The sequence below is a fragment of the Streptomyces yatensis genome, from assembly GCF_018069625.1.
GTDB classification, from domain to species: Bacteria; Actinomycetota; Actinomycetes; order Streptomycetales; family Streptomycetaceae; genus Streptomyces; species Streptomyces yatensis.
This window is the reverse complement of sequence record NZ_CP072941.1, coordinates 5,776,067-5,833,737: the sequence shown is the minus strand read 5'-3', so window position 1 is coordinate 5,833,737 and position 57,671 is coordinate 5,776,067. Positions and strand designations below refer to the sequence as shown.

The following is a 57,671-nucleotide window of genomic DNA, read 5'->3' as shown; positions in this document are numbered from 1 at the left end:
CGTGAGCCGCCGTCGTCGGCCGAGCCGTTCCAGATGAACGCCCACAGGGCGGCGGGGCGGCCGTTGTGCTCCGTCTCGATGACCTGGCCGCTGCGGTACCCCGGATAGTCCTGCGGGCCCTTGGCGTCCGCCGCGCGGCTGAGCCCCAGCGGACCCTCGGCGCTCTGCTCCTGGACGTGGATCCCGATCCGGAACTCCATACCGGGCGAGTTGTAGTAGACCCGGGGCGCCTTGTACTCGCGGGCGAACCCCTCGGGCACGGCGAGCGAGAAGCCGAGCGGGTCGCTGACCAGCTCATAGCCGTCGGGGATCCGGGCCGACGGGTCGGCCGTGGGGCCGGAGTCCTTCACGGGCCGCTGCGGTGCCTTCGCGGGGGCACTCGGGCTCCGCGCACCCCCCTTGTCGGCGCTCTGGCTCGTACCCCCGCCCTTCGCCGTACCCCCGTCGCCGCCCCCGTCGTCCAGCAGCGCCACGACGCCCGCGGACACACCGGCGAGCGCGACCACCGCTGCGGCCGCCGTAAGGACGGCACGACGGCGCCCGCCACGATCCGAACGGGACCCGGCCGCCGGGGCGGCCGCCGGAACCGAGGCGGACGCGGGCGCGGCCGCCGGGGCGGGGGCAGGGACGGGAGCGGGCTCGGGGACGGGAGCGGGCTCGGGGACGGGAACGGGAGCGGGCACGAACGCCGAAGAGCCCCGGCCGTCGGGCCCGATCGGCACGCTGGGCTGGGTCGGGGTGTACTCCAGGGGGATCTCCGGGGTGTCGCCCACCTCCTGGGCCATCCGCAGCATCCGCTCGACCTCGTCGCCGCTCAGCCGCTCCTCCGGGTCCCGCCGCAACAGCCCCTCGATGACCGGCTTCAGCGGTCCGGCCGCCTCCGGCAGGGGGATCTCGTCGAAGACGACGGCGTGCAGCACCGCGGCCAGGGACTCGCGGTGGAACGGGGATTCACCGCCCACCAGCGTGCAGAGCAGCACCCCGAGCGACCACAGGTCCGACTCCGGCCCGGTGCGCCGCCCCGACATCCGCTCCGGCGCGGTGTATTCGGGCGAGCCCACGAACGAGCCGGTCTCGGTGATCGTGGTGGACCCGGTGACCTGCGCGATCCCGAAGTCCGTCAGCACGACCCGGCCGGTGCCGGACTCCACCAGCACATTGGCGGGCTTGATGTCCCGGTGCAGCACCCCGCGCGCGTGCGCGGCCCGCAGGGCGTCCAGCAGCGCGGCCGCGATCCGCCCGGCCTCACGCGCTCCGACGGGGCCGTGCGCGCTCAGCCGGTCGGCGAGCGAGAGCCCGTCGACCAACTCCATGACGATCCAGGCGCATTCGTCCTCCTCGATCACATCGTGGAGGACGATCACGTTCGGATGCTTGATCTGTGCGACGGTCCGGGCCTCGCGCAGGGTGCGCTCGCCGCGCAGCTGCGAGTCGAAGGCCGTGAGCCCCTCGTCCACATGGAGTTCCTTGACCGCGACATCACGGCCCAGAAGCTCGTCGACGGCCCGCCAGACCGTGCCCATCCCGCCGCGTCCGAGCCGCGTGCCCAGCCGGTAGCGGTTGGCGATCAGACGGCCTTCTCCCCCGGTACCCATGGGCTCATCTTGCCTCACCCCGCCGAAGCCCTCGAACACCGGACCGCGGAGCCGCCCTTACGGGCGATTGAGCATCGGCGCGGCATGGAGGAACGTAGATCACGCCGATGTTAAAGGGGGCGGACCGCGGCCGCCCCCCATCGGGCACCTTCGCCCTTCCGGTCGATTGGGTCTCCCTCCGGGGACACCTCCCATGGGCGCTGGGGTGAGCCGATGGGCGCCGTAGCGCTTCCGGCCTGTTGGATCTTGAGGCGAACCGAGCCTCAAAAGTGGGGCTGGGGCCGCCCCGCGGCGGGGGTCCACGGGGCGGCCAGTCAGGGGGTCGGAAGGGTCAGTTCGTGACCTTCCAGGTGCGGGAGTCCGTCAGCAGCTTGCGCAGTGCCGGGTCCTTCACCGCCTTCGTGCCGTCCGTCGCCTTCGCGGTGACGGTGTGGGTCTCCCCGTCGCCCGGGACGCCCAGCGTGGCCGGGGTGACGCTCGTCCTACCGTTCGCGGCGGTGACCTCCACCCCGTCCACGTACCACTTCAGCGACGCGCTCTTGGGGACGCTCACCTGGATGCCCGCCGACCGCTTGAGGGCGGTGGTGGTGGCCGTACGGCTGCTGAGCACGCTGGCGTGGCGGTTGAAGCCCGCGATCATCGCCTCGCGGCCGGGGAGGCTGAACTCCCGCCCCAGGGTGCGCATGATCGAGTTGTCGGTGGGGCGGTTGATGCCCTTGGGGTAGTAGCGGCCGCCCTCGTAGGCGCCGACCGTGCCGCCGTCGGGCGAGGTCTGGCCGATCCAGCGGTACCACTTCTTCTGCTGGGCGGTCATCTGCGCCGCGGTCAGCTTCGTGGCGTTGCCCTCGTCGGGCTCGGCACCGGTGTAGGTGCCGTACTCCGGGTAGAAGTACTCGTCGGCCAGTTTGCCGAGCGAGTGGCCGGTCTCATGGACCGCGATCTGGTCGGAGTCGGCGTGGTCGGAGGAGGCGGTGGCGATGCCGTCGTAGCCGACCTGCGAGGTGAGGGTGTAGCCCGCGCCGCCGTACTTGGTGGAGTTGCCCAGGACGACCACGAGATCGGCCGCGGGCGCCTTGGCCGCGTACGACTCGACCTTGGCGGTGTCGACGCACAGCAGCCGCTCGATGTCGTCGCACCAGAAGTACGAGCCGAGGGCGGTGTCCTTGACGACGTCCCTGGACGGGTCGCCGGAGACGCCGGACTGGTTGGAGACGGCGTCCACGGTCCAGACGTTGAAGAGGTCCTTGTACGAGGCGTACGGCTGCACGGCGGACATCTGGTCCCACTTGGAGCGCGCGTCGGCCTGGAAGTCCGCCTGCTGGCCCGCGGTGTAGCCGTCGCCGATGAAGACGACGTCCAGCTTGTCGGCCGTGGTGCCGTTGCCGATGAGCGAGGTGACCTTGCCGTCGGCGGCGGCCTCCTTGGCGGACAGCGAGCGGGCGGCGCGGTTCAGCCGCTCGGGGGCGGCCGCCGGGACCTCGGTGTGGCGGGGGTGGGCGCCCGGCCCGGTGAAGTACTCCACGTCCAGGGCGCGCTGCGAGGAGGCCGCGTCGGCCGGGCCGGACGAACCGGCCGCCCACCGCGGGCCGGCCGCTCCGGGCGAGGCGGTGGCCGGCCCGGTCATGGCTGCGGCCGCCGCCAGGACGATGCCTCCGGCGGCGGCCGCGGTGCGCAGGGAGATGCGGCTGCGTATGCGGCTCCGTATGCGTCTGCGCACGGTGACTCCCCAAGTCTTCGCGATAAGCGGCCAGTTAAGCAGGATTAATTCGCCGCTCAACCTAAGGGGTCCGGGGGTCGTGGGCAATGGTAATTAGGGAAGTGGCTAGGAAACCGGGCGCCGCACAACCATGTGGGGCCGCCACCGCTCCTCATCCCCTCGCGTCACGCACCAGCCACAACAGCCGGTCCAGCACCCGGCGGCCACCGGCCCGGATCCCGTCGTGCTCGAACTCGTCCGTCACCCAGGTGCGCAGGCCCCGGATCGCCCGCGCGGTGGCCAGGGAGTGCCCCGTGTCCACGTACAGGTCGTCGTGGTAGATCACGGCGGCCACCGGCACGGTGTTACGGGCCAGCCGCTCGGTGTCGTACAGCGGGCCCCAGCCGGTGCGCGCGGCGAGCAGCTCGGCGGTCTCGCGCAGCGGACGCAGCGCGGCGTGGGTGTCCAGCATCCAGGGGTGCACCGTCTCGCCCGTAAGGAGCACCGGGCGGTCCTCCGTGACCGCCTTACCGGCGTCGAACGCGGGGAATTCGGCGCGGACCCGCTCCGCGGACCAGTTCGTGGCCCGGCCGTCCTGGGCGTAGGTCGCCTCCAGCAGGAGGCTGTAGAGCGGGGTGGCGGCGCGCGAGAGGACGGCCGCCGCCTGCTCGCGGAAGGCGTCGCTCAGCCGCGGCCCGTCGGCGGTGGGGACGAACGCGTCCTCCAGGAGGTAGTGCAGCCGGTGCGATCCGTCGCCGGTGCCGAGCAGGAAGCCGAGCTGCTGGAGGGCGGGGACGGTGAGCCGGGACCCGTCCGTCAGGACCTCCTCGTGGTCGGCCAGATGCCGCACCAGGGCCCGGACGGTGTCCGCGTCCCGCGGATAGCGGGCGTAGTGGGCGAGGGTCTTGCGCTCCATCCGCGGATAGGCGGTCCGGTAGACGGCGTCCACGTCGGTGCCGGGGCCGATCGCGGGCAGTCCGCCGGCGATCAGGACCGCGTCGAGCCCCTCGGGCGCCTGGGACAGATAGCTCACGGCGCAGAAGCCGCCGAAGCTCTGGCCGAGGACGGTCCACGGGCGGTCCCCGATCAGCCTGCGCCGGATCAGCTCGCAGTCGCGGACGATCGCGTCGGCACGGAAATGGGAGAGGTACTCGGCCTGTTCCGCGGGGCCGCCGCGCAGCGGCAGGGTCTGGCGGTTGGCCGGGGTGGAGCGGCCGGTTCCGCGCTGGTCGAGGAGGAGCACCCGGTATTCGTCGAGCGCGCGGTCCAGCCAGCCGTAACGGCCCACCGGACGGTCCGCGCCGCAGCCGGGCCCGCCCTGGAGGTAGACCAGCCAGGGGAGCCGGTCGCGCTCGGCACCGGATTTCCCCGCGGCGACGACCTCTCGTGCGTAAAGCCGGATCAGCTCGCCCTCGGGAGCCTTATGGTCGAGCGGTACGTCGAAGTGATAGTCGGCGAGGAGCAGTTCCGGCTGACGGACGGTCGTCACGGCGCCCGGCCCGGCCGGTACCGCTGTGCTTGCCTGCTGCATCCTTCAATCCTCACGTTAAATGAAATTAGCCCGGCGCTTAAGCTACCGCCGGGGAGAAGAGGGCACGGTGGCCGACAGAAGCGCCGGTGACGGGCGGACGGCGGGAACGGTGACGGGGGCGGCCGCGGGGGCGGATTCGACCACCGAGATAGGGCGCCGGGTTCTCAGACTCCGTACGGAACGCGGCTTCACCCAGCGGCAGCTGGCCGAACCCGCCTACACCGCCGCCTATGTCTCCACCCTCGAGGCCGGGAAGGTGCGCCCCTCCGAGGCCGCGCTGCGCCATCTCGCGGACCGGCTGGGCGTCAGCTACGAGGAGCTGACCACCGGCCGCTCACCCCGTGACGCCACACGGCTGCGCGCCGCCGTCACCGACGCCCGGCGGGCCCTGGCCACCGGCGCCGCCGAGGACGCGGCCGAGCTCTTCGCGGAGGTGCGCGACGAGGCGGAGCGGCTCGGGTTCGCCGAGGAGCGGGGGGCGGCCCTGCTGGGGCTCGGCGACTGCGCGCTGGAGACCGGTGAACTCACCGTCGCCCGCGACCACTTCGAGGCCGTGGAGCGGCTGCTCGCCGGGGAGCCGCTGCCCCGCCGGATCCCCGCGATCCGCGGCCGGGCGGTGGCCCATCTCCTCGCGGGCGAACTGCGCTACTCCTGCTATCTGCTGGAGAGCGCCATCGACGAGCTCAACGCCTCCGGGCTGCACGATCCGTACGCACTGCTGCTGCTCTATACGGCGGCCATCGCGCCCTATATGGACATGGGGGCGCACGCCCGTGCCGTACGCGCCGCCGAGTTGGCGCTCGCGCTGGCCCCGAGCGTGGACGACCCGGGGCTCATCGCCCGGATGCACCGCGGGGTGGCCCGCACCCTGATCGCCGAGGGGCGCACCGCCGAGGCCGACGCCTCCCTGGCCAAGGCGCAGGAGCTGTACGAGCAGCTGCGCATCCACACCGACCTGGCGCACTGCCACTGGATGCGCGGCTATGTGCACGCCCAGGACGGCAATCTGGAGCGCGCCGAGCGCGAACTGCGCACCGCCCGGGACATGCTGGCCTCCAAGCGGGCCGCGCTGTTCACCGTGCAGGTCGAGGTCGAGCTGGCGGACGTACTGCGCCGACGCGGCCGTACGGCCGACGCGGAGGCCCTCTTGCTGCCGCTGCTGGCCCGCACCCCCGCCGAGGGGGCCGCGGACGCCCCCCGGGAGCCGGAGGCCGCGGCCGACGAGGTCGGGCTGACCGCGGACCGCGGCGCGGTCCACGCGGGCGGCGCCCACCGGCTGCTGGGCCTGATCGCGGACGAACGGGGCGACGCCGAGGCCGCGGAGGAGCACTACTGCGCGGCGCTGTCCCTGCTCGAACGCACCGGCGCGGCCGGTGACCTGGCCGACCTGTGCCGGCTGCTGGGCGATCTGCTGCGCCGGGAGGGCCGCCTGGAGGCCGCGATGGACGCCTACCGCACCGGGCTCGGCCACCGCGCCGCGCCCGGCACCACCACCCTGGGCCCGGCCCCCGCCGAGCCCCCCATGTGAGGCGTCCATCGGCCCTCCCCGCCCCCCGCCGACCGCCCACCCGGCCCCTCCCCGTACCTTCTCGGGGGGCCGGGCGGCGCCTGGGCCACCGGTCGGAGACCGGCGCCCGGGGCGCCGGTGGAGCGCCTGGTCGGGGCGCACCACATGGCGGGCGATCGGAGAAACGAGTCAGGCCGCCGCGTGTGGGGGTCGCGGCGGCCTGACCGCGGCAACACTCCGCCTGCCGTTTCCGCCGACCGCGCATCGGGAGGCACTCCGGCGCGTTCACGGGGCTGGGGTTTCGGGACGACCCCACGGGGTGATGCGGCTTGAGATCCACTCTGCCCGGCCGCGGCCGCCGGGGAAATCCACCATTGGGCGTCCGTCACCCCCGCCGGTCGGCGGGGGTGTTCCCGCCCACTGACGGAGCCAACCACTCCATATTCGCTCTCCGATGAGGCAGGCTGTCCGGGCAATGGGCATGACAGCTGAGGTGAGGGAGCGGCCGGTGATTCGTGTTGCTGTTGTGGACGACGAAGCGCTCGTACGATCCGGTCTGCGACTGATCCTGGGCACGGCCCCGGACATCGACGTGGTGGCGGAATGTTCCGGAGCCTCCGCGGTGGCCACGGTGTTGGGCAGTAAGGCCGATGTGGTCCTCCTCGACATCCGGATGCCGGATGCCGACGGGCTCACCGTGCTCAGACAGTTGCGGGCCGCGCCCCGCTCCCCCGCCGTGGCCATGCTGACGACCTTCGACGTCCAGGAGTACCTCGCGGCCGCGCTGCGCGCCGGAGCCGCGGGCTTCCTCCTCAAGGACACCGATCCGGAACAGCTCGTACGGGCCGTACGCACCCTCGCCGAGGGCGGCAGCGTCCTCGACCCGGCCGTCACCCGCGCCGTGATCGGCGGCTATCTCGCCGCCGAGGCGGAGACCACGGCCGCCGAGGCCGTCGAGGCGCTCACCCCGCGCGAACGCGAGGTGCTGGCCCTGCTGGGCGAGGGACTGGCCAATCCCCAGATCGCCGAGCGGATGGGGCTGGCGCCCAGCACCGTCAAGGACCATGTGCGGGCGGTGCTCGGCAAGCTGGGCGGGCTCAACCGCGTCCAGGCCGCGATCGTCGCCGACCGCGCCGGGCTCGTCACCAGCCGGCCGCCGATAGGCGGCGCCCGATGACCGTCTCCCCGCTGCCGCCCCGGAGTTCCTCGCCGGACACACCGGGCACGCCGGGCGCGCCCCCGGCGCCGTCCCCCGCACCCGCCTCCTCCGCCCCCTCCGCCTCCTCGCCGCCGTCCGTCTCCGCCGGCCGGTGGCGGCCGCCGCGCCGGGTCATGCGCTGGGGGTCGCTGATCGTCCCCGTCCTCCTCGCGGTGGCCGACGCGCTGCTCGTCAACGGCGTCACCTTCGGGCTGGAGCTCAACGTCTCGCTGGCGGCGGCCGCCGCGCTGCTGGTGCGCCGGCGGCTGCCCGCGCTGGTCTTCCTGATCACGCTGCCGGGAATCCTCATCGGCTACGTCTGGTTCGCGCCGATGATCGCCCTCTACACGGTGGCCCGGCTCCGCCCCAACCACCGGCTGCTGGGGATCTCCGCGCTGCTGCTGGCCGCCGCGCACTTCATCCCCTGGCCGGTCTCCGACTTCGAGCCGACCGCGTACCGGGAGAACACCCTCACCCTCATCGACGCGTGCGTGACCTCGGTGGGGCCCATCGCACTGGGCCTCCTGGTGCGTACGCGCGGGGAACTCGCCGCCCGGATCGAGGATCTGACCCGCAGCCGCCGCCATGCGGACGAGCTGATCGCCGAGCAGGTGCTGTCCACCGAACGCGCCCGGCTCGCCCGCGAGATGCACGACGTGGTCGCCCATCAGGTCAGCCTCATCAGCCTGCAGGCCGGGGCGGTGCAGATCAGCGCGGAGGACGCGAAGGCGCGGGAGGGCGCGCGGACGATCCGCGAGCTGTCCGTGCGGACCCTGGACGAACTCCGCCATATGGTCGGGATCCTGCGCGCGGCGGGCGGTGACCACGAGGAGCTGACCCCACAGCCCCGGCTGGCGGATCTGCCCCGGCTGATCGAACTGAGCGCGCTGAACGTCAGCTTCGAGACGGACGGGGCGACACGGCGCCCGGGCCATCCGGAGGCGGTGGAACGGGCCGCCTTCCGCATCGTCCAGGAGGCGCTGACCAACGTCCGCAAGCACGCGCCGGGGGCGCGGGTGACGGTACGGGTGAACGACGCGGAGGCCGAAGGCGCGGCTCAAACGGCGGCTGAGGAGGCGGCCCCATCAGCGGCCCACGGCGCGGCTCACGAGGCGGCCGAGAAAGCGGAGGAGACAGGGGGCCTGCGGGTCGAGGTGCGCAATGGCCCGCCCGACGCCTCCGCCGTGGCCCCGGGGCTGCCGGGCGGCGGTCACGGCCTGGTCGGGCTGCGGGAGCGCGCCCAACTACTGGGCGGCACACTGGAGGCAGGACCCACGGAGGAGGGCGGCTTCGTCGTACGGGCCGACTTCCCCAAGACCCCGCGCGTCACGGGAACGGCATGAGCGGGCCACGAACAGCCCTGGAACGGGGAGGCGGACGAACGCGCCTGGACGGACGAGTGCGCCTGGACGGACAGACGGGCGCGCCTGGGCGGACGGACGGCACAGCCGCGGATGAACGACCGCACCTCGCGGCACGTCCCGCGGAGCCCCTAGGCGGACAGCGGGTCGGCCGCCTCCTCGTCGTCCCCGTCCAGCTCCGTGGCGGCTCCCAGGTCGGGGTAGACGTCGAACAGCCGCCGCACCCCCAGGGCCGCCAGCACCCGGTGCACATGCGACCCGTGCGCGGCGTCCTGCGGCGGCAGGATCAGCCGCAGCCGACCCGAACACGACCGCATCAGCCGACGCGCCGCGATCAGTACGCCGACCCCGCTGGAATCGCAGAAGCGAACCTCCGAGAGGTCCAGAACCAGCCAGTGGCGGCCCTCGGCGACCGCGTCGTGGATGTGCTGCCGGACTGCGGGCGAGGTCACCAGGTCCATCTCTCCCGAGACCTGGAGAACGACCCACTCCCCCCGCCGGTCCTCCATCACCTTCAACGTCACGCGCCCGAAGCCCTTCGCTCGCCCCTAACCGGAATTTGCTGTTCACGGGCGGCTGCCCGCCCGTCGGCGCATGAAACTCCCCCAGGCATACGCCTTGAGGGACGACCCTATGCCGCGCCGAAGCGTTTCGTCTCCCCGTTGCTGCGCAAAGCGACCACGCCAATACCATGCGCGGCCGGTTTCTCGCGCACTTTGCCTGATGGACGCGTGTTGTGTGAGCAACCGGCATTACATTCGATATGAACGTGGGCATAGTGCCTGCAGGGCCGGCCGGACGACTCGGGAATGGGGGCCGCATGGCGAATGACGCACCGCCCCGCTGGGACCGCAGGATGCAACAGCGTCTGGCACGCGGCGAAGCGGCCGCACTCGCCGAGCTTTATGACCGATTCGCGTCACTTGTCCATAATCTCGCACATCGGGTCCTGGAGGACGAGACCGCCGCCGACCGCGTCACCCGGGAAGTCTTCGGCTACGTCTGGGAGAACCCGGACGCCTACGACCCCCAGCAGGGCTCGCTGCGCGCCTGGATCGCCATGCTCACCCAGCGCCAGGCGGTGCACCGACTGCGCGAGTCGCAGACCGCCCCGGTCGACGGGGGCACGCTCACGGCCGAGGCCCTGGAGGAGCGGATCCGCGAGGTGTCCGTGGCCGCCCGTGCCGACTACATCGTCACCTCGATGCCCGCCCCGCTGCGGGCCGCCCTGGAACTGGCCTACTTCGACCGCCGCGACTACCGCGAGGCCGCGGCCGCCCTCGGGGTGACCGAGGACGAGGCCAGGCGCCGCCTCCGGCTGGGCCTCCAGCTGCTCTCCACGGCCCATGTCCAGCCGCCCCGCGCGGTCTCGCCTCCCGGCTACGGACGGGCGCTGTGACCGGGCGCGGCGGGCCGGACCCGTACGACGACGCCTACGGCGAGAGCTCCGGCCCCGGGGACGGGGACGGAAGAGACGGGCCCGGACGGGGCAGCGATCCGGGTCTGCCGTCCCACCCCGCCGGGCCACCCCGCATACCGCCGCCGCGGTCGGCCGCCGAGGACAGCGGCCACTGGCCGGGCGCCCTGGACGGCGGCATCCCCGCCCCGCGCCCGCCCACCGCCGCCGAGACACCGGCGGGACGGGCACCGGAGCCCGCCCCGAAACCGGCCGCGAACCCGGAGCCGGAGCCCGCTCCTCGCCGCGAACCGGGCGACCCCACCCTGGGTCCCGACCCCGACCAGGAGCCGACCCCGGACCCCGGCCAGGAACCGGCCCTGAGCCGCGACCCGGCACCGGACCCGGCGCCGGAGCCGCCCGCCTCCGCGCCCCTGCCCGCGCCCGCACCACAGGTCGCGCCCCCGGCCGCACCACGGGTCGCGCCGCTGGCCGCACCACCGGTCGCGCCGCTGGCGGCGCCCACGCCCTCGGCGGCGCATCCGCTCTCGCACGATCTGCTGCGCTCGCTGCTCGGCGCCTGGGCGCTGACCGCGTGCTCGCCGGAGGAGACCGCCGCCGTCGAGGCGCATCTCAACCACTGCCCCTCCTGCGCCGAGGAGGCGCTGCGGCTGCGCGACGCCGTCGGGCTGCTGCACACCGAGCACAGCCTGGACCTCGATCCGATGCTCCGCTCCCGGGTGCTCGCGGGCTGTCTGGGCCGCCGTCCGGCCCGGATACCCATGCCCGGCTGGGCCGGTGCGTACGACGCCGAGGCCGCCCGGCTGGACGCGCTGCTGCGCGACATGGGCGAGGCCGAGTGGCGTGCGCCGGTGCGGCTGAAGTGGTTCGACGGACGGCGGCTCACCGGCCGGGACACCACCGTCGCCGGGGTGATCGGCCATCTGATGGTCGTGGACGGCATCATCGCCGCCTCCCTCGGCCTCCCCGATCCGCTCGGCGCCGACGCCCCCCGCTCGCCCCAGGTCCGTACGGAGGCGTACTGGCACCACGAGCCCGGCGCCTCGTACGGGGCCGGTCCGCCCGGGGCGGTACGGGAGTTGTGGCGTGAGCAGGGCCATGCCCTGGTCCGTACGGTGTCCTTCGCCGGGCGCGGGGTCGCGGAGCTCGACGTGCCGTACGGGGACTTCGCGCTGCCGATCCGCGACGCGTTCCTCGACCGTGCCCTCGAATGCTGGGTGCACGCCGGGGACATCGCCGAGGCCATCGACTACCCCTATGAACCACCGGCCTCCGCCCACCTCAGAGCCATGATCGACCTGTGTGCCCGGCTGCTTCCGGGGACACTGGCCGAGCGGCGCCGGGCCGGGCTCGCGGCCCCGCCCCGCCGGCTGGTCGAGGCGGGCACCCCGGGCCGTACGCTCCATCTGCAGGTGGAGGGCACGGGCGGCGGCGACTGGTACATCGCGCTGGACTCCCCGGCGGCGGTGGCCTCACCGGAGGAGGCGGTGGCGACGATCGCCCTGGACCAGGAGGCGTTCTACCTGCTGGCGTCCGGGCATGTGCCGCCCCAGGAGGCGGCCGCGGGCCTGTCCGGGGACACCGAGGCGATCCGGGACGTCCTCTTCGCCGCCGCGTCCCTCTCGCGCCTCTGAGCCGCCCGACTTCCGAGTCGGCCGAAGGGTCCCGAAGGGTTCCAAGGGGTCCCGAAGGGTTCCAGGGGGTCCCGAAGGGTCAGCCGAAGACGACCGTACGGTGGCCGTTGAGCAGCACCCGGCGCTCGCTGTGCCACTTCACGGCGCGGGCCAGCGCCTGGCACTCGACATCGCGGCCGACCGCCACCAGCTGGTCCGGGGTCAGCTCATGGCCGACGCGCTCGACCTCCTGCTCGATGATCGGGCCCTCGTCGAGATCGGCGGTCACATAGTGGGCCGTCGCCCCGATGAGCTTGACCCCGCGCGCATGCGCCTGGTGGTACGGCTTGGCGCCCTTGAAGCTCGGGAGGAAGCTGTGGTGGATGTTGATGATCCGGCCCGACAGCTCCTTGCACAGGTCGTCCGAGAGCACCTGCATATAGCGGGCCAGCACCACCAGCTCGACACGCTCCGTACGCACCAGGTCCAGCAGCCGGGCCTCGGCCTCCTGCTTGGTGTCCTTCGTCACGGGCATGTGGTGGAACGGAATCCCGTAGGAGCCGACCAGCTCCTCGAAGTCCGTGTGGTTGGAGACCACGGCCGCGATCTCGACCGGCAGCGCGCCGATCCGGGACCGGAAGAGAAGATCGTTCAGGCAGTGCCCGAACTTGCTGACCATGAGCAGAATGCGCATCTTGCGATCGGCGCGATGGATCTCCCAGTCCATCCGGAAGGACTCGCCGACCGCCGCGAAGCTGGCCCGCAGATCCTCCACCTTCACCGGCGAGACGGCGCGGAAGGCCACCCGCATGAAGAAGAGCCCGGTGTCGCGGTCCCCGAACTGCTGGCTGTCCTCGATATTGCAGCCGGTCATGAACAGATAACTCGACACGGCGTGCACAATGCCCTGCTTGTCAGGACATGACAGCGTGAGGATGTACTGGTCGGGGACGGAATGCGGCTCGCTCATGACTCCATAGCGTCCCACACCCGCGACATCGTTCAGACCGCCTGCGTCATGATCGCCAGTACTTCGAGGGTGCGCGGCGGCACATCCGGGTCCTCGCCGTCGTTGGTGGCCAGCCGCACATGGGCCTCGCGGGCCGCCCGTACGGCCTCCGGCCACCCATGGTGTTCGAGGTACGCCGAGACGAGGGCGTCCGCGCCCACCTGGTGCATGATCCTCAGCACCCGCAGCACGGCGACATCGACCAGCGCCGCCTCCTGCGAGTCACGGAAGATCGTGCCGACGTACTTCTCGGCGGACCAGTTGTCCAACCAGGTGTCCTCGACGAGCCGGTAGACGGCGTCCGTCACATCCCCGTACCCGGCCTGGCCGGCCAGCCAGCACTCCTGCTGAAAGACGGGATCCGAGAGCATGTGCAGCGCCGAGCGCACATTGGTGCGCCAGCGCCACCAGGGCATGTCGTTGACAGGCATGCCTCCCATGGTGGTCGAGCGACGGGCGCGACGGGAAGACTTCTCCGAACCTTGCACAATCACCGATCGTACGTTCTTCACACATAGCGACGGATCGGCCCCCGGAGTTCACCTCTATGACACCGTTCATTGTCTTGTCATAGCTGCGCCGTTCCTCACGACGGGACAGGCTCGCGTGTCATGACCGGTCGGCGACGCCCTTCCTCCCGCCCCTTCCGAGCCGCCGTCGCGGCACTGTGCACGGCGGTCGGTGCGTCGCTGCTGACCGGCTGCGGCGGGGTGCTGTCGAGCAAGAGCGACAGCGACCCCATCACCGTCATGACCTGGGCCCCGGAGGGCACCAAAGCGACCAATATGCCGGGAATGCCCGCAATGGCGAAGGCATTTGCCCGCTGGGTCAACGACTCCGGTGGCATCCACGGCCGCAAGCTGCAGGTCGTCACCTGCAACGAGCGCAACGACGCCGTCCAGGCCGCCCGCTGCGCCCAGCAGGCCAAGGACGAGAAGGCCGTCGCGGTCGTCGGCTCGTACAGCCAGTACGGCCGGGCCTTCATCTCGCCGCTGGAGGTCGCCGGCATCCCCTACATCGGCGGCTACGGCGTGACGCAGGAGGAGTTCGACAGCCCGTACTCCTATCCGGTCAACGGCGGCCAGGCCGCCCTGCTGGTGGGCAACGGCCGTCAGCTGGCCTCCCGCTGCGAGCGCACCGCGCTCGTCCGTCCCGACACCATCGCGGGCGACGAGCTCCCCCAGCTCCTCAACACCGGCCTGCGGGCGGGCCAGCGCGACGCCGCCCATGACGTCCGCGCCCCCGAGGGCGCGGGCGACTACAGCGACCAGGCCGCCACCGCCCTGAAGAGCGTCGGCGCCGACAGCTCCCTCGGCAGCGCCGCCCAGGGCGCGGCCCTGGACAGCTCCTGCGTCACCGCGGCGCTCGGCAACCGCACCGGCACCTTCTTCGACTCCTTCCGCCGGGTGCAGGAGAACCATCCGAAGGTGCGGATCGCCTCCATACTCGGCGGTGTCCGGCAGTCCCTCATAGACTCCACCGGCGGCAGCTCCAGCCCCCTGGAGGGCACCTACGCCACCGGCTGGTACCCGGCCGGGGACGATGCGCGCTGGAACCCCATGAAGAAGGTCATCAACAAGTACGCCTTCGACGACAACCGCATCGACCCGGCCGACCCCGGTACGCAGACCACCTGGATCGGCTACACCGTGCTGCGCTCGGTCCTGATGTCCCTGCACGCCGACGACATCAGCGCCCGCACCGTGCGCAACGCGCTGGACAACGGCCACGCGGTCAACACCGGCGGGCTGACGCCGACGCTGCGCTGGGGCTACGACGACACGCTGCACGTGCCCAACTACTCGCGGATCGTCAACGCGGACGTCACCTACCAGATGGTGCGCGACGGCCGGCTGGTGGCGGTGCGCAAGGGATTCGTCAACGTGTCCAAGATCCTGGAGCGTTACCACCCGGCGGACTGAGCCGCTGACACCCGGCGGGACGGGCCGGGGACGGCGGCGCCGCCCCCGGCCGTCCGGTCACAGCTCGGTGGCCTGGTGCGCGGTGAGGCCGTACTGGGAGGCGATCGGGTTCCACAGCCCCGAGGCCGTTTTCTTGGCCTGGGTCGCCTCGCCGCTCGCCCGCTCGGCCGCCCCGACCCGGGGTGTACGGCGGGCCTTGCCCTTGGGGCAGCCCCTCTTGCCGCCGACCTGATCGGCCCAGGCCGCGTACTCGTTGTCGGCCCTGGCCGAGGACTTCCACGCCTTGGTGAGAGCCGCGGTCAGCCGCGCGTTGTCGGGCAGCTTGTCCACCTTCAGCTTGCCCAGCCGGGTGACCAGGCCATTGCGCTGGCCCGCGGCCGTCCGCAGATCCGATGCCGCCGTGGACAGGTCCTTGCAGGACTTGATGTTGTCCACGGCCTTGATCACCGACGCGCGGCTGTTGTTGCTGTCGGCGAGCAGCGCGTCCAGGGCCTTCGCCTGCGGCTCGGCGGGGTCGGCGGATTTGGACGGCTCGTCCTCCCCGGCGCTCGGCGAGGAGCTGCTCAGGGTCGAGTTGTCCTTCTTGTCGTCGTCGCCGCCCATGCTGAGCGCGGCTCCGGCGGCGAGCCCGGCGATGCCGCAGCCCGCCACCACGATGCCGATGAGCATGCCGCGCGACATCCGGCGCCGCCCACCACCGCCGCCACCACCGGAGCCCGGCGACGGCTGCGGCTGCGGAAAGTCCGGGGCGAACTGCGGAAGCTGCTGGGTCTCCTGGGCGCCGCCGCCACCGTCACCGCCGCCGTCACGGAACAGACCGTCGAACTCCGAGGGCGGCGGCCGGTCCCCGGGGCGGCCGGGACGGATCGCGTACGGGGCGCTGCCGGGCCGCTCCGGGACGTTCGCCGCGGACGCGGGCACGGGCGCGTACGGCGCGGGTGCGGGCGGCGTGGGCGGGAGCACCGCGGTCTCTTCCGCGGCGGCCGGCTGCCGGTGGGCGCCCCGCTGACCGGGGCGGACGGCGCGCAGCTGGGTGGTGGACTCGGCGGGCGACTCGGGCCGGTTCTCCGGCGGCAGCGGCGCGCTCTTGACCGGGGCGAGCGTGGTGGTGGGGGTGTCCAGAGGCGGCGGGGCCTCACCCGGGACCGGGGGTATGAACTGGGTCGCGTCGGCGTCCCCGGCGGGCTGCGGCGGCAGTACCTGGGTCTCGTCGGCGGCCTGGTACGGCGGCTGAGCGGGTCTCTGGGGGGCCGGCCAATTCTGCTGCTGGCCGTAAGGCTGTCCCTCGGGCGCCCCGTAGGGCTGCCCGCCAGGCGATCCGTAAGGCCCGTCGGGCGACCCGTAAGACCCGTCGGGCGACCCGTAAGACCCGTCGGGGGCCCCGTAAGACCCGCCGGGGGCCCCGTAGGACCCCTCGGGCGCCCCGTAGGGCTGTCCCCCGGGCGGTCCGTAAGGCTGCGCCCCGGGCGGCCCGCCGTAGGTCTGTCCCTCGGGCGGTCCGTAAGGCTGTCCTTCGGGAGGCGGCGGCGCGCCGAACTCCCCCTGCGGCGGCGGTTCCGGAGCGCTCTGCGGCCCCCAAGGCTGCCCCCACGCCTGTCCCCCGGCCGGGGCCGCCTGGTGGCCGTCCGAGGGCTTGTAGTCCCCCTGGGCAGGCAGCACAACCCCCTCGCGCACAGGCTGCGCGGGCGGGACCGCGGGAAGCCGCGGCTCATTCCCCTGACCGCTCTGTGTCACCGGGACTCCTTGGTTATACGGGACTACGGAATCGTCGGCTCACGCTACCGGTTCCCCAGACGGCGCGATGCCCATGAGCCCATGGGGACGGCGAGAGACTGGTCACCGCGACAGGGGGCACACCGCCGCGACCAGGGGCGATATGAACCCCATCCGTACCCCCGGTAATCACAAGGCAACGCACACCCCAACGCACATCTCCCGCGCACGCGCCTCATCAGACCCACCGACACCACACGCACCAGCGGCCACACCGCGACACGCCCCATAACTCCCGCGCCCCGCCGGGCCCCACAACGCCCCCGCGCCCAGCGGAGGTCTCAGGCGACCTGCATCTGCAGCCGCGCCCCGAACTCCCGCACCACCGGCTCGTCCCGATACGGCTCCAACCGCTGCTGGAAGTCGTCCAGATACTCCGCCCCCCGGTTGGACCGCAACGAGCCCAGCAGATCCACCGCCTGGGTGCCGACATGGCACGCCTGCTCCACGTCGCGCTGCTGCACATGCGCGGTGGCCAGCAGCAGCAGCCCGATCGCCCGCCGTCGCACCCGCCCCTCCGCAAGCCCCTCCAGGGCCTCCTCGGCGCGCCGCCGGGCCTGTTCGGCCTGGCCCAGGTCGCGGTGACAGTGGGCCAGCTCATCGGCGAGATAGGCGTGGTCGAAGTGGCGGATCCAGATGGGGTCGTCACCCGTGACGGAGCCCGAACCGCTCCCCACCGCCCGCTCCAACGCGTCCAGCGCGCGCCCGGCCGCGGACTGGCAGGCCCGGGCGTCCCCCATCAGGGCGTGGCCACGCGCCTCGGCCGCCAGGAACATCGATTCGGCGCGCGGCGGCACCTGGCCGCGCGCGCCCTCCTGCGCGGCCTTCGCCAACTGGGCGATCTCCCGGGGATTCCCGAGCTGGGCGGCGAGATGGCTCATGCTGGCGGCGAGCACATAGCCGCCGTAACCCCGGTCCCCGGCGGCCTGGGCGAGCCGCAGGGCCTGGATGTAATAGCGCTGGGCGAGACCCGACTGCCCGGTGTCGACCGCCATATAGCCCGCCAGCTCCGTCAACCGAGAGACGGCCGCGAACAGTTCACGCCCGACCGCCTCGGTGTACGAGCCGGCCAGCAGCCCGGAGACCACGCTGTTCAGATAGTGGACGACGACGGGGCGCACATGGCCGCTGCCGTAGCGGTGGTCCAGATCGACGAGGGCGTCCGTGGTGGCCCGCACCGCCGCGACGTCCGAACGCCCCACCCGGGCACCCGCGGTGCGCGCGACCTGGGTGTCCGCACCGGTGATCAGCCAGTCGCGGCTGGGCTCGACCAGCGCGGAGGCGGCGACCGTCGAGCCGCTGAGGAAGTCGCGGCGCCCCACATCGCTGCGCCACAGCTCGCAGACCTGCTCTATCGCGCCGAGGACGGTGGGCGAGAACTGCAGACCGACCCCGGAGGCAAGGTTTTTGCCGTTGGCCATGCCGATCTCGTCGATCGTGACCGTGCGGCCCAGCTTGCGGCCGAGCGCCTCGGCGATGATGCCCGGCGCCCGGCCCCGGGGCTGCTGGCCACGCAGCCAACGGGCCACCGAGGTCTTGTCGTACCGCAGATCGAGACCGTGCTCGGCGCCGCACATATTGACCCTGCGCGCCAACCCGGCGTTGGAGCAGCCGGCTTCCTGGATGAGCGCCTGCAGCCGTTCGTTCGGCTGCCGCGCCACGAGCGGCCTAGCGGCCATGGCGTTACCCCCTGTGACTGCTTGCGTCCTCGGCGTATCCGTCTCTGTTGCTGAGTGATGCCCCGCAGATATCGCAGGTATACGGCGAATGCGGAACTTGCCCGTATTGACCGCATCGACCGCATCGTTCGCGTACGGCGCCGATACGAGTCCGGGACCGCCCTCCCCCTGGCGCCGCGGCATGGCCGCCGGACACTCGCACGCCTGTCACGCATGGTGGTTACCCGCTTACGGAGCCGCAACCCCACACGCGCCCCCGACTGTGCACCCATGCGCCCCGCCGTGCCGTCCCCGCGCACCCCGGGCCCCCAGGCGGCCCGCCCGTGCGGGGGTCCGGCCGTAACCCCCGTTGACGGCGGAAGTTGTCCTTGCGTGGAAGAGACCATGGACGTGACAGGACCATCGCGACTCCCGGCGGGAACCTCGCAGATCCCTCAGCAGCGCGGGGAGCGGCTGCGCGACGCGGCGGTGCGATATGCCGAGGAGCGGCATTGGGACGTGCTCTCCGGCGCCTGGCTGGAGACCGTGGACGGAGTGGAGCGCTGCTCCTGCGGAACCGCCGACTGCCCGGCCCCCGGCGCCCATCCGACCGGCCGGGACTGGGTGAACCAGGCCACGGGCAGCGCGGTCGTGGTCCGCCGCATGTGGGCCAGGGCGCCGCGCGCCTCCATCCTGCTGCCCACCGGCCGCACCTTCGACGCGCTCGACGTACCGGAGTCGGCGGGCTGTCTGGCGCTCGCGCGCATGGAGCGCCGCCAGGTCGAGCTGGGCCCGGTCACCTGCACCCCCGGGCGCAGGATGCTCTTCTTCGTCCTCCCGGGCGCCGCCGCCAAGGTCCCCGACCTGGTGCGGAATCTGGGCTGGCCGCCGAACGCGATCGACCTGACCGCGCGCGGCGAGGGCGACTATGTGGTCGCGCCCCCGACCCGGGTGGGCCTGCGCGGCCCGATCCAGTGGGCCCGGCGACCCACCGCCGCCAACCGCTGGCTGCCCGACGCCCAGGAGCTGGTGAGCGCCCTCGCCTACGCCTGCGGCCGCGAGCGCCGCTGACACCCCCGGGACGCTGATACCCCTGGCCCGCCGACACTCCTGGGACGCTGACGCCCTTGGGACGCCGACACTCCTGGGACGCTGACGCACCGCGCCCCCGGCACCCCGCACCGCTGCGACACTCCGCACCGCCGACACCCCCGGAGCGCTCCCCGGCTCGGCCCCTATCGTGGAGCGACGGACGGGGGCGTCACGACCGGCCCCCCGAGATTCGTCCCACAGGAAAACGGGGGAAGCCGGTGCCTCAGGAACAGACAGCAGCCAGCACAGAGCCGACCAGGGCCGCCGCCGTGCGGGTGAGCGGCCTGTGGAAGCGCTACGGAGAGCAGATCGCGGTCGCGGGGATCGATCTGGAGCTGCCCGCCGGGCAGTTCATCGGGCTCGTCGGGCCCAATGGCGCCGGTAAGACCACCACGCTCTCGATGATCACCGGCCTGCTGCGCCCCGATTCGGGGACCGTGGAGATCGGCGGGCACGACGTCTGGCGGGACCCGGTCGAGATCAAGGCACGGATCGGGGTGCTGCCGGAGGGACTGCGGATGTTCGAGCGGCTCTCCGGCCGGGAGCTGCTCACCTACACCGGGCGGCTGCGCGGGCTGCCCGGTGACGAGGTCGACAAGCGCGCCACCCAGCTGCTGGACGTCCTGGATCTCGCGGGCTCGCAGAATAAGCTGGTCATCGACTACTCCACCGGTATGCGGAAGAAGATCGGACTCGCCGCCGCGCTGCTCCACAACCCGGAAGTCCTCTTCCTCGACGAGCCGTTCGAGGGGGTCGACCCGGTCTCCGCCCAGACCATCCGCGGCGTCCTGGAGCGCTACACCCGCTCCGGCGCCACGGTCGTCTTCTCCAGCCATGTCATGGAGCTGGTGGAGTCGCTGTGCGACTGGGTCGCGGTGATCGCGAGCGGCCGGATCCGGGCCCATGGCCCGCTGGCCGAGGTGCGGGGCGACGCACCGTCCCTGCAGAACGCCTTCCTGGAGCTGGTCGGCGCGAACCGGCGCGAGGCGGGCCAGAGCCTCGACTGGCTGGGCGGCGGCGCCCGATGACGCTCACCGACCCGCTCGACGCCAAGGGCCCGCTCGGCACCGCCGCGCCCGCGCCGCCCACCGTTCCCACCGCCTCCCCCACCCCCGTCTTCGTCTCCCTGAAGCTGGCGCTGCTGCGCAACGGGCTGCGCCAGTCCAGCGGTCGGCGGGCCGCGTACATCACCTCGCTGGTGCTGGCGATGCTGTTCGCCGTGTTGCAGCTGCTCGGTCTGGTGCTGTTGCGCGACACGAACCACGTCGACGCGCTGGTCACCCTGCTGACGGCGGTGCTCGCGCTCGGCTGGGCGGTGATGCCGCTGTTCTTCCCCGGCGGCGACGAAACCCTCGACCCGACCCGGCTGGTGATGCTGCCGCTGCGGCCGCGCTCACTGATCACCGCGCTGCTGGTGTCCTCGCTGATCGGCATCGGACCGCTGTTCACGCTGACTCTGGCGGCCGGTTCGGCCGTCGCCGTCGCGCACGGGGCGGCGGCCGCGGTGGCGGCGGTGGTGGCCGTCGTCCTGACGGTGCTGGTGTGCGTGGCGCTGGCCCGCGCCGTCGCCACGGCCAACACCCGCCTCCTCACCAGCCGTAGGGGCCGCGACCTGGCGGTGCTCAGCGGTCTGTTCGTGGCGATCGGCGCCCAGTTCGTGAACCTCGGGGCCCAGCAGCTCGGCGGCAAGAACGGCCTGGCCGTGCTGGAACCGGCCGCGCAGGTGCTGCGCTGGGTGCCGCCCGCGGCGGCGATCGACGCCGTCCAGGGCGTGAGCGACGGCGCCTACGGGGTCGCCGCGGCCCAGTTCGCGCTGACGGCGGGCGCGTTGGCGCTGCTGATGTGGTGGTGGACGGGCACCCTCACCCATCTGATGACCACCCCGGACTCCTCCACGCTCCAGGCGGCGGCACCGCGCGAGCGGCGGGGCTCCGGCGCGGCCGACACCCCGGACGCCTCGGGCCCGTTCGCCCGGCTGCTGCCCGCCGGCCGCTCCGGCACGGTGCTGCTGCGGACGCTGCGCTATGCCGTACGGGACCCGAAGACCAAGTCGGCCTGGGTCACCTCGCTGGGCGTCGGCCTGCTGGTGCCCTTCGTCACGGCGGTCCAGGGAAACGGCTCGATCTACTGGGCCTGCTGGGCGTCGGGGATGCTCGGCATGCTGATGTACAACCAGTTCGGCCAGGACTCCTCCGCCTTCTGGATGGTCGCCCAGACGATCTCCTCGGGCCGTGACGCCTATCTGGAGCTGCGGGGCCGTGCGCTGGCGCTCCTCCTGGTCGCGGTGCCGTATGTGGCGGTGGCGGTGCTCGGCTCCGCCGCCCTCCAGAAGAACTGGCCGGCCGCTCCCGAGGCGCTCGGCATCGCCCTGGCGCTGCTCGGCTCGATGATGGCGACGGGCGCCATGACCTCCGTGCTGGCCCCGTACTCCATTCCGCAGGACAGCGGTTACAAGAACGTCGTCCCGGCGCAGGCGGGGATCGCCTGGCTCAGCATCCTCGGCGGCATGGTCGTGGGTGCCGTGCTGTGCGCGCCGGTGCTGGGCCTGACGATCTGGCTGCATGTCTCCGGGACGCACGGCTGGCTGTGGGTGGTGTTCCCGCTGGGCGCGGTGTACGGCGCGGCCCTCGCGGAGACCGGACTGCGGCTGGCGGCGCCGCGGGCCGCGGCGCGGCTGCCGGAGATCCTGGCGGCGGTCAGCAAGGGGTGAGCCCGGGGCACACAGCGCATCGGCGGGGCCGGGGACTCACCCCGGCCCCGCCGATGCGTCGTGGTGTCGCACGAACCGTCCGCGGCTCAACTGCCGTAACGTTCCGGCTAGTCGAGATACTTGCTGTACACCCAGCCTCTGGTCCCGGCCCGGATTCCGGTCGTCGTCCGCTTGAGGATCTTTCCGTAGGACCAGCTCTTCTCGAAGCCCCGGGTGCGGCAGAAGTACCGGAAGGAATCCCCCCGGTAAAGCGTCCCTATAGCGCGGTACCGCTTTCCCGGTCCGGTACGGAATCTCGCCCCGCTGGTGGAGACCTTGAAATTGACATCCGGGGAATTGAACTGACACGCCGATGACCCCACCGCCGACGCCGTTGGCGACAGGGCCACCGAACCGCCCAGCATCAGCGCCGCCGCGAGCACGACCATCGAGGCTTTACGTTGGATCTTCACGCAACCACCCCCCGTGATCGGTTAATTCACTGCATGATCGGTTAATTCACTGCGCGCCGATGAGCGTAGCACCCGGCAATCCGGAAGCTCATGACCCGGTAAAGCCCCGACGGCCCCACGGCGAGTCGCCGACGTACCGGTGCATCTGACAACAAGTTGAAAGCCGAAGGGAATTGTCGGCCGAGCGTCAGCCGAGTGCGTCCGGGGTGAGCCCCGCCGCATCCGTATGGCCCGACAGCGCCATCGTCAGCTCGAACTCGGCCAGCAGGGAGCGGATCACATGCTCCACCCCCGGCTGCCCGTCCAGCCCCAGCCCATACGCGTACGGCCGCCCCAGCAGCACCGCGCGGGCGCCGAGGGCGAGCGCCTTGAACACATCGTCACCGGTGCGCACCCCGCTGTCGAAGAGCACCGCGAGCCGGTCGCCGACCGCCGCCACCACCCCCGGCAGCGCGTCGGCCGCCCCGATGGAGCCGCCCACTTGGCGGCCGCCGTGGTTGGACACCACGACGCCGTCCATCCCCGCCGCCTCCGCGCGCCGGGCGTCGTCGGGGTGCAACACCCCCTTGAGCACGATCGGGCCCTCCCAGTGCTCACGCAGAAACGCCAGGTCCTCCCAGGTCTTCCCGGGGTCGCCGAACATCTGCACAAAGTGCAGCACCGCGGCGTCCCGGTCCTCGTGGACCGGCTTGGCGAGCCCGGCCTGGAACGCCGGATCGGTGAAGTAGTTCGCGGTTCCCACGCCGTGCAGAAACGGCAGATACGCCTGGTCGAGATCGCGCGGCCGCCAGGCCAGCAGCGGAGTGTCGAGGGTCACCACAAGGGCCGTGAAACCGCATGTCCGCGCCCGGTCCAGAAAGCTCCTGGTGACCTCGCGGTCCTTGCCCCAGTAGAGCTGGAACCACCGCTCGCCGACCCCCATCGCCTCCGCCACCCGCTCCATCGGCGTACTGGACGCGGAGGACAGGATGAACGGCACGCCCTGCGCCGCGGCGGCCCGCGCCGCCGCGCACTCGGCGTCCGGGTGCATGATCGACAGGACGCCGATCGGCGCGAGCGCGAGCGGCGCGGGCAGCCGGGTGCCCAGCAGCTCGACCGAGAGATTCCGCCGCCGTACGTCACGGAGCATCCGCGGCACGATCCGATGCCGGTCCAGCGCCGCCCGGTTGGCCCGCTCGGTGCTGCCGTTGCCCGCGCTGCCCGCGACATAGCCCACCGGGCCGGGCCCCAGCCGGGCCTCGGCCAGCTCCTCGAGCCGGGTCAGATCGGCGGGCAGCCGGGGAACGGCGCCGGTCATCCCGTTCAGATAGATCTCGTACTGAAATGCCGCCCAGTCCCGGCCGGGTTCCGGATCCGTGATGTCGCCGCCGATCATGTGCTTCCCTTCACTTGTTCATTACTGGTCAATTTCCCATTGCCGCACGGGAGTAGAGGACTCGTAGGATCAACGAACCGTCGGTCGCGTTCAAGGGATCACACCGGGACGCGACGGAGACAGTTCCCGCATTGGAGTTCCACCGTGCCGCTGACCAAGACAACCTGGCTGCGGGTCGGCGCGCCCGTTGCCGTACTGGCTCTCGCCCTGACCGCGTGCGGACCATTCGGGGAAAAGGGCGATACATCCGAGAACGCACGGCATACGTCCCGCTCGGAGGCGGTCGGCGGAGATCAGGGTGGGGCGCAGACGGTGGGAATGCGGTCGGGGGGTGGGGTGTTCTGGCCGGGTCAGACCGGTACGCGTGCGTTCAAGGAGGACACCGGGGTCGAGCCCGTCTACCGGATCGCCGCGGAGAAGGTCGACATCGGCACGGCGGAGGAGGCGAAGGCGCTGGTGCCGGACCCGGCGGATGCCAGGGGCCTGGTGCCCGCGGTCGCCTCGGTGAGGTACACCCATCTGCGCGGGGCGACGGTGCGGGAGTATCCACGGGTCGGGGACTACGCGGAGGTGTACGCGGACGGCCGGCGGGGAGCGAAGGTCGTGGGCGATGCCGGGCGGCCCGAGGGCTGCGCGGACCCGGACGAGATCAAGGACTGGAAGAACGGGCAGAGCTATCTGCTCTGCACCACCTTCCTGATTCCCGCGCGGGCGAGGTCGGTCGAGGTCATGTGGACGGAGATCGGCGGGGAGCCGTTCACCTGGGCGTTCTGAGGCGGGGCTCGCGGCGGCGAGTCGCGTCGTCGGGTCGCCGCGGCGAGTCACGTCGTCGGGTCGCCGCGGCGAGTCACGTCGTCGGGTCGCCGCGGCGAGTCACGTCGTCGGGCCGCGGCGTCCGGTCGCGCCGTCGGGCCGCGGCGTCGTCAGACGGGGAGGGCCGAGGCCAGGAAGGGCTCCACGGCGCGGCGCCAGCCGTCCGGCTGGTCGTAGTGGACCAGATGGCCCGCGTCCACCACCTCCGCATACTGCCCGCGCGGCAGGACGCGGACCATCTCCTGCGCCTCCGCGCGGCCCAGCTGGCCGTCCAGCCCGCGAACGACCAGGGTGGGGCACTCGACCAGGGCGAGCTCTTCCCAATGGGCGTCCCGGACCCAGGTCTCACGGGCCTTCAGCATCTGGCGGCAGGAGAAGGCCGGGCGCCAGCCGTCCGAACGCTCGGCCATGACCTCGGCGAAGAAATCGCCCCGGGCCGGATTCGGCCGCTCCAGCGTCGGATCGTCCTCGCCGAACCACTTGCGCACATCGGCGAGCGTCGCGAACGGCACCGGCCAGGAGCGGAACCATTCGGCCCACTCGCGCTGTGAGGCGGCACCGAGGGCCGAGGCCCGCATATCGCAGATGACCAGCGCCCGGACCAGATCGGGGCGGCGGGCCGCGAGCTGCCAGGCGGTGAGGGCGCCCATGGCATGGCCGATCAGGGTCACGGGGGCGAGGCCGAGCTGCTCCACGGCCGCCTCGGCGTCGTCCACATAGGTGGAGCGGTCGAAGGGCCCCTCGGCCGGCTTGTCGCTGCGGCCATGGCCGCGCTGGTCGAGGGCGACCGCCCGATAGCGGGTGGAGAGCCAGCGGGCCGTCTCCGCCCAGTGGGCCGCCCGGCCCAGCAGCCCATGGAGCAACAGCACCCCTGGGCCCCGCGCTCCCTCGCTGCCGGCACCTGCCTTGGGCGGATCGGTGAACTCCCAGGCGGCGAGCCGCACGCCGCCGGTCCCGCTCACCTCGATGCGTCGCACCATGTGGTCTGGCACCTCCAGCCCTCTCTCGAACACCCTCACAGTATCGAACTCGTATTCGAACACGGTGCTGTTACGTCCAACACCCCTCGTTCGAGTGACCACCGTCAGGGATTGATCGTCTGCGCCATGGGGAGACAGCTAGCGGGAGGCGGACTGCTCGGGGAAGGGAGTCCGCGGGGGACGACCCTGAGAGCTCGGGGCTCCGGGTCACCAGGGCTCCGGGTCGCACCGGCCGCGTTCGCGCGGTCCGTGCGACCCGGGGTCCAGCGGGGGGATATGGGGAAGCGGGGCCCCGGCACCTGACGGCACCGGGGCCCTCGCTGAAGATCTCCCCCTCGGCGGCACAGCCTCTCGGGCCCACCGCGGCCCCCTCCCCTGACGGCCTGAGCGTCAGCGACAGCGTCGCACGCGTCGGCCCCGCCCGCTCGGTTTCTTTCGACTCCGGTTTCGGGAAAGTCCGTCGTCGCAGGTCGTGACGGTCGAATCGACTGAACGGGGTGTATCGGTCAGCGTGTCGAAGCGCGTGAGGTTGTGCGGGGGTGTATGCGGGAGCCGTTGGGCCGCCGGGCCTCCGGCCCCCCGGAGCCCCGGGTCCCGGGCCCCGGGGCAGGAGCGGACCGGGACCGGGCCGGGAGCCGGCCGGGTCGGGAGCCAGCCGGGCCGGGAGCCGGCCGGGTCGGGAGCATCCGCGCGCCGGGGGCGGGGCGGTCGGGCCGGGGGCTGTGGGGGTCAGCGATCAGGGTCTGGACCAGGGCAGGGGGTCCGGAACCAGGACGCGAGAAGCCGGCACCCGGCCGGGGTCAGCGCTCGACCACGAAGGCGGCAGTCAGTCAGCGCTTGGCCACGAAGACCGCAGACAGCGCTCGACCACGAAGACCGCAGTCAGCGCTTGGCTACGAAGGCCGGGTCAGCGCTTGGCCACGAAGACATGCGAGGCGATCTCCGCCTCCAGCTCCGCCGCCTCACCGCTGCTGCCGACCAGCACCCCGCCCGGCGACTCCGTGACGCTCACCACGGAGCCCGGCTGCACCCCGGCCCGCCGCAGCGTGTACATCACCTGGGCGTCGGCCTGGATGGGCTCGCCGATGCGGCGCACCACCACCGTCTTGCCCTCCGCGCCCGGCTCCAGCTCACGCAGGCTCACCATGGACTCGTCCAGGAACGGATCGGCCTCGGCCTTCTCGCCCAGCTCCTCCAGGCCCGGAATCGGGTTGCCGTAAGGCGACTCGGTCGGATGACGGAGCAGCTCCAGCACGCGCCGCTCCACCGCCTCGCTCATCACATGCTCCCAGCGGCACGCCTCGGCGTGGACCTGCTCCCACTCCAGCCCGATCACATCGACGAGCAGGCACTCGGCGAGCCGGTGCTTGCGCATGACCCGCGTGGCCAGCCGACGGCCCTCCTCGGTCAGCTCCAGATGACGGTCGCCCGCGACCGTGACCAGCCCGTCGCGCTCCATGCGCGCCACCGTCTGGCTGACCGTCGGGCCGCTCTGCTCGAGCCGCTCCGCGATCCGGGCGCGCATGGGGACCACGCCCTCCTCCTCGAGCTCGAGGATGGTGCGGAGATACATCTCCGTGGTGTCGATCAGTCCGGACATGCGTGCCCCTCGAAGTGTCGTGCGGTGGCCCTCAGCCAATTCTGACGCATCCCGCCGACAACGGGGCCGAGACGGCCTCTTCCGCCGCAAGGGACCGGGCTGCTATTGACAGCGTCATGATCGGAAACCCCCACAGGGAAGGCGACGCGTTGATGAACGAGTCCAAACCGGCCGGGCAATTCTTCGACGCGGCCATCGGCCTGCTGCGGCAGGTGCGGGACGAGGAGGGCGAGCATATCGCCGCGGCGGGCACCCTGATCGCCGATACGGTCGCGGCGGGCGGCCGCCTCTTCGCGTTCGGCGCCGGGCACTCCTCCCTGCCCGCGCAGGACGTCGTCTACCGCGCGGGCGGACTCGCGCTGATGAACCTGCTGCCGGTGCCGGGGGTAGTGGGCGTGGACGTCGTCCCCGCCACCCTCGGCAGCGCGCTGGAACGCGTCGACGGGCTCGCCACGACCGTCCTCGAGACCAGTCCGCTCCGGTCCGGGGACCTGCTGATCGTGATCTCGCTGTCCGGGCGCAACGCCCTGCCCGTGGAGATGGCGATGAGCGCGCGGGAGCGCGGGGTCAGGGTGATCGGGGTGACCTCGGTCGGCTACGCGACCGGCACGACCTCGCGCAACTCCTCCGGTGGCTTCCTGAAGGACCACTGCGATCTGGTCATCGACAACAAAATCGCGATCGGCGACGCGGAGCTCACGGTGGACGGCGTCGGCGCGCCCTTCGCCCCCGCGTCCACCGTCGTGACGAGCGCGATCATGCAGTCCATGGTGGCGGCGGGGGTCTCGGAGCTGGCCGGACGGGGGATCGAGCCGCCCATGCTGAGGTCGGGGAACGTGGATGGTGGGCATGAGTGGAACCGCAAGGTGATGACCGAATACGGGGACCGGATCTACTACCGGAGGTAGGGCGCTCGCCGTTGCGGGTGCCTTCCCCCACCCCGCCCCTACCCGAATCCCGGGGACGGCCCCGGACCCCGGCGGGGGCTCCGCCCCCGGACCCCCGCTCCTCAATCGCCGGAGGGGCTGGAGCAAACCCCGGGAGCGGTGCCCCAGACCCCAGCCGGGGCTCCGCCCCGGACCCCGCTCCTCAAACGCCGGAGGGGCTGGGTTGGCGCAAACGCCGGAGGGGCTGGTTTGGCCGCGGGCGGCGGGGGCGCGGTGCCTCCGGGCCCGGGGCTTCACGGCGCAGGGCCGCACGGCCCAGAGCTGCACGGCCCAGGACCCCACGGGCCAGTGCCTCTCGGCCCAGGGCTCCACGGGCTGCGGCTCCATGGCCCGGTACATCAGCGGCGGCCCGGTACGTCAGTGGCGCGCCGGACGGTGGCGGAACGTCGCCGTGGATTCCGGGCTGCCCTTCGGGGACACCTTGCGGGACCGCCGGGCCCGGTACATCAGTGGCGGCCTACGGCCAGGTCTACCGAGGCTGCGACCCTGGCCGCGACGTCCTCCGCGTACGTCGCGTCCGTGCGGTCGAAGGCCCGGCGGCTGGAAGTGCGCAGGAAGGTGACCACGCCTAGGGTGCGGCCGCGGCTGCGGAGTACCGCGCACAGGCCGTGCACCGTGCCCTCCGGCCATTTGCGGGCCACCGCCCACTGGGCCGCCGCGGGCTCGTCCGAGCGTCTTGTGCTCGCGCGTACCGAACCGCAGCGGTCGACCGCCTGGAGCGCCGGATGGCCCTCCGGGTAGCCCAGCGGGATGCCGCCGGGGACGACGGGCGGGCAGGGGCCGGGGGCGCCGATGGGGGTGGCCGCCGCCCGGACGAGTCGGACCCGGCCCTCCGGGGCGCCCGGCGGCGGGTCCAGGACCAGGTCGATCAGGGCGTGATCGGCGAAGCCCGCCAGCGCGAAGTCCAGATGGACCGAGGCCGCCTCCATCGGGTCCTCGCATTCGGCCGCCGCCCGTGCCGCCCGGTGCAGCTGGTTGCCCCGGAAGCGCATCCGGGCGCTCTCCTGCTCCCGGCCCTTCGCCTCCGTCACGTCCTGGAAGATCCAGGCCACGCCGAGCGGCGTCGGCTCCTCGGTGAGTGGTGAGGCCAGCCGGAGGAAGCCGCTGCGCCAGCAGCGGCGCCGGGCCGCCGCGCCGGCCTCGCCGCGGTCGGCGCCCTCACCGCGCACCGCCTCGTCGTCGTCGAGCAGTTCGTAGCGCACGCTGTCCGCGCCCTCGAAGCCGTCCGCCGCGTCGGCGTCCCGCAGCGTCACCCACAGCTCGGTGGGGGCCGGGGGCGCGCCCTCCGCCAGGACGTGCTGCAGTGCGGCCTCCGCCTCCTCGACGCCCTGGTCCAGGAAGTCGCCCAGCGGCCGGCCGGGCGCGGCCTTACGGGCCGTACGCAGCGCCCCCGCCGCGCTGGCGTTGACCACGGCCACCCGCAGATCCGCGTCGACCAGGACCACGTTCCACGACGCGTCGTCCAGCAGCGCCTCGCTCAGCGCGATCGACCGCTCCAGGTCGACCTGCGCGTGCACCTCGCTGAAGGCGCAGTACACCCCGGCCGGGCGGCCGTCCGCGCCCGCCACCGCCGAGGACTGCGTACGGACCAGGACCCGGCCGCCGTCCTTGGTCAGCAGCGCGAACTCGTGCACCCGGCGCCCCGTGGAGCCCATGGCCTCCGTAAGGCGCGCGTCGACGTCCCGTGCGTCCCCCGGTCGGGTGGCCCAGCCGCCCAGCCCCTTGCGGCCGACCGCCTCCGCCGCCGTCCAGCCGAGGATGCGCTCGGCCTCGTGGTTCCAGTGGGTCACCGTGCCGTCGGCGTCGAACGCGCACAGGGCGGCGTCCATGCCGTCGAGCAGCGCGGCGAGCAGTTCGGAGTCGGGCCGCTCGGGCCCGTCCGGGCACTCGGGCCGGACGGGCGCCGACGCGGCGGCGGCCGCCTGTCCGGGGACCCCCCGCGCGGATCGGGCGGAACGCGCCGGCCCTGCGGGTTCGGAACGTTGTGAAGCGCTCACCTGACACCCCTTGCTCGACGTGGCTGTCCGTGGTGGGGCACGTCGGACATTGAACTCGAACGTGACACGCGCCACACCGCATTCGCCGAAATCGTTGCCACACGGAAATTCGCTTGTGTGTGGCAGGAGGCGGTTCTTAGGCTTGCGATACACGAGAAGGGAGGTGGTTCGGCAGATGTATGAAATCCGGACGCGTGAGGTGACTGCGGGCTAGCAGTCCGTCGTCGCGCTCTGCGCATCGCCGGACTGGCGCACGAAAGAAGTGCGCAGCCGGCCAATCCCAAGCAGTCACCCGACCCGCGGGTCGCCGGTACGTCCGACCGGCCCCCTTCCGCCTCAGGGCGTCAGGGGAAAGACCCGCGGGTTGTCCGCGTTTTGAGGGCTCTTCAGGGGCGTCATGGGTCCGAGGGGCTTCTTCTCGGCGGCTACGAGCCCGTTCTCGGCGGCTACGAGCCCGTTCTCGGCGGCCTTACGGTCCGCACCGACCCGGGCCCCGCGCCCTACGGGTACAGCCGCTCCACCCGCCAGCCCTCCTCCTCGGGCAGCCGCACATACCGCAGCCGGTCGTGCAGCCGGTTCTCCCGGCCCTGCCAGAACTCCACCGCCTCCGGCACCACCCGGAACCCGCCCCACTCCGGCGGCACCGGCACCTGCTCCCCCGGCGGATAGCGGTCCGCCAGCTCCTCGTACGAGCGGTCCAGCTCCTCCCGCGAGCCCACCACCGAGGACTGCCTGCTCGCCCACGCCCCGAGCTGCGAGCCATGCGGCCGGGTCCGGAAGTACGCCGCCGTCTCGTCCCGCCCGGTGCGCCGCGCGGTGCCCGTGACGATCACCTGCCGGGCGATCGGATGCCAGGGGAAGAGCAGCCCGACCTGCGGGTTCTCACCCAGCTCACGGCCCTTGCGGGAGCCGTAGTTGGTGTAGAAGACGAAGCCGCGCTCGTCGAAGCTCTTCATCAGGACGGTGCGGGAGCTGGGGCGGCCCGCCGCGTCGGCCGTCGAGACGATCATGGCGTTCGGCTCGAAGAGCCCGCTGCCGACCGCGTCCTCGAACCACCGGGTGAACTGCCGGAACGGATCGCCCGCGAGTTCCGCCTCGTCGAAGCCGGCCGCGCGGTAGTGCTCGCGCATGGCGGCCGGGTCGTACGTACGCGCGGAGGAAGCCGAGGGCTCCGAGTCAACGTGAGGCACGGGCATATCTTGCAACATCATCGGTCCTTCGCACGGGCTGCCCCGTGAGAGCGATCTCTCTCCCCCGCCCTACCGCCCCGTAACCCTCGCGCGACGCGCACCGCGTGTGCCGCTTCTCACGCTTCCCCGTGGCGTGCGCACGGACCAGACTGAGGCTGACCATGCGTCTGTGGGCGCATGGCAGGCACCACCCCCCGTGTTGCGGAGGTCACTCCCCGCCGCGGTTGGGTGACCACCACCCGCACGGGGCACATCACCGGGGTGACCGGTACGGACCGCGAGCCGTGTCAGGCGGCCGCGTAACCGTTCCGGCACCGTTGTCGTCCGCAGCATGAGGAGCCGCCTGATGTCCGACTTCGTACCCGGACTCGAAGGAGTCGTCGCGTTCGAGACGGAGATCGCCGAACCCGACAAGGAAGGCGGCGCGCTGCGCTACCGAGGCGTGGACATCGAGGACCTGGTGGGCCATGTCTCCTTCGGGAACGTATGGGGTCTGCTGGTCGACGGTGCCTTCAACCCGGGGCTGCCGGCCGCCGAGCCGTTCCCCATCCCGGTCCACTCCGGGGACGTCCGGGTCGACGTGCAGTCCGCGCTGGCCATGCTCGCGCCCGTCTGGGGCCTCAAACCGCTGCTGGACATCGACGTGGAGCAGGCCCGTGAGGACCTGGCGCGCGCGGCCGTGATGGCCCTGTCCTACGTCGCCCAGTCGGCCCGCGGCCAGGGGAAGCCGATGGTGCCGCAACGGGAGATCGACAAGGCCGGGACCATCGTGGAGCGCTTCATGCGGCGCTGGCGCGGTGAACCGGACCCCAAGCATGTCGCCGCCGTCGACGCGTACTGGACCTCGGCCGCCGAGCACGGGATGAACGCGTCCACCTTCACCGCCCGCGTCATCGCCTCCACCGGCGCCGATGTCGCCGCCGCGCTCTCCGGTGCGGTGGGCGCCATGTCGGGGCCGCTGCACGGCGGCGCGCCCTCCCGGGTGCTCGGCATGATCGAGGAGATCGAGCGCACCGGGGACGCCACCGGCTACGTCCGGCAGGCCCTCGACCGGGGCGAGCGGCTGATGGGCTTCGGCCACCGGGTCTACCGCGCCGAGGACCCGCGGGCGCGGGTGCTGCGGCGCACCGCGAAGGAGCTGGGCGCACCGCGTTTCGAGGTCGCCGAGGCGCTGGAGCGGGCCGCCCTGGACGAGTTGCACAACCGGCGGCCGGACCGGGTGCTGGCCACGAACGTGGAGTTCTGGGCGGCCATCGTGCTGGACTTCGCCGAGGTCCCGGCGCCCATGTTCACCTCGATGTTCACCTGCGCCCGCACGGCGGGCTGGAGCGCGCACATCCTGGAGCAGAAGCGCACCGGCCGTCTGGTGCGGCCGTCGGCCCGGTACGTCGGCCCCGGCACGCGCGGCCCGCACGAGATCGAGGGGTACGGGGACACGAAGCGGTAGTCCGGGCGGCCGGCGGCCAGGGTCTGATCCAAACGGCAGGCCCTAGTCCCGCGGGGTCAGGATCGTCTCCAGGATCCTCGACCACTGGGCCACCACCCGCTCCCGGCGGTGGCCGTCGTCCGTCAGGAGGTTGGCCAGGCCCAGGCCGCGGCCCATGTCGAGCAGGCCCTGGACGGCCTCCCGGACGCCCGGCACCGACTCGTCGGCGCCCAGCAGCTCCACCGCCATCCGATGCGTCTCGCGGCCGATCTTCGCCTCCAGGGCGGTCACCCGGGCGCCCAGCTGCTCCTCGTACGAGGCCGCCACCCACAGCTGGAGCGCGGCCCGGAAGAGCGGGCCGGTGTAGAGGGTGACCAGCGCCTCGACCACCGTGTGGACGCGGCCCTCCCCGTGCGGGGCGGGGAGGGCGCGCAGCTCGGCCGAGCGCTCCTCGGCGACGTGCTCGACGGCGGCCGTGAAGAGGTCCTCACGGGTCGGGAAGTGGTGCTGGGCCGCGCCCCGCGACACCCCGGCCCGCTCGGCGACCACCGCGACCGTGGAGCCTGCCCAGCCGCGCTCGGCGAGGCAGGCCACGGCGGCTTCCAGCAGCCGCCTGCGGGTCGCGCGGCTGCGGTCCTGCTTGGGGTCGCGCAGTGCCGTACGGGGGGTCATCGGGACGCCCCCGCGGCCCCGGCGCCCGGCACGGCCCCGGCGCCCGGCACGGTCCCGGCCGCCCCCGCGGCCCCGGCGCCCGGCCCGGTCCCCGCGCCCCCCGCCGTCTGAGCGTCCGCCCCCGCGTCCGCCGCCGTCTGCCGCACCCACTCCGGCTCGCGCCGCTCCAGGAACGCCGTCATGCCCTCCCGGGCCTCCTCGGAGGCGAAGAGGCGGGCCGACAGCGCGGCCAGCGGTTCGCCGTCCCGGTCGAAGGCGCGCAGCACCTCGGCGGTCACCAGCCGCTTGGACTCGGCGAGGCCCTGCGGGGAGCCCCGGCGCAGCCCGTCGAGCACGGGCGCCAGCGCCTCGTCCGCGTCGCCCTCCGGGTCGGCGATCGTCACCAGCCCGATCCGGGCCGCCTCGGCGGCGTCGAACCGCTCCCCCGTGAGGTAGTAGCGGGCCGCCGCGCGCCGGTCCAGCCGGGGCAGCAGCGGCATCGATATGACGGCCGGGGCGAGGCCGAGCCGCGCCTCGGTGAAGGCGAAGCTGGCGCCGCGCCCGGCCGCCGAGATGTCGCAGGCTCCGAGCAGCCCGAGCCCACCGGCCCGCACATGTCCGGTGACCCGCGCGACGACCGGCTTGGGCAGCTCCACGATCGACCGCAACAGCGCCACCAGCCCGGCCGCCCCGGACGCCGAGGGCGGTTCGCTCAGATCCGCGCCCGCGCAGAAGGTGGTGCCGGTGTGGGTGAGCAGCACCGCCCGGACGCGGTCGTCCCGCCCGGCCGCCGCCAGCGCCTCGCGCAACTCGGCGACCAGGCGCGTCGAGAGGGCGTTGCGGTTGTGCGGCGAGTCCAGGGTGAGGGTGGTGATACCGCGCGCGGAGGCGGACCGGACGAGGGGCTTCGGCGCCGCGGTGGGGTCTCCGGCCGGCGGGCCATCGGTCGTGGGGCCGTCGGTCATGGGGTGGTCGAGCTCCTTTCCCTGGCGCGAAGTTCACGCCTCAGGATCTTGCCGGTGGCCGAGCGCGGCACGGTGTCCGTGAACTCCACGCGGCGCACCTTCTTGTACGGGGCCACCTGTCCGGCAACGTACGCGATCAGGTCGTCCTCCGAGATCCGGGTCCCGGGCCGGCGCACCACATACGCCTTGGGGATCTCGTTGCCCGCCCCGTCCGTCACCCCGATCACGGCGGCGTCGGCGACGGACTCATGGGCGAGCAGCACGGCCTCCAGGTCGGCCGGGGCGACCTGATAGCCCTTGTACTTGATCAACTCCTTCACCCGGTCCACCACATACAGCCAGCCGTCCGCGTCCACATGCCCGACGTCGCCGGTGTGCAGCCAGCCCTCGGCGTCGATCAGCGCGTCGGTGTCCTCGGGGCGGCCCAGATAGCCCTTCATCACCTGCGGTCCGCGGATGACGATCTCGCCGTCCTCGCCCACGGCCAGGTCCTCGCCGGTGTCCGGGGCCACGATGCGCATCTCGGTGCTCGGAAGCAGTTTTCCGACCGTCCCCGGTGGCGCGTTCTTCGCGTCGCGCGGCACCAGGTGGCAGCCCGGCGACAGCTCCGTCATCCCGAACGCCTGCAGCAGCGGCGGTACGCCGAGCCGCCGGGCGCACGCCTCCGCGAGCCGGGCGTCCAGCGGGGCCGCCGCGCTCAGCACGTACCGCACCGACGACAGGTCGTGGCCGTCCACCGACGGATGCTTGGCGAGCGCGAGCACGATCGGCGGGGCCACATAGAGCGCCTGGGCCCGGTGCTTCTCGATGGCGGCGAGGAAGGTGTCGAGTTCGAAGCGGGGCAGCACGATCACCGTGCCGCCGTTGCGGAGCGGCGCGTTCATGAGCGCCGTAAGGCCGTAGCTGTGGAAGAACGGCAGGACGGCCAGCACCCGCTCCCCCGGTTGGTTGGGGACGAGCGTCTCCACCTGCGCGAGGTTGGTGGAGACATTGCGGTGGGTGAGCATCACGCCCTTGGGGGTGCCGGTGGTGCCCGAGGAGTACGGCAGCACCGCGATGTCCTCGGCCGGGTCGATGTCCACCACGGGTTCGGGCGCGGTGCTCCGCATCATGGAGCGCAGCGAACGATGGCCGCTCGCCTCGTCGCAGACGAAGATCTCCCGTACCCCGCCCGCCCGTTCGGCGGCCTGCCGGGCCACCCCCAACAGCGCCGAGACGGTGATCACCCAGGACGCGGCCGCGTCCCGGAGCTGCTTGGCGAACTCCTCCGGCGTCGCCAGCGGATGCACCGTGGTGACCGCGGCCCCGGTGCGGGTCGCGCCGTAGAAGGTCGGTGGGTACATGATCGAGTTGGGGCTGTGCAGGGCCACCACATCGCCCTTGCGCACCCCCGCCTCGGCCAGCGCGGCCCCGATCCGGCGCGAGGCGCGATCCAGCGCGGCATAGCTCAGGGCCGCCCCGGTCACGCCGTCCACCAGCGCGGGCAGATCGCCGAACTCCCCGGCCGCGCGGGCCAGTACGGCGTCGTGGATGGGCAGATCGACAGGCGGGACATCGGGATACTCGCTGCGCAGCACCATGGCCGTTCCCCTCAGCTCTGATGGACCTACCTGTCCGTTCTGCCCAACTCGTGAGGCCGGTACGACGCCGTCCGGTACGGCGCCCGTAAGGCCGGTACGGCGCTTCCCGCCCGGCCCCCGTCGAGAGGTCAGTACGACTTCGGCAGCCCCAGCGTCTGGTGGGAGACGTAGTTGAGGATCATTTCCCGGCTGACGGGGGCGATCCGGGCCACCCGGGCCGCCGTGATCAGCCGGGCCAGCCCGTACTCGGCGGTCAGGCCGTTGCCGCCGAGGGTGTGCACGGCCTGGTCCACCGCCTTCACCGTGGCCTCCCCGGCCGCGTACTTGGCCATGTTGGCGGCCTCGCCCGCCCCCGCGTCATCGCCCGTGTCGTAGAGGTACGCCGCCTTCGCCATCATCAGCCGGGCCAGCTCCAGCTCGATATGGGACTGGGCGAGGGGGTGGGCGATGGCCTGGTGGGCGCCAATGGGCTCCTTCCACACCTGCCGGGTACGGGCGTAGTCCACGGCCTTGTCGAGCGCGTAGCGGCCCATCCCCAGCGCGAACGCCGCCGTCATGATGCGCTCCGGGTTGAGCCCCGCGAACAGCTGCAGCAGCCCGGCGTCCTCGTCGCCCACCAGCGCGTCGGCAGGCAGCCGTACGTCGTCCAGCACCACCTCGAACTGCTTCTCCGCGGCGGCCAGTTCCATGGGGATGTGGTGGTAGGAGAAGCCGTGCGCCTCGCGCGGGACGATGAACAGGCAGGGCTTGAGCTTCCCGGTCCGGGCGTCCTCGGTGCGGCCGACGATCAGGGTCGCGTCGGCGATGTCCACACCCGAGATGAAGACCTTACGGCCGTTGAGTATCCAGCCGCCGTCGTCCTCCCGGCGGGCGGTGGTGGTGATGCGGTGCGAGTTGGAACCGGCGTCGGGCTCGGTGATGCCGAAGGCCATGGTGAGGCTGCCGTCGGCCAGACCGGGCAGCCAGCGCTCCTTCTGCCCGGCGGTGCCGAACCGGGCGATGACGGTGCCGCAGATGGCGGGCGAGACGACCAGCATGAGCAGCGGGCAGCCCGCGGCGCCCAGCTCCTCCAGGACGATGGACAGCTCGGTGATGCCGCCGCCCCCGCCGCCGTACTCCTCGGGGAGGTTGACGCCGAGATAGCCGAGCTTGCCTGCCTCGGCCCACAGTTCGCGCACGCCGTCGCGCTCCTGGGGGCCGCCCGGGGCGTGTCCCTTGGCGAACGACGACACCGCCGCGCGGAGCGCCACGCGCTCCGGGGTGTCCACGGGCGTATGCGGGCTGGTCATGGACGGCTCCTCCCACTTGCGATGCGTTGTGCGGGCCGTGTGCGGTCCCGCACGGCCCGGACGGTCTGTCCGGGCCCCGACCTACTGAGTGGTGCGCGGGGGTTCGTCACTCCCCCGCCGCCACGACGGCGAGCAGGGCTCCGACCTCGACCTGGCGGCCGGTGGTGGCGTGCAGGGCGGTGAGCACCCCGGCGGCGGGCGCCGTGACGCGGTGCTCCATCTTCATGGCCTCCAGCCACAGCAGGGGCTGTCCGGCCTCGACCCGGTCCCCGACCGCCACCTCGGCGACCCGGACCACCGTGCCCGGCATGGGCGCCAGCAGCGAGCCCGGTTCGGCACGGGCGGTGGGATCGGGGAAGCGGGGCAGCGCGGTGAACACGAAGCCGCCCCGGGGGGTGTCGACATAGCGGCGGTCCCCATGGGCCGTCACCTCGAACGTCCGCCGGACCCCGGCCACATCGAGGACGACCGACTCCGCTGCCGCGTGCAGCACCCGGACGTCCGGAAGGCGCTCCGCGTGCAGCCCGCCGCGGGTGAGGCGGTAGCGCACCTCGTGCTCGGTGCCGCCCGGTTCGGCGCGGTAGCTCCTCGACTGCGGCTGGGAGGGCACGTTCCGCCAGCCGCCCAACCGCCCGGCCACGGTCGCGGTCCCCGGCCGCCGCGCCGCGTCGGCCAGGGCGGCGGCGAGGGCGGCGAGCCCGGCGGGCGAGGCCGCCCCGTCGTCCTCGGAGGCGGCGGTCAGCTCGGCCAGATGGCGTTCGAGGAAGCCGGTGTCCATACGGGCCGCCTCGAACTCCGGATGCCGCAGAGCACGTACGAGCAGCTCCCGGTTGGTCACCGGGCCGTGGATCCGGGCCCGCTCCAGCCCGTGGGCCAGCCGCCGCACGGCCTCCGCCCGGGTGGGCGCGACGGCGATGACCTTGGCCAGCATCGGGTCGTAGTGGACGCCGATCGCGTCGCCGTCGGCCGGTCCGGAGTCCACCCGCCGCCCGGGGATCTCCAGCCGGTGCATGATCCCCGTCTGCGGCCGCCAGTCGCGCGCCGGGTCCTCGGCGTACAGCCGCGCCTCGACGGCATGTCCCCGGGGCGCCGGCGGCTCGGCGTCGAGGCGCTCCCCCTCCGCGATCCGCAGTTGCAGCGCCACCAGGTCGAGGCCGTAGATCTCCTCGGTGACCGGGTGCTCGACCTGCAGACGGGTGTTCATCTCCAGGAAGTACGCCCGCCCCGCCGACGAGACCAGGAACTCCACCGTGCCCGCGCCCTCGTAGCCGATGGCGCGCGCCGCGTTCGCCGCCGACTCGGCCAGGGTGCGCCGCAGTTCCTCGTCCAGGCCGGGGGCCGGGGCCTCCTCGATGACCTTCTGGTGGCGGCGCTGGAGGGAGCAGTCGCGGGTACCGAGCGTCCAGACGGTGCCGTGGGCGTCGGCGAACACCTGGACCTCGACATGGCGGGCGCCCTCCATATAGGGCTCCACGAAGATCTCGCCGTCGCCGAAGGCGGAGGCCGCCTCGGCGCGGGCGGAATCGAGTTCGGCGGGGAGCGCGTCCAGTTCGCGGACCACCCGCATGCCCCGGCCGCCACCGCCCGCCGCCGCCTTGACCAGCAGCGGCAGATCGTCGGCGGTGGCCCCGGCCGGGTCGATCGCGTCGAGCAGCGGCACGCCCGCCTTGCGCATGATCTCCTTGGCGCGGGTCTTGGAGGCCATCGCCTCCATCGCCTCGGGCGGCGGCCCCACCCACAGCAGCCCCGCGTCCCTTACGGCGCGCGCGAAGTCGGCGTGCTCGGAGAGGAAGCCGTAACCGGGGTGGACGGCGTCGGCCCCGGCGGCCAGGGCGGCCCGCACGAGCAGATCGCCGCGCAGATACGTGTCGGCCGGGGCGTCGCCCGGCAGCCGTACGGCGGCATCGGCCTCGTGTGCGTGGGGCGCGCCGGCGTCCGCGTCGGAGTGGACCGCGACGGTGGCGATGCCGAGGTCACGGCAGGTGCGGACGATACGCCGCGCTATCTCGGCGCGGTTGGCGACCAGGAGGGAACGGATCACGGGTTCCTCACTCACATCCGGAAGACGCCGAAGCCACCGCGCGCGCCCTCGACCGGCGCGGTGTGCAGGGCGGACAGACACAGGCCGAGCACGGTGCGGGTGTCGCGCGGGTCGATGACGCCGTCGTCGTAGAGCCGCCCGGAGAGGAAGAGCGGCAGCGACTCGGACTCGATCTGCTGCTCCACCATGGCGCGCAGCGCCGCGTCGGCCTCCTCGTCGTACGGCTGCCCCTTGGCGGCGGCGGACTGCCGGGCGACGATCGACATCACCCCGGCCAGCTGCTGCGGGCCCATCACGGCCGACTTCGCGCTGGGCCAGGCGAAGAGGAAGCGGGGGTCGTACGCCCGGCCGCACATCCCGTAGTGACCGGCGCCGTACGAGGCGCCGATGAGCACCGACAGATGCGGGACGCGGGAGTTGGAGACGGCGTTGATCATCATGGCGCCGTGTTTGATGATCCCGCCCTGCTCGTAGTCGCGGCCGACCATGTAGCCGGTGGTGTTGTGCAGGAAGAGCAGCGGGATGTCGCGCTGGTTGGCGAGCTGGATGAACTGCGCGGCCTTCTGGGACTCCTCGCTGAAGAGCACCCCCTGGGCGTTGGCCAGGATGCCGATCGGATAGCCGTGCAGGGCGGCCCAGCCGGTGGCCAGGCTGCGCCCGTACAGCGGCTTGAACTCGTCGAAGTCCGAGCCGTCCACGATCCGGGCGATCACCTCGCGCGGATCGAAGGGGACCTTGAGGTCGCCGGGGACGACGCCGAGCAGCTCCTCGGGGTCGTACTTCGGCGGTTCGGCGGGCCCCGGATCGGCGTGCGCCTTGCGCCAGTTGAGGCGGGCGACGACCCGGCGGGCCTGGCGCAGCGCGTCGGGCTCGTCGGTGGCGAAGTAGTCGGCGAGGCCGGAGGTGCGGGCGTGCATCTCGGCGCCGCCCAGCGATTCGTCGTCGCTCTCCTCGCCGGTGGCCATCTTCACCAGCGGCGGACCGCCCAGGAAGACCTTGGAGCGCTCCTTGACCATGATCACGTGGTCGGACATCCCGGGGATGTACGCGCCTCCGGCGGTGGAGTTGCCGAAGACCACGGCGATCGTGGGGATTCCGGCGGCGGACAGCCGGGTGAGATCGCGGAACATCGCCCCGCCCGGGATGAAGATCTCCTTCTGGGACGGGAGATCGGCGCCGCCGGATTCGACGAGGCTGACGAGCGGGAGCCGGTTGGCGCGGGCGATCTCATGGGCGCGCAGCGACTTCTTGAGCGTCCAGGGGTTGCTGGCCCCGCCGCGTACGGTCGGGTCGTTGGCGCTGATCAGGCACTCCACACCGGAGATCACCCCGATACCGGTGACGAGCGAGGCCCCCACCGGATACTCGCTGCCCCAGCCGGCCAGCGGCGACAGCTCCAGGAAGGGGGTGTCGGGGTCCAGCAGCAGCTCGATCCGCTCGCGGACCAGCAGCTTGCCGCGCTTGCGATGGCGCTGGACGTATTTCTCACCGCCCCCGGCGAGCGCCTTGGCGTGCTCGCCCTCCAACTCGGCGAGCTTGGCGAGCATCGCCTCCCGATGGGCCGTGTGATCGGCGCCTGCGGGGTCGAGCGCGGACGCGAGCGCGGTCAAAGCAGTACCTCCGGTATGTCCAGCCGGCGTGAGCGCAGCCATTCGCCGACGGCCTTGGCCTGGGGGTCGAAGCGGGCCTGCGCGGCGACGCCCTCGCCGAGCAGGCCCTCCACGACGAAGTTCAGGGCCCGCAGCCGGGGCAGCGGATGACGGGTGATCTTCAACGGGGCCGTCTCCGGGAGCAGTTCGCGCAGCCGGTCGACGGTGAGGCAGTGGGCCAGCCAGCGCCAGGCGTCCTCGCTTCGCACCCAGACGCCGATGTTGGCGCTGCCGCCCTTGTCGCCGCTGCGGGCCCCGGCGACCGCGCCCAGCGGGGCACGGCGGGTCGGCCCCGGCGGCAGCGGCGGCGGAAGGGGCGGCTCGTCCGCCGGGCTCCCGGCTGCGGGCGTGGTGGGGGCCGGGGGGATGGTCAGCCGGGAGCCGTCCGGCAGTACGGCGGTGTGCGGCACGGTGTCGGCCGGGGATTCCACGGCCTCGAAGACGCCGTAAGGGGAGCCCTTCCCGGGCGGGGCGGTCACATGGAAGCCGGGGTAGCTGGCGAGGGCCAGTTCGACGGCCGCGCCGCTGATCGCCCTGCCCACCGCCGCCGCGTCCCGGTCGCGGACCACCAGCCGCAGCAGGGCGCTCGCCTCCTCCTGCACGGCCGCGTCGGAGTGGTCGGTACGGGAGAGGGTCCAACGGACCTCGGCGGGGCGGCGCTTGCTCATCGCCCCCTCCATCTGGTCCCGCACGAGCGCCGCCTTGGCCTCGATGTCCAGGCCGGTGAGCACGAACACCACCTCGTTGCGGTGGCCGCCGAGCCGGGTCAGCCCGGTCTTGAGGGTGCGCGGCGGCGCCTCGCCGCGTACGCCGTGGACGCGCACCCGGTCCGGGCCGTCCGGAGCCAGCCGAACCGAGTCCAGCCGGGCGGTGACGTCCGGGCCCAGGTAACGGGCGCCCGCCGTCTCGTAGAGGAGCTGGGCGGTGACGGTCCCGACCGTGACGGCTCCGCCGGTGTGCGGATGTTTGGTGATCACGCTGGAGCCGTCGGGGTGGATCTCGGCGAGGGGGAAGCCGGGGCGGCGGAGGTCGTGCTCGGTGAAGAACGAGTAGTTGCCGCCGGTCGCCTGCGTACCGCACTCCAGGATGTGCCCGGCGACCACGGCTCCCGCGAGCGCGTCCCAGTCGTCGGCGGCCCAGCCGAAGTGCGCCGCGGCCGGGCCCGTCACCAGCGCGGCGTCCGTCACCCGCCCGGTGACCACCACGTCCGCGCCACCGCGCAGACAGGCCGTGATACCGGCGCCGCCGAGATAGGCGTTGGCGGCGAACACTCCCGGCCCCCAGTCGCGGACGCCCAGGAGGTCGTCGCCCTCGACATGGGCGACCCGGCACTCGATGCCGAGCCGTTCGGCCAGGGCGCGGATCGCGTCGGCCAGCCCGGCCGGGTTGAGCCCGCCCGCGTTGGTGACGAGCCGTACGCCGCGCTCCATGGCGAGCCCCAGGGTGTCCTCGAGCTGGCGCAGAAAGGTGGTGGCATAGCCGCGCGCCGGGTCCTTGGCGCGGTCCCGGCCCAGGATGAGCATGGTCAGCTCGGCGAGATAGTCCCCGGTCAGCACGTCCAGGGGGCCACCGGTGAGCATCTCGCGCACCGCGTCGAAGCGGTCGCCGTAGAAGCCGGAGGCGTTGCCGATACGCAGGGGTGGGGGCGGCGGCGTCACGGGGCGCCTCCGGCGCGGTCGCCGCTCGCGCCGCCGTCATCCGCCGGGTGACCCGGTCTCTGCCCCGGGGCGCGGCCCTTGCCGGGCGGGCCCGCGAAGGCCTGCGCGATGTCCAGCCAGCGGTCCGCGTCCGCCCCTTCGGCCCGTACGGCCAGATCGTCGCGGTGCGCCCGCTGGGTCACCAGCAGACAGAAGTCCAGCGCGGGCCCGGTCACCCGCTGGGCCGCGTCCTCCGGGCCGTACGTCCACACCTCACCGTCCGGGCCGGTGAGCTCGACCCGGAACTCCTCGGCCGGCGGCTCCAGCTCCCGCGCCGCGTACGCGTAGCCCCGCGCCCGGACCCCGATCCGGGCCACATGGCGCAGCCGGGCGGTGGGGGCCCGGTGCACCCCCAGCGCGTCGGCGACGTCCTGGCCGTGCGCCCAGGTCTCCATCAACCGGGCGGTGGCCATGGACATCACGCTCATCGGCGGCCCGTACCACGGCAGCCGGGCGCGCGGCGGCTGCGCGGCCAGCGTCCGGAGCAACCGCTCCCGCCCCGCGCGCCAGAGCCGCAGCAGCGCCTCGGGCGGCTCGGCCGCCCCGCGCTCCGCGCCCTCGTCCACGAACGCCTCCGGCGCGGTCCACGCCCGGCGCACCTCGTCGGCGAACCCCTGCGGGTCCTCGGCGGCTTGTACGGCCCGCTCGTCGGTCCACGCGAGATGGGCGATCTGGTGCGCGACGCTCCACCCGGGCGCGGGCGTCGCCGTACGCCACTCCGCGTCCCCGAGCCCGGCCACCAGGCCGTCCAACTCGTCCCCCTCCGCCCGCAGATCGCCGAGCAGAGCCTCCGTCTCGGACACGCGTCGCTCCCGTCGTCGGGTCAGTCGTGTGTCGGCTGTCTTTCGTTCTTGTCGAGCGAGGGTGGCAGTGCGGCGAGAAACAATCAAGCACGCTTGCATGATTCAGCCGGTTGGGGATCGCGTCTTGGAAAGGTGCGTTGGGGGTGTGCGTTGTGGGGGGGTGCGTGGTGGGGGGTGCGTGGTGAGGTGCGCTGGGCTGGACGGCTCGGTCGGGTGCGGGTTTCGTCTCGCGCCTTCGGCGCAATTGAGCAGCGGGGCAGGGGCGCCGGGGCCGGCCCGCGTCGCCGGCCGCCGGGCCGGTGGAGGCGGGCGCCGGTGGCGGCTTCCGTGACCGGCGGGCGAGGTCGATGCCGGACAGCGGGGGGGTGGGGTACCCCCTCTGGAAATCGTTTGATGAATTAGTTGCGCCAGATCAAGCATTTTTCAGAGGGGGGTACCGGGAGGGGCGGTCGCACCGGTGGGGATCTTGCCGCCTGCCGCCCGCAGTCCGGAGGGGCCCCGGCCGACGAGCGCCGAAGCCGCCACCGGCGCGCGCCCCCACCAACCCGGCGGACGGCGGCGGTGCCTCGCCCCCGCCTCCCGCGCCCGTTGCTCACATGCGCCGAAGGCGCGAGACGAAAGCCGCACCCGACCGAGCCGCCGCCACCCCTCAGGCGCTGCCCCACCCGCCCCCACTCACCGCAAGCGCTCCGCCAGGGCCTCCGCCAGAACCTCCGCCAGGTGGCGGCTCTTCCGGCCCGCCAGTTGGTTCAGTTGGGTACGGCAGGAGTAGCCGTCCGCCAGGATCTCCGTGCCGGGCTCCGCGGCGCGCACCGATGGCAGCAGTTGCTCCTCGGCGCAGGCCACCGAGACGTCGTAGTGGCCGTCCTCGAAGCCGAAGTTGCCCGCCAGTCCGCAGCAGCCGCCGCTCAACGTGCCCGTGAGGCCAGCGCGTTCACGTAGACGGCGCTCGGCGGCGTCGCCGAGGACGGCGTGCTGATGGCAGTGGGTCTGGCCGACCACGGGGCGGTCGACCTTCGGGGGCCTCCAGTCGGGGGCGTAGTCCTCCAGGGCCTGGGCGAAGGTCGAGACGGACTCGGCCAGGCGCGCGGCGCGGGGGTCGGCGCCGAAAAGTTCGGGGAGGTCGGTGCGGAGGGCCGCGGTGCAGCTGGGTTCGAGGCCGACGACCGGAAGCCCGGCGTCCAGGGCGGGGGCCATGACGTCCAGGGTGCGCCGCATGACCGCGCGGGCGCGATCGAGCTGGCCGGTGGAGACCCAGGTCAGGCCGCAGCACACGGGCTTGGGCGGGACGACCACCCGCAGCCCGGCCGCCTCCAGTACGGCGACCGCCGACCGGCCGACGGACGGGGAGAGGTGGTTGGTGAAGGTGTCGGGCCACAGCACGACGGTGCGGGCGCCGTTCCCATCGCGGGGCACCGTGCGGGCATGTTCCCGCCACCACCGCGTGAAGGGCTCCCGGGCCAGCTCCGGGATGTCCCGCTCTGGCGCGATCCCGCCCATCCGCTTGGCCAGCGCCGCCAGCGGGGGCACGCCCGCCAGGGCGTTGGCGGCGGGCGCGGCCCTCAGGTGGGAGGCCGCGCGGAGCCATACCGGCAGCCAGCCCATCGAGTAGTGCGCGGCGGGCCGCACCCGTCCCTCGTAGTGGTGGTGCAGGAACTCCGCCTTGTACGTGGCCATGTCGACCTCGACCGGGCAGTCGCTGCGGCAGCCCTTGCAGGACAGGCACAGGTCGAGCGCGTCCCGGACCTCCTCCGAGCGCCAGCCGTCCTCGACGACCTCGCCCGCGAGCATCTCGTGCAGCAGCCGGGCGCGGCCGCGGGTGGAGTGCTTCTCCTCGCCCGTCACGCGGTACGACGGGCACATCACCCCGGAGCCGGACACCGATTCGTTGCGGCACTTGGCGACGCCCACACAGCGCCGGACGGCCGCCGAGAAGTCCCCCTTGTCGTGGGGGTAGCCGAATTCGACGTCCACCGGGCGCCTCGGCAGGGGATCGAAGCGCAGGTTCTGGTCCAGGCGCTGCGGGCGGGCCAGCACACCGGGGTTGAGGCCGCCTTCCGGGTCCCACAGGTCCTTGAAACGGGTGAAGAGGCCGACCATCTCGTCCCCGTACACGCGCGGCAGCAGCTCGGCACGGGCCAGCCCGTCGCCGTGTTCACCGGAGAGCGAGCCGCCGTGGGCGACGACGAGATCGGCGAGGTCGGAGGAGAAGGCGCGGAAGATCCGGATCCCGGGCTCGGTCAGCAGGTCGAAGTCGATGCGGACGTGGATGCAGCCGTCCCCGAAGTGGCCGTACGGCGTGCCGCGCAGCCCGTGCTGGGCCATCAGGGCGCGGAAGTCGCGCAGATACGCGCCGAGCCGGGGCGGCGGCACCGCGCAGTCCTCCCAGCCGGGCCATGCCTCGCCGCCGTCCGCCCTCCCCGGAATACGCAGTCGGGTGGCGGTCCCGGAGGCGTCCTCGCGCACCCGCCACAGGGCGCGCTGCCCGGCCGGGTCGGCGACGACGGTGTGGCCGGTGGTGGCCTCGGCGGCGGCGCGGGCCACTTCCTGGGCACGGGAGAGGGCCTCTTCGCGGGTGGCGCCGCCGACCTCGACGAACAGCCAGGCGCCGCCCTTGGGCAGCCCGGAGGCCCCGGCGACGAGATCGGCGGCCATGCCTTCGACGGTCAGCGGACCGTACGGCAGCAGGGTGTGCGCGGCCTCGGCCGCCGCGCTCTCGTCGGGGTAGCCGAGCACGGCCAGGGCGCGGGCGCCGGGCGCCTCCACCAGCCGTACGGTCGCCTCGGTCAGCACGCCGAGGGTGCCCTCGCTGCCGGTGAGGGCGCGGGCCAGATCGGCGTTCTTCTCGGGCAGCAGCTCGTCCAGGGCGTAGCCGGAGATCCTGCGGGGCAGCTCGGGGAAGCCGGTGCGCAGCAGGGCCAGGTGGTGGCCGGCCAGGGACCGTATGCCGTCGCGGAGCCGGGCGGGCAGGTCGTGGAGGCCCTGGGCGGCGCGCACCCGCTCCCCGCCGTAGGTGAGGACGTCCAGCTCGTGGACGTTGTCGGCGGTGGTGCCCCAGGCCACCGAGTGGGAGCCGCAGGAGTTGTTGCCGATCATGCCGCCGAGGGTGCAGCGGCTGTGGGTGGACGGGTCGGGGCCGAAGGTCAGCCCATGGGCGCCGGCCGCCGTACGAAGGTCGTCGAGGATCACGCCCGGCTGGACGACGGCGGTCCGCCGCTCGGGGTCGAGCGAGACGATGCCGCGCATATGGCGGGTGAAGTCGAGGACGACGCCGAGCCCGGTGGCCTGTCCCGCGATCGAGGTCCCGGCGCCGCGCGCGACCACCGGCACCCCACGCTCCCGGCAGACGGCCAGCGCCGCCGCCACATCGTCCGCGTCCCGGGGCGCGACCACTCCGTCCGGCACCCGTCGGTAGTTCGACGCGTCCATGGTCATCAGGGCCCGGCTCGCCGTATCGAAGGAGACGTCCCCGCGGACGGCCCGTCGCAGCGCCTGCTCCAGCTCGTCTGCCTGGTGATCAGCCATGCCTCCATGGTCCACGCCGGGAGGGCTGTTGAGAATGTCCAATTCCGATTCATGGCCGCCGCGTTCCCCGATCGCGCCTACACCGCCCTCACCTCCCGCGTCAACAGGATGTGGACCTACCGTCTCACCCGCTGGACGCGCGGTCGGACCGCGGGGGCCGACGGATTAGGCTTCGGTCGTGGCTGACATCCGGATTCCCGATGACATCAAGCCCGCCGACGGACGCTTCGGCTCGGGCCCGTCCAAGGTGCGCACCGAGGCGCTGAGCGCCCTGGCCGCCACCGGAAGCTCCCTGCTCGGCACCTCCCACCGCCAGGCCCCGGTCAAGAACCTGGTCGGCGCGGTGCGCGAAGGGGTGCGCGAGCTCTTCCAACTCCCCGAGGGGTACGAGGTCATCCTGGGCAACGGCGGCTCCACCGCCTTCTGGGACATCGCGACCCACGGGCTGATCGACGCCAAGTCCCAGCACCTGTCCTTCGGCGAGTTCTCCTCGAAGTTCGCCAAGGCCGCGAAGCTGGCGCCGTGGCTCGAGGAGCCCACGGTGATCTCCTCCGACCCCGGCACCCACCCGGAGCCGCGCGCCGAGAGCGGCACGGACGTCTACGCCCTCACCCACAACGAGACCTCCACCGGTGTCGCCATGCCCATCCAGCGGGTGGCCGGCGCCGACGAGGGCGCGCTGGTGCTGGTGGACGCGACCTCCGGGGCGGGCGGTCTGCCGGTCGACATCGCCGAGACGGACGTCTACTACTTCGCGCCGCAGAAGTCCTTCGCGGCCGACGGCGGTCTGTGGATCGGCGTCTTCTCGCCCGCCGCGCTGGAGCGCGCCGCCCGGATCCACGGCTCGGGCCGGCACGTCCCGGAGTTCTTCTCACTGCCGACCGCGATCGACAACTCGCTGAAGAACCAGACGTACAACACCCCGGCGCTGGCGACGCTCTTCCTGCTCGACGACCAGCTGAAGTGGATCAACGGACAGGGCGGTCTGGACTGGGCGGTGCGGCGCACCGCGACCTCCTCGCGCACGCTGTACGGGTGGGCCGAGGAGTCCAAGTTCGCCACCCCGTTCGTGGCCGACCCGGCCAAGCGGTCGCAGGTCGTCGGCACGATCGACTTCACCGAGGAGATCGACGCCGCCGCGGTCGCCAAGGCGCTGCGGGCCAACGGCGTCGTGGACACCGAGCCGTACCGCAAGCTGGGCCGCAACCAACTGCGGGTGGCGATGTTCCCGGCCGTCGACCCGGCGGACGTCCAGGCGCTGACGGCATGCGTGGACTACGTCATCGAGCACCTCTGACGAGCGCCCTTACGCCCGTACGCAAGGGGCCCGCGGCCGGTGGTCGGCCGCGGGCCCCTTCGTATGCGCCGACGGTCAGGATCGGCCCCGGCGGAAGAGCCTGCGCAGGCCGAGGAAGACGACCAGCGCACCGGCGAAGGTGACCCCGGCCTTGACCAGGTTGCCGTTCTTGTCGTCGTCGGTGAGCTTGCCGTCGACGCGGTCGGAGTACTCCCCGTTCTTCTTCTGCTCCTTCGCGGTGGCGTCCGGCAGCAGTTCCCCGCCGAGGTCCACCGGGGTCACCTTGGAGCCCGCGCCCTCGGTGCCGTACATGAGCGTGCCGCCGTCGGGGGTGAAGGTGACCGACTCGCCCTGCCGCTGCAGCGGCAGCCCCGGCTCCTCCTCGAGCCGCGTCGGCTTTCCGTCCCGCCAGCGGTACTCGGCGGCCGAGAAGTAGCCGCGGAGCACCAGCCGGGTGCCGTCCGGGGCGAACGCCCCGTCCGTGACCTCCATGTCGAGGTCGGAGACCCGCCGGAAGACATTCACCCCCGAGGGGCTGAGCGTGGCCGGTCCGGCGTACAGCCCAGCGTCCTCGTCGCTCTTGCTGGCGATATAGACGCGGCCCGTCTTGGGATGGACCATCATCGCCTCGGCGTTGCGCGGCCCGCCCTGGTACTTGACGGTGAACTGGGTCGCGGTGACGGTGACGTCCTTGAGCTGCTTCGGCTCGGGGAAGCGGTAGATCCACACATGGGACCACGTACCGCCCAGGTTGTCGCCGATGTCGCCGACGTAGACATTGCCGTCGGCCCCTATCGAGATCGCTTCCACATCGCGGGGATCCCCTATGCCCCGCAGGGTGACCCGCGCGACCGTCTTCCCGGTCTTGCCGTCGACGGCGTAGACGTACGGCCCGTCCGAGCTGTCGTTGTGCGTCCAGTAGACGCCGGGGTGGAGGCGGCTCGCGGCCAGGCCGCTGGACTCGGTGATCCGTGGATCCTCGATCGTGAAGGGAGACGGCGACGACGAGTCGTCGGCGAAGGCCGGGGCGGCTGCGGACACGGTCAGCAGCGCGGCGGCACCGAGTACGAACGGAAGCGGACGCATGGGCCCAAGCCTGCCATCCCGCCGGGGGCGTCCGGCGCCGGAACCACGCCGGGGGACTCCCTCCGGCCAGGCACGCAGAGGGCTCTCCTGGCCACCGGTGACTCCCCCGTGCATGACTTCGGCGATCACGGGCAGATAACGTCTGTCAATTATTTGTGCGGGCGGCCGGCCCGAAATAACCCGCAGATTATTTGACCTCATCCGGGGATTATTTCGGCGAGAAATTTATCGGTCATTGGCGGCATAGCGGGCGTCGGCATTGCAATGCAGAAAGGCCCCGCTTACGGTCTGAGCTCATGAGCGAATACAGCCAGTCCTCTTATGCGCAAAGCGCGCCGCCCATGCATTCCGCAGGGGCCCCGAACGGCGGTGCCGCACATGCGTCACCCGCACCGGCCGCGCCGTCCAAGAAGATCGCGATCTTCGCGATCGTCGGCTCGGTCATCGCGCTGGCCGGCTCCATGGTGAACTGGGTGGTCTCGGACGCCGAGGGCGCCACCGGGGGCATCAAGGGCATCGACGGCGACGGCATCATCACGCTGATCATCGCCCTGGTCGCGGCGATCCTGTTCATCGCCGCCATGACCACCAAGAAGGCGGCGCTCTACCTGGTCGGCGGGGTTCTGGGGCTGGCCATGGCGATCGTCGCGGCCATCAACATGGCGGACCCCGAGCGGCTGGTGACCCAGAAGCTGAAGGACGACGAGGGGGTGTCGCAGAAGGTCGCGGAAAAGGCGGCGGAACAGGCCGCGAAGCTGTACGAAATGACCGCTGGACCGGGGCTCTACATGGTCCTGATCGGGGCACTGATGGCGCTGGCCCTCGGCGCTCTCGGCTTTATGAAGGCCCGCGCTGCGCGCTAACCGGAAAAGGTCGGCCCCGAGAAATCCCAGGACGCCCGCTTTTTGACCGCACGGGGGGCCAAAAAGCGGGCCTTCGGGTTTTCCGCGGGAATTCAGGGCCGTCGGCAGTGGCCGGGTCATTCGACGCCCCGGCCCGCCCCCCTTGATTAGAGCGCACTCCAACGGCTTGGCTGATCCCATGGAGTACACGCAGCTCGGACGCACAGGTCTCAAGGTCAGCCGGATCGTCCTCGGCACCATGAACTTCGGTCCGCAGACCGAGGAAGCCGACAGCCACTCGATCATGGATGCCGCGCTCGACGCGGGCATCAACTTCTTCGACACCGCCAATGTGTACGGCTGGGGCGAGAACAAGGGCCGCACCGAGGAAATCATCGGGAGCTGGTTCGCCAAGGGCGGCGGGCGGCGCGAGAAGACCGTCCTCGCGACCAAGGTGTACGGAAACATGGCCGCCGAGGGTGAGCCGTGGCCCAATACCGACAAGCTCTCGGCCGTCAACATCCGCCGGGCCGTGGACGCCAGCCTCAAGCGGCTCGGCACGGACTACATCGACCTCTACCAGTTCCACCACGTGGACCGCTCCACCCCGTGGGACGAGATCTGGCAGGCGATCGACGTCCTCGTCCAGCAGGGAAAGATCATCTACGCGGGTTCCTCCAACCACGCCGGCTGGCACATCGCCCAGGCCAATGAGACCGCGGCCCGCCGTGGCTCGTTCGGGCTGGTCAGCGAGCAGTGCCTGTACAACCTGGCCGAGCGCCGCGCCGAGATGGAGGTCATCCCGGCCGCGCAGGGCTACGGCGTGGGCATCATCCCGTGGTCGCCGCTGCACGGCGGACTGCTCGGCGGCGCGCTGCGCAAGGAGCGCGAGGGCGGCGGTGCGCGCAGCACCTCCGGGCGCAGCGCCGACGCGCTGAAGAACACGGCGGTGCGCGATCAGGTCCAGCGGTACGAGGACCTGCTGGCCAAGCACGGCATCGAGCCCGGCGAGGCGGCACTGGCCTGGCTGCTCACCCGGCCCGGGGTGACCGGCCCGATCGTGGGCCCGCGCACGGCCGAGCAGCTGGCGTCGGCGGTGCGCGCCGCGGAGCTGAAGCTGAGCGAGGAAGTGCTGACGGAGCTGGACGAGATCTTCCCGGGTCCGGGGCCGTCGCCGGAGGCGTTCGCCTGGTAACCGAGCCGCCGCTGGGCGGTTGCCGCTGGGGCGGCAGCCGCAGAGGCGGTAGGCGCTGGGGCAGCAGCCGCAGAGGCGGTAGGCGCTGGGGCAGCAGCCGCAGAGGCGGTAGGCGCTGGGGCAGCAGCTGCCGCTGAGGCGGTAGGCGAAGGCGCTGAGGGGCGTGGGCCGTGCGCGGCCCACGCCCCTGCCTGTTGCCTCCTACGGCGGCGTCAGCCGCCCAGCGCGGCCGCGGCGGCGACGACGACGAGAATCAGCACCAGCGCGCCGCTCATGATCATGTTTCTGGTCTTGGGATCCACAGGCTCGAGATTAGCCGGACCGCTCAGCCGCTCATCAGCCGGACCGCCGCTCAGTGCCCCAGCGGCCAGGCCGCCACCACCTCGTAGCGCGGCTGCCGCCCGGGGACGCCCGGGGCCGGTGGATGGCTGCGCACCAGGCAGAGCTCGCCCACGGTCCACTCCCGGCCCGCGAAGTCGGTGAGCCCGTCCACGTACGGCCCCAGGCTGGTGGCGGAGCGGTGGCGGGAGGACCGGGCACGGGCGATGGTCAGATGCGGGTGGTACGGACGGTGCCGGTCCATGGGGACCCCGACCCGTCGGCCCCCCGCCTCGGCGGAGTCGGCCAGCCGCCGCAGGGCCTCGCTGTCGCCGTCGACGCCCACCCACACCACCCGGTCGTCGAACCGGCCCCCGCCCGCCAGCCGCAGCTCATGGGCGTGGTGCCGATGGGCGGCGCGGGCCAGCCGGGTGTGCAGCTCGGGCAGCACCTCCTCGGCCACCTCACCGTAGAAGGCGAGCGTGAAGTGCCAGCCCTCCCGCTCGGTCCAGCGCAGTCCGTCCGCCCCCGGCAGCGTCTGGAGCGTCTTGACCCGCGCGGCCAGCTCGGCGACGGCCGCGTCCGGCGGCAGGACGGCGGCGAAGAGTCTCATCCGCCCAGTCTCCCGCACGGAGGGTTGGGAACTCAGCCCCTCCAGGGGGCACCTCCCAGCGGTAGCTGGGGGAGTTCGAGGAGCGGGGTCCGGGGCGGAGCCCCGGCGAGCCCAACGGCGTGGCTCAGGCCGTGGCCGCCAGTGGCTTCTCCTCCGGTGTGCGGGGGACGAAGACCACACGCGGGTGGCCGCGCCGGAGGTCCAGCTTCACCCGCAGACCGCCGGCCCGGACCAGGAGCAGCCCCACCGTGCCCGCGGCGGCGGCCGAGATCAGACCGCCCGCGGCGAAGCCGATGCGCGCACCGCAGGTGTCGGTCAGCCAGCCCACCAGCGGGCCGCCGATCGGCGTACCGCCGACGAAGACCATCATGAACAGGCTCATCACCCGGCCCCGCATCGCGGGATCGGTCGCGAGCTGGACGCTGGAGTTCGCGGTCACGTTGAACGTCAGGCTGAAGATCCCGATCGGCACCATGAGCGCCGCGAAGAGCCAGAAGTACGGGGTCGCCGCCGCGACCATCTCCAGCACGCCGAACATCAGCGCGGCCCCGACCAGCAGCCGCCGCCGGGCCACCACGCGCCGGGCGGCCAGCAGCGCACCGGTCACCGAGCCGATCGCGATCAGCGTGTTGAGCAGGCCGTACGTACCGGGTCCGGCGTGGAAGACATCGTCGGCGAAGGCGCTCAGCCAGATCGGGAAGTTGAAGCCGAAGGTGCCGATGAAGCCGACGAGCACGATCGGCCAGATCAGATCGGGGTTCCCGGCGACATAGCGCAGCCCTTCCCGCAGCTGCCCCTTGCCGCGCGGCGCCCGCTCGACCTTGTGCAGCTCGCTGGTGCGCATCAGCAGCAGCCCGATGATCGGGGCGGCGAAGGAGAGTCCGTTGATCAGGAAGGCCCAGCCGCTGCCCACGGCGGTGATCAGCACACCGGCGACCGCCGGGCCGACCAGCCGGGCGGACTGGAAGTTCGCGGAGTTGAGGCTCACCGCGTTCCGCAGGTCCTTGGGTCCGACCATCTCGTTGACGAAGACCTGGCGGGTCGGGTTGTCGACGACGGTGACCATGCCGAGCAGGAACGCGATCAGATAGACATGCCAGACCTGCACATGGCCGCTGAGGGTGAGGGCGGCGAGGGCGAGCCCGCACAGCCCCAGCGCGGTCTGGGTGAACAGCAGCAGCCGCCGTCGGGGACATCGGTCCGCGAGCACCCCGCCGTACAGCCCGAAGAGCAGCATGGGCAGGAACTGCAGCGCGGTGGTGATACCGACGGCGGTGGAGGAGCCGGTGATGCTGAGGACCAGCCAGTCCTGGGCGATCCGCGACATCCAGGTGCCGGTGTTGGAGATCATGGCACCGGTGGCGAACAGCCGGTAGTTACGGACCTTCAGCGAACGGAAGGTCCCGCCCCGGGTGCGTCCCGTGGTGACGGGGGAGGCGGGGTCGGGCGCGGGGTGTGTGGGGTGCTTCGGTGCGGGTGCGGAGTCTGCTCCGGGTCCCGTACTCAAGTGTGTTCGCCTCCTGGCTGCCTCGGTTGTTCTTACAAATGCGCAAGCTTCTCCAGCACGGGCGCGGCGGCGCGCAGCACCTCCCACTCGTCCTCGGTCAGCTCCCCGACCAGCTCGGCCAGCCAGGCGTTGCGCTTGCGTCGGCTCTCCTCGAGCATGGCCTCGGCCCGCTCGGTCGGCGAGACGACCTTCTGCCGCCGGTCCTCGGGATGCGGCTCGAGCCTGACCAGTCCCTTGGCCTCCAGCAGCGCCACGATGCGGGTCATCGACGGCGGCTGGACATGCTCCTTGCGGGCCAGCTCACCGGGGGTGGCGGAGCCGCACTGGGCCAGCGTGCCCAGGACCGCCATTTCGGTCGGGCTGAGCGACTCATCCACCCGCTGGTGCTTGAGCCGCCGCGAGAGGCGCATCACTGCCGACCGCAGGGCGCTCACGGCGGCCGCGTCATCGGGGGGCGCCTCCGCGTTGTGCTGGGAGCGGGACAGATCCGGCATGGTCTTTAGCATAACTCATTACCTCGCCTAATGAAAACCCTGGTGACTTCCCTATTTCTATTTCACCCGAACGAGTGAGTTGACTCCGGGTAGTAACGCGCAGAGAGACGTGAGAGCGCCCAGAACCCTCGGAGGTTCTGGGCGCTCATGCGGGGATGACGCGACGTGTGAGGCGACTCAGGAGACGCCGAGCGCCTGCTCGATCGGGTTGAGCAGGAAGTACACCAGGAAGCACAGCCCCACCGCGCCCAGCAGCCACGGGATCTCCCGGGTCCGCCGGGTGGCGATGCGCAGCAGCAGGAACGAGAGCACGCCCAGCCCGATCCCGTTGGTGATGCTGTAGGTGAACGGCATCGAGATCATGGTCAGGAAGGCCGGGATCGCGACCGTGAAATCGCTCCAGTCGATCTCCTTGACGTTCGCCGCCATGATCAGGAAGCCGACGACCACCAGCGCGGGGGTCGCGGCCTGCGAGGGCACCACCTTGGCCAGCGGGGTGAAGACCAGCGCGAGCAGGAAGAGACCGCCGGTCACCACGTTCGCGAGGCCCGTGCGCGCCCCTTCCCCGACGCCCGCCGTGGACTCGACGAAGCAGGTGTTGGCCGAGGCCGAGCCGAAGCCACCGCCCGCGACCGCGACGCCGTCCACCATCAGGATCCGGCCCATGCCCGGCAGCTGCCCGCGCTCATCGGTCAGCCCGGCCTCCTCGCCGACGCCGATGATCGTGCCCATCGCGTCGAAGAAGCCGGAGAGCAGCACGGTGAAGACGAAGAGACAGCCGGTGAGCAGACCGACCTCATGGAAGCCGCCGAAGAGGCTGACATGGCCGACCAGGCCGAAGTCCGGGGTGTCGACCACCTTCTCCGGCACCTTCGGGATGGTCAGCCCCCACTTCGCGTCCGGGATGTGGGCCAGGGAGTTGATCACGATCGCGACCAGGGTCATGGTCACGATGCCGATGAGGATCGCACCGCGCGTCTTGCGGACGATCAGGATGAACGTGAGCGCGAGACCGACCACGAACACCAGCACCGGCCAGCCGTCCAGCCGCCCGGCCACTCCGAGCCCCAGGGGGACGGTGGTGTGCGCGGAGTCGGGGTTACGGGTGACGAAGCCGGAGTCGACCAGGCCGATCAGGGCGATGAACAGCCCGATGCCGATCGCGATCGCCCGCCGCAGCCCGGCCGGGATCGCGTCCATCACCCGCTGCCGCAGCCCCGAGGCGACGAGGATCATCAGCACCAGACCCGCGAGCACCACCATGCCCATCGCGTCCGGCCAGCTCATCTTGGGTGCGAGCTGCAGCGAGACCACGGCGTTGATGCCCAGGCCCGCGGCGAGCGCGATGGGGACGTTGCCGATGATCCCCATGAGCAGCGTGGTCAGGCCCGCGACCAGGGCGGTGGCGGTGACCAGCTGGCCGTTGTTGAGCTGATGACCGAACTTGTCCGTACCGGCCCCGAGGATGATCGGGTTCAGCACGACGATGTAGGCCATCGCAAAGAAGGTGGCCAGGCCGCCACGGATCTCCCGGGAGACCGAGGAGCCACGCTCACGGATCTTGAAGAACTTGTCGATGCCGTTCATAGGGGGAATCGGAGCCTGTTCGCTGGCGTCGACCGGCGCGGGGGCCGAGGGGGACATGGATGACCTCAGTCTTGCGTGAACATCAACAGCGGGTCTCTTGGACGATCGAACAAGACATTCCAGCCAGACCCGAAAGCATTCAGTATGAAACTATTAAGGCCAGATCGCCAAACCGGTCCCGGTACGGCCCCGACCGGGCCCATGACCGGCCCCCTTAAGCTGTGGCCATGACGAAGTGGACCCCCAAGCACGAGGCGCCGGAGCCGCTCGAGGGCAATGTCGTGGCCACGATCACCGGCGGCACGATCGTGTGGTTCGTCCTCTTCCTCGTCCAGCTGCCCTTCTACCGCTGGTTCGACGAGCACGGACATCTGTGGTGGCTGTGGACCTGCCTGGCCGGCGGCGCCCTCGGACTGCTCGGCGTCTGGTACGTACGGGCCCGGGACGCGGCGATCAACGGCTCGCGGAACGGCGACGCGCAGAACGGCTGACGCGCAGAACGGCTGACGCGCCCACCCCGAGCGCACACACCACACACCCGCGACGGAGAGACGCACCCGCGACGACGGCGCGCACCTGCGACGGCGGCACACCCGCGTCGGCGGCGCGCGCCCGTGACGGCGGCGCGCACCCGCGACGGCGGCACACCCGCGTCGGCGGCGCGCGCCCGTGATGGCGCGGCGCCGGACCGTCGCCGTTCCCGGCGGCGATCCGGCGCCCTGGCCTGGTGCGCGGGCGCGCTCCCCTCCTCGCGACGCACCCGCTCACCCGTCTGTGGTGCACACAGAAAGATGAGGGCCCCGCCGCGAAGACGCGTGGGCGGAGCCGGATGCGACAACTGTACGATCTTCACGGGCCGTTCACAATGTTGCGGAAGCCTCACGGCGCACACTTTGTTCGGGAACTACCGTCTTGTGGCGGCCAACTCACCAGTAATGTGAGGGATATGACCGGTAACCGCTTTCGTGCCGATGAGATCGACACCAGCAAGCCGCACTCGGCCCGCATGTATGACTACTTCCTGGGCGGTAAGACCCACTACGCGGTCGACACCCACGCCGCCGAACAGGTCGAGGCCGTCTGGCCCGACGTCAAGCCGTGGACCCGTGCCAACCGGTCATTCATGCACCGCGCGACCCGCTGGCTCGCGCGCGAGGCGGGCATCCGGCAGTTCCTGGACATCGGCACCGGTATCCCGACCGAGCCCAACCTCCACCAGGTCGCCCAGGAGATAGCCCCCGACTCCCGGATCGTCTACGCGGACAACGACCCCATCGTGCTGGCCTACGCCCAGGCCCTGTTGCTCTCCACGCCCGAGGGCCGCACCGCCTACATCCACGCGGACGTCACCGAACCGGAGGCCATCCTGGCCGCCGAGGAGCTGACCGACACCCTCGATCTGTCCCAGCCGATCGCCCTGTCGCTCAACGCGATCATGCACTTCATCGCGAACGAGCAGAAGCCGTACGAGATCGTGCGACAGCTGGTCGAGCCCTTGGTGTCGGGCAGCTACCTCGTGCTCTCGCACGGTGGGCTCGACCCCCGCGGCGGGGTCTCGGACGCGGTGACCAACCTCTACCGCAGCAGCGGCATCCATGTGCAGGGCCGCACCCAGGAGGAGGTCCTTCCGTTCTTCGACGGGCTGGAGCTGGTCGACCCGGGCGTGGTGA

44 protein-coding genes and 1 pseudogene (2 of these 45 running past the window's edge) are annotated in these 57,671 nt (G+C 72.4%); 17 read left to right on the top strand and 28 right to left on the bottom strand.

Features of this window, described 5'->3' with window-relative positions; translation table 11 throughout:
• The 3 genes from J8403_RS24555 to J8403_RS24545 form a co-directional block, all read right to left on the bottom strand.
• Positions 1 to 1,595, bottom strand: partial view of a serine/threonine-protein kinase gene (locus J8403_RS24555; RefSeq protein ID WP_211125044.1) — the 5' portion only. The gene continues 142 nt to the left of window position 1, outside the view; 1,595 of the gene's 1,737 nt are visible here — the first part of the coding sequence; it begins with the start codon at positions 1,593 to 1,595; the stop codon falls past the left edge of the window.
• A 331-nt stretch (positions 1,596 to 1,926) separates the two neighbouring features.
• Positions 1,927 to 3,312 (bottom strand): M64 family metallopeptidase, encoded by a 1,386-nt coding sequence (locus J8403_RS24550; RefSeq protein WP_211125043.1) that lies wholly within the window; start codon positions 3,310 to 3,312, stop codon positions 1,927 to 1,929.
• A gap of 151 nt (positions 3,313 to 3,463) precedes the next feature.
• Positions 3,464 to 4,822 (bottom strand): alpha/beta fold hydrolase, encoded by a 1,359-nt coding sequence (locus J8403_RS24545; RefSeq protein ID WP_211125042.1) that lies wholly within the window; start codon positions 4,820 to 4,822, stop codon positions 3,464 to 3,466.
• Positions 4,823 to 4,931: 109 nt separating this feature from the next.
• On the opposite strand from J8403_RS24545, the gene J8403_RS24540 reads away from it, so the two are divergent.
• From J8403_RS24540 to J8403_RS24530, 3 genes are all read left to right on the top strand, one after another.
• The gene (locus J8403_RS24540; protein WP_211128407.1) at positions 4,932 to 6,350 is read left to right on the top strand and encodes a helix-turn-helix domain-containing protein; all 1,419 of its coding nucleotides are present in this window, start codon (positions 4,932 to 4,934) and stop codon (positions 6,348 to 6,350) included.
• 487 nt (positions 6,351 to 6,837) lie between these two features.
• A complete protein-coding gene (locus J8403_RS24535) occupies positions 6,838 to 7,506 on the top strand; it encodes a response regulator (protein ID WP_211125041.1) in 669 nt (222 codons plus the stop codon).
• Positions 7,503 to 8,870: a sensor histidine kinase gene (locus J8403_RS24530; RefSeq protein WP_211125040.1), complete on the top strand. Its 1,368-nt coding sequence runs from the start codon at positions 7,503 to 7,505 to the stop codon at positions 8,868 to 8,870. The genes J8403_RS24535 and J8403_RS24530 overlap by 4 nt, the downstream gene beginning before the upstream one ends.
• 149 nt (positions 8,871 to 9,019) lie before the next feature.
• On the opposite strand, the gene J8403_RS24525 is transcribed toward J8403_RS24530, so the two are convergent.
• Positions 9,020 to 9,397 carry an STAS domain-containing protein gene (locus J8403_RS24525; RefSeq protein ID WP_014061449.1) on the bottom strand — a complete coding sequence of 126 codons (378 nt, stop codon included), beginning with the start codon at positions 9,395 to 9,397 and terminating at the stop codon, positions 9,020 to 9,022.
• A gap of 311 nt (positions 9,398 to 9,708) precedes the next feature.
• Between J8403_RS24525 and J8403_RS24520 the strand changes: the two genes are divergently transcribed.
• Positions 9,709 to 10,287 (top strand): sigma-70 family RNA polymerase sigma factor, encoded by a 579-nt coding sequence (locus J8403_RS24520; protein ID WP_059143609.1) that lies wholly within the window; start codon positions 9,709 to 9,711, stop codon positions 10,285 to 10,287.
• The gene (locus tag J8403_RS24515) at positions 10,284 to 11,939 is read left to right on the top strand and encodes a zf-HC2 domain-containing protein (protein WP_211125039.1); all 1,656 of its coding nucleotides are present in this window, start codon (positions 10,284 to 10,286) and stop codon (positions 11,937 to 11,939) included. Before J8403_RS24520 ends, J8403_RS24515 begins: the two co-directional genes overlap by 4 nt.
• Positions 11,940 to 12,018: 79 nt before the next feature.
• Here J8403_RS24515 and purU read toward each other — a convergent pair whose 3' ends face one another.
• The gene (purU, locus tag J8403_RS24510; protein ID WP_211125038.1) at positions 12,019 to 12,888 is read right to left on the bottom strand and encodes a formyltetrahydrofolate deformylase; all 870 of its coding nucleotides are present in this window, start codon (positions 12,886 to 12,888) and stop codon (positions 12,019 to 12,021) included.
• 32 nt (positions 12,889 to 12,920) lie between these two features.
• Positions 12,921 to 13,367 (bottom strand): SCO4402 family protein, encoded by a 447-nt coding sequence (locus J8403_RS24505; RefSeq protein WP_059143611.1) that lies wholly within the window; start codon positions 13,365 to 13,367, stop codon positions 12,921 to 12,923.
• Between the two features lie 171 nt (positions 13,368 to 13,538).
• Between J8403_RS24505 and J8403_RS24500 the strand changes: the two genes are divergently transcribed.
• Positions 13,539 to 14,849: an ABC transporter substrate-binding protein gene (locus tag J8403_RS24500; RefSeq protein WP_211125037.1), complete on the top strand. Its 1,311-nt coding sequence runs from the start codon at positions 13,539 to 13,541 to the stop codon at positions 14,847 to 14,849.
• Positions 14,850 to 14,906: 57 nt separating this feature from the next.
• On the opposite strand, the gene J8403_RS24495 is transcribed toward J8403_RS24500, so the two are convergent.
• The gene (locus J8403_RS24495) at positions 14,907 to 16,583 is read right to left on the bottom strand and encodes a hypothetical protein (RefSeq protein WP_211125036.1); all 1,677 of its coding nucleotides are present in this window, start codon (positions 16,581 to 16,583) and stop codon (positions 14,907 to 14,909) included.
• 320 nt (positions 16,584 to 16,903) lie between these two features.
• On the bottom strand, positions 16,904 to 18,301 hold the full coding sequence (locus J8403_RS24490; RefSeq protein ID WP_211125035.1) for an NsdA family TPR-like regulatory protein: 1,398 nt from the start codon (positions 18,299 to 18,301) through the stop codon (positions 16,904 to 16,906).
• 384 nt (positions 18,302 to 18,685) lie between these two features.
• On the opposite strand from J8403_RS24490, the gene J8403_RS24485 reads away from it, so the two are divergent.
• From J8403_RS24485 to J8403_RS24475, 3 genes are all read left to right on the top strand, one after another.
• Entirely contained in the window at positions 18,686 to 19,351 is a 666-nt protein-coding gene (locus tag J8403_RS24485; RefSeq protein ID WP_211125034.1) for a bifunctional DNA primase/polymerase, read from the top strand.
• 239 nt (positions 19,352 to 19,590) lie between these two features.
• Positions 19,591 to 20,400: an ABC transporter ATP-binding protein gene (locus tag J8403_RS24480; protein ID WP_246585968.1), complete on the top strand. Its 810-nt coding sequence runs from the start codon at positions 19,591 to 19,593 to the stop codon at positions 20,398 to 20,400.
• Positions 20,397 to 22,082 carry a transporter gene (locus J8403_RS24475; RefSeq protein WP_211125033.1) on the top strand — a complete coding sequence of 562 codons (1,686 nt, stop codon included), beginning with the start codon at positions 20,397 to 20,399 and terminating at the stop codon, positions 22,080 to 22,082. The genes J8403_RS24480 and J8403_RS24475 overlap by 4 nt, the downstream gene beginning before the upstream one ends.
• Before the next feature lie 107 nt (positions 22,083 to 22,189).
• On the opposite strand, the gene J8403_RS24470 is transcribed toward J8403_RS24475, so the two are convergent.
• Together J8403_RS24470 and J8403_RS24465 are read right to left on the bottom strand one after the other, a co-directional pair.
• Positions 22,190 to 22,534, bottom strand: coding sequence for an SH3 domain-containing protein (locus J8403_RS24470; RefSeq protein WP_211125032.1), 345 nt, complete (start codon positions 22,532 to 22,534; stop codon positions 22,190 to 22,192).
• Between the two features lie 187 nt (positions 22,535 to 22,721).
• Complete coding sequence (locus J8403_RS24465; RefSeq protein ID WP_211125031.1) at positions 22,722 to 23,909, bottom strand: lactate 2-monooxygenase; 1,188 nt, start codon at positions 23,907 to 23,909, stop codon at positions 22,722 to 22,724.
• Positions 23,910 to 24,245: 336 nt separating this feature from the next.
• Between J8403_RS24465 and J8403_RS24460 the strand changes: the two genes are divergently transcribed.
• On the top strand, positions 24,246 to 24,683 hold the full coding sequence (locus tag J8403_RS24460) for a hypothetical protein (protein ID WP_246585967.1): 438 nt from the start codon (positions 24,246 to 24,248) through the stop codon (positions 24,681 to 24,683).
• A gap of 149 nt (positions 24,684 to 24,832) precedes the next feature.
• Here J8403_RS24460 and J8403_RS24455 read toward each other — a convergent pair whose 3' ends face one another.
• Both J8403_RS24455 and J8403_RS24450 read right to left on the bottom strand, forming a co-directional pair.
• Complete coding sequence (locus J8403_RS24455; protein WP_211125029.1) at positions 24,833 to 25,702, bottom strand: alpha/beta fold hydrolase; 870 nt, start codon at positions 25,700 to 25,702, stop codon at positions 24,833 to 24,835.
• 907 nt (positions 25,703 to 26,609) lie between these two features.
• The gene (locus J8403_RS24450) at positions 26,610 to 27,302 is read right to left on the bottom strand and encodes an iron-dependent transcriptional repressor DtxR (RefSeq protein ID WP_059143620.1); all 693 of its coding nucleotides are present in this window, start codon (positions 27,300 to 27,302) and stop codon (positions 26,610 to 26,612) included.
• Positions 27,303 to 27,454: 152 nt separating this feature from the next.
• On the opposite strand from J8403_RS24450, the gene J8403_RS24445 reads away from it, so the two are divergent.
• Positions 27,455 to 28,210: an SIS domain-containing protein gene (locus J8403_RS24445; RefSeq protein WP_211125028.1), complete on the top strand. Its 756-nt coding sequence runs from the start codon at positions 27,455 to 27,457 to the stop codon at positions 28,208 to 28,210.
• Between the two features lie 485 nt (positions 28,211 to 28,695).
• Here J8403_RS24445 and J8403_RS24440 read toward each other — a convergent pair whose 3' ends face one another.
• Positions 28,696 to 30,246, bottom strand: coding sequence for a PAS domain-containing protein (locus tag J8403_RS24440; protein WP_211125027.1), 1,551 nt, complete (start codon positions 30,244 to 30,246; stop codon positions 28,696 to 28,698).
• A 500-nt stretch (positions 30,247 to 30,746) separates the two neighbouring features.
• Positions 30,747 to 31,442, bottom strand: a complete 696-nt coding sequence (gene pdxH / locus J8403_RS24435) for a pyridoxamine 5'-phosphate oxidase (RefSeq protein ID WP_246585966.1) — start codon at positions 31,440 to 31,442, stop codon at positions 30,747 to 30,749.
• A 340-nt stretch (positions 31,443 to 31,782) separates the two neighbouring features.
• Between pdxH and J8403_RS24430 the strand changes: the two genes are divergently transcribed.
• The gene (locus J8403_RS24430) at positions 31,783 to 32,883 is read left to right on the top strand and encodes a citrate synthase 2 (RefSeq protein ID WP_211125026.1); all 1,101 of its coding nucleotides are present in this window, start codon (positions 31,783 to 31,785) and stop codon (positions 32,881 to 32,883) included.
• Between the two features lie 42 nt (positions 32,884 to 32,925).
• Here the strand turns inward: J8403_RS24430 and J8403_RS24425 are convergent, their stop codons facing one another.
• The 9 genes and pseudogenes from J8403_RS24425 to J8403_RS24385 form a co-directional block, all read right to left on the bottom strand.
• A complete protein-coding gene (locus J8403_RS24425; protein ID WP_211125025.1) occupies positions 32,926 to 33,534 on the bottom strand; it encodes a TetR/AcrR family transcriptional regulator in 609 nt (202 codons plus the stop codon).
• 140 nt (positions 33,535 to 33,674) lie between these two features.
• Positions 33,675 to 34,478 (bottom strand): annotated as a pseudogene (locus J8403_RS24420) (enoyl-CoA hydratase family protein); the annotation flags it as partial.
• Positions 34,475 to 36,058: a 4-coumarate--CoA ligase family protein gene (locus J8403_RS24415; protein WP_211125023.1), complete on the bottom strand. Its 1,584-nt coding sequence runs from the start codon at positions 36,056 to 36,058 to the stop codon at positions 34,475 to 34,477. The pseudogene J8403_RS24420 and the gene J8403_RS24415, both read right to left, overlap by 4 nt.
• A gap of 128 nt (positions 36,059 to 36,186) precedes the next feature.
• The gene (locus J8403_RS24410; RefSeq protein WP_211125022.1) at positions 36,187 to 37,347 is read right to left on the bottom strand and encodes an acyl-CoA dehydrogenase family protein; all 1,161 of its coding nucleotides are present in this window, start codon (positions 37,345 to 37,347) and stop codon (positions 36,187 to 36,189) included.
• A 106-nt stretch (positions 37,348 to 37,453) separates the two neighbouring features.
• Positions 37,454 to 39,388: an ATP-binding protein gene (locus J8403_RS24405; protein WP_211125021.1), complete on the bottom strand. Its 1,935-nt coding sequence runs from the start codon at positions 39,386 to 39,388 to the stop codon at positions 37,454 to 37,456.
• Between the two features lie 11 nt (positions 39,389 to 39,399).
• Positions 39,400 to 40,998, bottom strand: coding sequence for an acyl-CoA carboxylase subunit beta (locus J8403_RS24400; protein ID WP_211125020.1), 1,599 nt, complete (start codon positions 40,996 to 40,998; stop codon positions 39,400 to 39,402).
• Positions 40,995 to 42,695 (bottom strand): acyclic terpene utilization AtuA family protein, encoded by a 1,701-nt coding sequence (locus J8403_RS24395; RefSeq protein ID WP_211125019.1) that lies wholly within the window; start codon positions 42,693 to 42,695, stop codon positions 40,995 to 40,997. The genes J8403_RS24400 and J8403_RS24395 overlap by 4 nt, the downstream gene beginning before the upstream one ends.
• Entirely contained in the window at positions 42,692 to 43,537 is an 846-nt protein-coding gene (locus J8403_RS24390; RefSeq protein ID WP_211125018.1) for a TIGR03084 family metal-binding protein, read from the bottom strand. The genes J8403_RS24395 and J8403_RS24390 overlap by 4 nt, the downstream gene beginning before the upstream one ends.
• A gap of 675 nt (positions 43,538 to 44,212) precedes the next feature.
• Complete coding sequence (locus J8403_RS24385; RefSeq protein WP_211125017.1) at positions 44,213 to 47,062, bottom strand: FAD-binding and (Fe-S)-binding domain-containing protein; 2,850 nt, start codon at positions 47,060 to 47,062, stop codon at positions 44,213 to 44,215.
• Positions 47,063 to 47,240: 178 nt separating this feature from the next.
• On the opposite strand from J8403_RS24385, the gene serC reads away from it, so the two are divergent.
• Entirely contained in the window at positions 47,241 to 48,359 is a 1,119-nt protein-coding gene (serC, locus tag J8403_RS24380; RefSeq protein ID WP_211125016.1) for a phosphoserine transaminase, read from the top strand.
• Between the two features lie 75 nt (positions 48,360 to 48,434).
• Here serC and J8403_RS24375 read toward each other — a convergent pair whose 3' ends face one another.
• The gene (locus J8403_RS24375) at positions 48,435 to 49,445 is read right to left on the bottom strand and encodes a hypothetical protein (protein ID WP_211125015.1); all 1,011 of its coding nucleotides are present in this window, start codon (positions 49,443 to 49,445) and stop codon (positions 48,435 to 48,437) included.
• Between the two features lie 296 nt (positions 49,446 to 49,741).
• Here J8403_RS24375 and J8403_RS24370 point away from each other — a divergent pair, with 296 nt between their 5' ends.
• Complete coding sequence (locus tag J8403_RS24370; protein ID WP_246585965.1) at positions 49,742 to 50,308, top strand: hypothetical protein; 567 nt, start codon at positions 49,742 to 49,744, stop codon at positions 50,306 to 50,308.
• A 178-nt stretch (positions 50,309 to 50,486) separates the two neighbouring features.
• Positions 50,487 to 51,482: an aldo/keto reductase gene (locus tag J8403_RS24365; protein ID WP_211125014.1), complete on the top strand. Its 996-nt coding sequence runs from the start codon at positions 50,487 to 50,489 to the stop codon at positions 51,480 to 51,482.
• A gap of 352 nt (positions 51,483 to 51,834) precedes the next feature.
• On the opposite strand, the gene thpR is transcribed toward J8403_RS24365, so the two are convergent.
• The 4 genes from thpR to J8403_RS24345 all read right to left on the bottom strand — a co-directional run bounded on the left by thpR (position 51,835) and on the right by J8403_RS24345 (position 56,058).
• Positions 51,835 to 52,413 carry an RNA 2',3'-cyclic phosphodiesterase gene (gene thpR, locus J8403_RS24360; protein ID WP_211125013.1) on the bottom strand — a complete coding sequence of 193 codons (579 nt, stop codon included), beginning with the start codon at positions 52,411 to 52,413 and terminating at the stop codon, positions 51,835 to 51,837.
• 124 nt (positions 52,414 to 52,537) lie between these two features.
• A complete protein-coding gene (locus J8403_RS24355) occupies positions 52,538 to 53,920 on the bottom strand; it encodes an MFS transporter (RefSeq protein WP_211125012.1) in 1,383 nt (460 codons plus the stop codon).
• A gap of 32 nt (positions 53,921 to 53,952) precedes the next feature.
• Positions 53,953 to 54,414, bottom strand: coding sequence for a MarR family winged helix-turn-helix transcriptional regulator (locus tag J8403_RS24350; protein ID WP_246585964.1), 462 nt, complete (start codon positions 54,412 to 54,414; stop codon positions 53,953 to 53,955).
• 177 nt (positions 54,415 to 54,591) lie between these two features.
• Positions 54,592 to 56,058 carry an NCS2 family permease gene (locus J8403_RS24345; protein ID WP_211125010.1) on the bottom strand — a complete coding sequence of 489 codons (1,467 nt, stop codon included), beginning with the start codon at positions 56,056 to 56,058 and terminating at the stop codon, positions 54,592 to 54,594.
• A gap of 170 nt (positions 56,059 to 56,228) precedes the next feature.
• On the opposite strand from J8403_RS24345, the gene J8403_RS24340 reads away from it, so the two are divergent.
• Positions 56,229 to 56,492 carry a DUF2530 domain-containing protein gene (locus J8403_RS24340; RefSeq protein ID WP_059142700.1) on the top strand — a complete coding sequence of 88 codons (264 nt, stop codon included), beginning with the start codon at positions 56,229 to 56,231 and terminating at the stop codon, positions 56,490 to 56,492.
• Positions 56,493 to 56,947: 455 nt separating this feature from the next.
• A protein-coding gene (locus J8403_RS24335) for an SAM-dependent methyltransferase (protein ID WP_211125009.1) crosses the window boundary here: on the top strand, positions 56,948 to 57,671 show its 5' portion. Its footprint extends 95 nt past the window's final position; 724 of the gene's 819 nt are visible here — the first part of the coding sequence; it begins with the start codon at positions 56,948 to 56,950; the stop codon falls past the right edge of the window.

Bases quoted from the DNA above. Each gene is read 5' to 3' on its own strand.
- J8403_RS24545 (WP_211125042.1), bottom strand. From the start codon at position 4,822: ATGCAGCAGGCAAGCACAGCGGTACCGGCCGGGCCGGGCGCCGTGACG.
- J8403_RS24530 (WP_211125040.1), top strand. From the start codon at position 7,503: ATGACCGTCTCCCCGCTGCCGCCCCGGAGTTCCTCGCCGGACACACCG.
- J8403_RS24525 (WP_014061449.1), bottom strand. From the start codon at position 9,397: ATGGAGGACCGGCGGGGGGAGTGGGTCGTTCTCCAGGTCTCGGGAGAG.
- J8403_RS24520 (WP_059143609.1), top strand. From the start codon at position 9,709: ATGGCGAATGACGCACCGCCCCGCTGGGACCGCAGGATGCAACAGCGT.
- purU (WP_211125038.1), bottom strand. From the start codon at position 12,888: ATGAGCGAGCCGCATTCCGTCCCCGACCAGTACATCCTCACGCTGTCA.
- J8403_RS24505 (WP_059143611.1), bottom strand. From the start codon at position 13,367: ATGGGAGGCATGCCTGTCAACGACATGCCCTGGTGGCGCTGGCGCACC.
- J8403_RS24500 (WP_211125037.1), top strand. From the start codon at position 13,539: ATGACCGGTCGGCGACGCCCTTCCTCCCGCCCCTTCCGAGCCGCCGTC.
- J8403_RS24490 (WP_211125035.1), bottom strand. From the start codon at position 18,301: ATGGCCGCTAGGCCGCTCGTGGCGCGGCAGCCGAACGAACGGCTGCAG.
- J8403_RS24485 (WP_211125034.1), top strand. From the start codon at position 18,686: ATGGACGTGACAGGACCATCGCGACTCCCGGCGGGAACCTCGCAGATC.
- J8403_RS24475 (WP_211125033.1), top strand. From the start codon at position 20,397: ATGACGCTCACCGACCCGCTCGACGCCAAGGGCCCGCTCGGCACCGCC.
- J8403_RS24465 (WP_211125031.1), bottom strand. From the start codon at position 23,909: ATGATCGGCGGCGACATCACGGATCCGGAACCCGGCCGGGACTGGGCG.
- J8403_RS24455 (WP_211125029.1), bottom strand. From the start codon at position 25,702: ATGGTGCGACGCATCGAGGTGAGCGGGACCGGCGGCGTGCGGCTCGCC.
- J8403_RS24450 (WP_059143620.1), bottom strand. From the start codon at position 27,302: ATGTCCGGACTGATCGACACCACGGAGATGTATCTCCGCACCATCCTC.
- J8403_RS24445 (WP_211125028.1), top strand. From the start codon at position 27,455: ATGAACGAGTCCAAACCGGCCGGGCAATTCTTCGACGCGGCCATCGGC.
- pdxH (WP_246585966.1), bottom strand. From the start codon at position 31,442: ATGCCCGTGCCTCACGTTGACTCGGAGCCCTCGGCTTCCTCCGCGCGT.
- J8403_RS24430 (WP_211125026.1), top strand. From the start codon at position 31,783: ATGTCCGACTTCGTACCCGGACTCGAAGGAGTCGTCGCGTTCGAGACG.
- J8403_RS24425 (WP_211125025.1), bottom strand. From the start codon at position 33,534: ATGACCCCCCGTACGGCACTGCGCGACCCCAAGCAGGACCGCAGCCGC.
- J8403_RS24415 (WP_211125023.1), bottom strand. From the start codon at position 36,058: ATGGTGCTGCGCAGCGAGTATCCCGATGTCCCGCCTGTCGATCTGCCC.
- J8403_RS24410 (WP_211125022.1), bottom strand. From the start codon at position 37,347: ATGACCAGCCCGCATACGCCCGTGGACACCCCGGAGCGCGTGGCGCTC.
- J8403_RS24385 (WP_211125017.1), bottom strand. From the start codon at position 47,062: ATGGCTGATCACCAGGCAGACGAGCTGGAGCAGGCGCTGCGACGGGCC.
- J8403_RS24375 (WP_211125015.1), bottom strand. From the start codon at position 49,445: ATGCGTCCGCTTCCGTTCGTACTCGGTGCCGCCGCGCTGCTGACCGTG.
- J8403_RS24370 (WP_246585965.1), top strand. From the start codon at position 49,742: ATGAGCGAATACAGCCAGTCCTCTTATGCGCAAAGCGCGCCGCCCATG.
- J8403_RS24365 (WP_211125014.1), top strand. From the start codon at position 50,487: ATGGAGTACACGCAGCTCGGACGCACAGGTCTCAAGGTCAGCCGGATC.
- thpR (WP_211125013.1), bottom strand. From the start codon at position 52,413: ATGAGACTCTTCGCCGCCGTCCTGCCGCCGGACGCGGCCGTCGCCGAG.
- J8403_RS24350 (WP_246585964.1), bottom strand. From the start codon at position 54,414: ATGCCGGATCTGTCCCGCTCCCAGCACAACGCGGAGGCGCCCCCCGAT.
- J8403_RS24345 (WP_211125010.1), bottom strand. From the start codon at position 56,058: ATGTCCCCCTCGGCCCCCGCGCCGGTCGACGCCAGCGAACAGGCTCCG.
- J8403_RS24340 (WP_059142700.1), top strand. From the start codon at position 56,229: ATGACGAAGTGGACCCCCAAGCACGAGGCGCCGGAGCCGCTCGAGGGC.